The sequence below is a fragment of the Phycisphaerae bacterium genome (genome assembly GCA_028714855.1).
Lineage (GTDB): Bacteria > Planctomycetota > Phycisphaerae > Sedimentisphaerales > Anaerobacaceae > CAIYOL01.
This window is the reverse complement of the sequence record JAQTLP010000003.1, coordinates 1-56,736: the sequence shown is the minus strand read 5'-3', so window position 1 is coordinate 56,736 and position 56,736 is coordinate 1. Positions and strand designations below refer to the sequence as shown.

The window sequence follows — 56,736 nt, the reverse complement described above, 5'->3', positions numbered from 1 at the left end:
GATTTGGCCGGTTAAGTTTTTAATTATCAAAGCCCCGTTGTGTGTAGTGACGTCGGCGCCTGTTTCGGCGGGGACGGTTACATCGAAACTGACACCGATTCTTTGGTAGGGGGTCAATTCGGGCTTTTCGATTTTAGCAGTGAGCTTGCCGCCGGAAGGGACGAGTTTTATTTCCACAGCCTCGGCGAGCAGTTTAGCGTTTTCTTCGGTATCCGCCCAGCCGGTAACAGTTGCCGTGAGGCTGCACTGGGTAACATCGGTGCCGGTGATGTCGATATAGCCATTATGGGTTTGAGTTTCGAAGGTGGTGTCTGGCGACATAGGGGCAGAAAGGGTAACTATCCTTTCGTATTTTGCCTTCGGCTCACAACCATCTGTGCCGCAGCCCATAGCAGCGACAGCAAAACACGACAGGAGAACCAAGAACACCTTTTTGAAATTATCGTTTTTCATTTTTTTCTCCTTTTTAATAACGCTTTCAATAAAGCTGATAAGCCAACAAGTGTTATTCTTTATTATAAATGTTACTGTTTTATTACGATATCATCCTTTTTTTGTCTTTTTTTTAAGCAGTTTTTTCGGTTTGTTATTTACTAATTGCCATTTACTAATTACCATTTATCGATTATCATTCACCAGTTACCAGATATAGTTGAAAGGAGGCCATTATGGCAAAAAAGATGATTCTGGCTGTATTGTTAATAGTCTCATTGAACGTATTGGTGGGTTGCTACGGACCGGACAGCGGCAGGAGCCAGTTTCTGCCGACCACAATGAAGACAGTTTCGGTGGTTGATGCGGGCGAGGCCGATATTATCGAGCATATGGCAACCAGCCGCCTGGCTTACCGGCAATATCTTGAGTCGCTGGTAGCGCACTATAAGAAGGCGGGCGATAATATGAAATTGAAGTGGGCTGAAGATGAGCTCGATAGACTGAATAAAATGCCGCAGTATAGCTATATCATTGAGGCGAGTGTGGCCGGGCCCAATTTGAAAGCGAAAGATTCGATTAATGAGGCGAACTATTTGTATGACGAGGCCTACCGTCTTGAAAAGGCGGCCAAGAGGCTGCTTGTTAAACCTTTTATAGACGAAAATTTATTGCGGGTGGCTCTGGATAAATACAATCAGGTGATAAAGCAGTACTCCACATGTGACAAGATTGATGAGGCGGCATACAGGGCCGGCGGAATTTATGAATATTTCAAGGACTACACCATAGCTCTTTTGTATTACCAAAGGGCGTATCAGTGGGACAATGCTACGGCCAACCCCGTGAGGTATAAGGCGGCGTATATTTTGGACCAGCACCTCCACAGGAGGGCGGAAGCTCTGCCTCTTTATCAGCAGGCCCTCGGAAATGAAAAGCTCAGTAAGGATGAGCAGGAATTTGTGCAAAAACGGATAGACGAGCTGACCAAGAGCGACGAAACTCTCGAAGAGAATAAATGACGTTTGTAGAAAGCTGTATCAGCTTTCCGCCCAAGGGGGGCGGACAAGTTTGCGGTGGAATCTCGGGCCTGGTTGAATATCAGGCCCGTTTTTTTTATGAATAAAAATGCTGCTGGAATTTGAAAAAAAAGTGGCAGGCTTTATAGAAGCGAACGGTCTTTTTGACCCGGCGGATAAAATTTTGTTAGCTGTATCCGGCGGAGCTGATTCGACCGCTCTTTTATATGCCATGTGCGCGACAAAGGCTGAGAAAATCTTAAGGGGTGATATTCTTTGCGCTCATATAAATCATCAGTTAAGAGGCTCAGAAAGCGACGGTGATGAGGCTTTTGTTATTGCGCAGGCAGATAAACTGAACCTGGCTGTAATAACGAAGCGGCTGGATGTGCGAGGGTTTGCCCATAAAAACAAACTATCAATTGAAACGGCCGCGCGCAGATTGCGGATTGAGAGGTTGCTTGATATTGCGAAAACCAATAATTGCAGGTGGGTGGCGACTGCTCATCAAAAAGACGACAATGCTGAAACGATTATACAACGACTGGTTCGCGGGACAGGCTTTCGCGGCCTTGGTGGTATCTGGCCGGTGAGGACATTTGCCGAGGCAATCGGTTTTGTAAGGCCGCTGCTTTGTGTCAGGCGGGATGAGATTGTAGAGTATCTAAGCAAACGGAGCTTAAAATGGCGGGAGGACAGGACGAATGATGATTGTAAATACAGGCGCAACTTCATTCGTCATCGGCTGCTTCCGGTGTTGCAGCAGCAGTGCAAAGGTTCTATCGTAGAGCAATTGACAGAACTATCCCAATCAGCACAAAGGTTTTATAGTTTGGTTTGCAGCAGTGCAGAGAAAATCTGGCCGCAGTCGGCAGATTGTGCTGCGGATAAGGTTACGCTGGATTTGAAAAGTTTTTTGGCTCAGCATCCGGCAGTAAGAGTTGAAATGGCCCGGAGAAGCTTGGTTTATTTGGGAAGCGGCGAGGGGGATTTGACACAGCAGCACTATGAAAGAGTATTACAATTATCACAGCAAAAAACAAGCGGTAAACAAGTCGAATTGCCGGACGGATTCCTGGTTTGGCGCGAATACGGGAAGTTGATTTTTGCTCGTCGCCAGGAAAACGATTCCGCCGAGAAGCGTATCGACAAAGCAGTTGAGTTACAAATTCCTGGGTTGACACAATTCGACAGCTTCTCGGTAGAAGTGACTGTTTTGGAAACCGATAAAAAACGGTTCGAGAAATTTAAACGTGAGAAGTCGAATTTGATTGAGTGGTTTGATTTGGATAATGTAAAGCTGCCGTTAGTTGTTCGCTGCCGTGAGCAGGGGGATAGATTTGTTCCTTTGGGTTTGCGAGAAGAGAAAAAAGTAGGCAAATTCCTGACAGCCGCGAAGACGCCGCAGGAGATACGCGAAAAAGCGATTATTATTGCTGATGCCGAGAGGATAATCTGGGTTTGGCCGGTTAGAATATGTGAGCAGGCCAAAGTCACAAGCGGTACCCGGAAAATCCTTCAATTACAAGTTGCTGACGCTAAAATAGCGGATTAGGTCAATTGTCGGCAATAAATTCTTGACAAGGCGGGGTGTTATCAATAAAGTAGCCGTTTCGTTTGTATTAGAACATTATAAACAGGCTAAAAACCGCATTTAAAGTGTGGCGTAAAGCCATGCCTGAGGGCATATTAAGAAAAGGAGATTTACGAATGGCAACAAAGGTTGCAATAAACGGTTTCGGCCGAATCGGCAGAGCCGTAACAAGAATTCTGATGAGCCGCAAGACGAACCTCGAACTGGTCGCCATCAATGACCTGTCAGACGCAAAGAGTTTAGCGCATCTGTTCAAGTATGATACGGTCGAAGGCAAATGGCAGGGCACAGTGGAAGCAAAGGGCACAGACCTTGTAATAAACGGTAAAACCATCAAGGTACTGGCCGTGAAGAACCCGGCGGAACTGCCCTGGAAGAGTATGGGCGTTGATATCGTCGTCGAATCAACGGGCATATTCACAAAGGCAGAATCCGAAAAGGGCGGGTACGGCGACCATATCAAAGCCGGCGCCAAAAAGGTTGTCCTGACCGTCCCGGCCAAGGATGATATCGAGGCGACAATCGTGATGGGCGTTAACGACAACAAGCTCACCAAGGATATCAAGTGCGTTTCAAACGCAAGCTGCACGACAAACTGCCTTGCTCCGATTGCGAAGGTCCTCAACGATACGTTCGGCATCGAGAACGGTGTTATGACGACCATTCACGCATATACCAACGACCAGAAAGTGGCTGACCAGATTCACAAAGACCTGCGCCGGGCCAGAGCCGCGGCAGCCAATATAATTCCCACCAGCACAGGCGCGGCCAAGGCAATCGGCAAGGTTGTTCCTGAGCTTGACGGCAAGCTGGACGGCTTTGCGATTCGCGTTCCAATTCCGGTCGGAAGCATTGTTGACCTGGTGGTTAATGTAAAGAAGGATGTTACCGTGACTGCTGTGAACGCCGCGATGAAAAAGGCGGCGGATGGCCCGATGAAGGGCATCCTCGTCTATTGCGATGAGCCAATCGTAAGCTCCGATATCGTCAATAACCCGGCTTCGAGCATCTTCGATTCGCTTTTGACAATGGTAAAGGGCAAAACGATAAAAGCCATAAGCTGGTATGACAATGAGTGGGGCTACTCGAACCGCACCGTCGATATTATGGAAAAAATGGCAAAGATGTAAAATTAACGAAAAGGATCTGTCTGTGAAGACAGGTCCTTTTTAATATCATGGCGCATCAATAGCGGGATTTTTTAAAGACAGGACTATATTATGGGCAAAGAACAGCTTGAACAGACACTGGTTCTCATCAAGCCGGACGCCCTTAAGAATTCCATCACAGGATTTATCTTCTCACAGTTTTCGGAATTTCATACAGGAGCGCGTTTTGCCGCCACAAAGGTCGTCAATGTCAACAGGTTCCTTGCGGAAGAGCACTACGCCGAACACAAGGGGAAAGTGTTTTATGAGCCGCTGCTTGAATATATTACCGGGGCGAGTCATTATCCTGAGCAGGAAAAATGGAAACGCAGGGTAATTGCAATTGTCTTTCAAGGCCGCGGTGTCCTGGAAAAAATAAGGTCGATAGCAGGGCCGACTGACCCGCACGAGGCAAGAGAAAAAAGACCCGGCTGTATCAGGGCGCTCGGAACAATGGTGCCAATAAGGGATGCAGACGGCAACGTTATCGGCAGTCGAATGGACAATTTGATTCATACGTCAGCCACGTTCGCTGACGCCGAACGGGAAATCAAGCTCTGGTTTTTACCGCATGACATTCCCCCGCTGATGCGTGCATATCCTACGGAGGTATGCTCTACTTATTATTATTACAAGGACGGCCGGCTTTATGATGTTTATGAGCCGGGCAGTTCGTTTTTACTCGCTCCCGGAGATGTGGTTTGGAAAAGCGACCTGGAGATTCTCCATGCCTATGCCAGGGGCGAACCCGGAAGAGACAGGTTAAACACCGTTGTGGCAAAATATCTTATCAACAAAAGTTAGACCAACAAAGTCACATTTGAAGAAGAAAACACAGGAGCTTATTATGGCTAAGAAAACAGTCACCGATATAAACGTAAAAGGGAAAAAAGTATTGATGCGGGTCGATTTCAACGTTCCGTTGGATGAAAATTGCAATATTACAAGCGATACGCGAATAGTCGCGGCGCTTCCGACAATAAAAACAATCTTTGATAAAGGCGGCTCTGTTATTCTGATGAGCCATCTCGGCAGGCCCGACGGGGAAAAAGTCGCTAAATACTCGCTTGCTCCTGTAGCAAAAAAATTAGGTGAGCTGCTGAAAAAGGATGTTATCTTCGCGAATGACTGCATCGGGCCTGAGGTGAAGAAAAAAGCGGCTGATCTCAAGCCCGGCGATTGTATGCTGCTTGAAAATGTCAGGTTCCATAAGGAAGAGGAAATAAAGGATAAAAACGCAAAGGACAATCCTGCCCTGAGAAAAGCCAAAGACGACTTCGCAAAACAAATGGCGGAACTCGGCGATGTCTACGTCGATGATGCGTTCGGCACAGCCCATCGCGATAACGCTTCGATGTACACCGTTCCCGTTATGATGGAAGGCAAGGACCGGGTCATCGGCTTTCTCCTTGAAAAAGAGCTTAAATTCCTGGGCGATTCTGTGAACAACCCCAAAAGGCCGTTTGTCGCCATCCTCGGCGGTGCGAAGGTCTCCGATAAACTGAAAGTCATCGAAAATCTTATGAAAAAGGTCGACCGCATCCTCATCGGCGGCGCTATGGCATTTACCTTCTTTAAGGCAGCGGGGCTGACAATAGGAAAGAGTCTCTGCGAAAATGACTTTGTCGATAAAGCCAAAGAGCTGATAGCCAGCTCCAAAAAAGGCAAATGTGAATTGGTCATCCCGACCGATTCAATCATCGTTCAGAAAATCGAGGCCAATGCTTCTAATAAAACCGCAGTCGGCAGTATTCCTGACGGGTGGATAGGAGTCGATATCGGCCCTGAGGCGGTTAAACTATTCGTCAAGAATCTCGAAGGCTCAAAAACCGTTGTCTGGAACGGACCTATGGGTGTTTTTGAAATGCCGCCCTTCGATGAAGGCACAAAAGCCGTTGCCCAGGCGGTAGCGAAAGCTACCGATGATGGAGCGACAAGTGTTATCGGCGGTGGTGACAGCGCAAGTGCGATAAAGAAGCTCGGCCTTTCAAAACGCGTCAGCCATGTTTCAACGGGCGGCGGAGCTTCGCTGGAATTTCTCGAAGGCAAAAAATTCGTCTGCCTCGAAGTCCTCGATGAAAAATAATGTCTGGAAATAATCAATGAAAATGCGCCTACCAAAAGCAGGGACAATCGAGATTGCGCCGTCAATATTGAGCGCCGATTTTGCGAAATTGGCCGATGAGCTTGCCGTTATCGAAAAAGCAGGTGCGAAAATGGTGCATCTGGATATTATGGATGGTCATTTCGTTCCTAACATTACCATCGGCCCGCCGGTGGTCGAAAAGCTGCGAAAGCACAGCGAACTCTTCTTCGATTGCCACCTGATGGTTACCGACCCGCGGAAATTCGCCCCTATATTCGTTAAGGCCGGCGCCAACCATTTGACATTTCACATCGAGACTGGGCAGAACCCTGTCGAGCTGATAAAGGCCCTTCACGATATGGGTGCCACAGCAGGTCTGTGCCTTAACCCCGAAACGCCCTTAAAAGCGATAGAAAAAGTCGCTCATCTTTGTGATATGATTCTGGTGCTGACCGTCCATCCGGGTTTCGGGGCGCAGAAGTTTATACCGGAAGCTGCGAAGAAAATTATTAAAATCAGAGAAATCGTAGGCCCCGATATACGCGTGGAAGTCGATGGCGGAATGAACCCTCAAACCGCGCCGCTTGCAGTTTCCTACGGTGCCGATACTATTGTGGCCGGCAACGCAATATTCTCAAAAACCGACCGTATTGCCGCAATAAACGCCATTCGTGATGCCTGTAAGTAATTTTTGTGTTTGAACACAGGCGAATTTTTGGTAAAATACAACACTTGGCAAAAATAGTATGACTATGACCAAAAAAACTAAAAAACACTGGAACGGCTTTTCGTTGAAGCCGCGTAAGGAGATGCCCGAAGGGCTTTGGATACGCTGTCCTGGCTGCGAGCATATGCTCTATAAAAGCGCGGTCGAGCAGAATCTTAACATTTGCCCGGAGTGCAATCATCATTTTCGCATCGGAGCCGAAACTCGAATTAAGTATCTCGTTGACGAAGGTTCTTTTCAGGAAGTTTTAAGCGACATGACGACCGATGACCCGCTTGCCTTCAGGTTCAGAGGAACCACTTATAAACAGCGTCTCAAAACCGATGAAGAAAAAAGCGGCGTCAAAGAGGCTATACGAATCGGCAAGGCCTTTATCAAGGGAAGAGGCGTTATTCTCGGTGTGATGGAGCCGAATTTTATGATGGGCTCTATGGGCTTTGTCGTCGGCGAAAAATTTTGCGCAGCTGTCGACAAAGCAATGGAAGAGAATTTGCCTTTGGTTGTGGTTAGCTGTTCCGGCGGAGCTAGGATGCACGAAGGTGTGGTTTCGCTCGGCCAGATGGCCAAAACTTCTGCGGCGTTAGCTAAATATGATGAAGCAGGGGGGCTTTTCATCTCAGTTCTGACGGACCCGACCACCGGCGGGGTAACGGCCAGCTTCGCTATGTTGGGCGATTGTATAATAGCTGAACCCGGGGCGCTTATCGGCTTTGCCGGGCCTCGTACCATTGCCGAGACTATAAAGGTGGAGCTGCCGGAGGGGTTTCAGACGGCCGAATTTATGCTTGAGCACGGCTTTGTCGATATGATTGTCCACCGAAAAGACCTCCGCAGCGAAATCGCCCGCCTTATCGACTACTGCAAAAAATAAGCATTTTCGCATCTTGGCATCTGGATTGTTTGCCAATAATCCCAAAAACTTCCCTTTCACTTCCGACAGAATATCCGTATAATCTGCGAATAATAATCAATTATTAATTTTACCCGCCGCAGGCGGGAATCGATAATCAACTGCTATGGGTTATTTCAGGGAAAACATCGAAAAGGCAAAAGGGTATGAGCCGGGCTTTCAGCCGAAGGACAGCGACGTAGTAAAGCTCAATACCAATGAGAATCCCTATCCGCCTTCGCCGATGGCGTTAAAGATCTTGTCTGAAATAAGCCCGGAACAGCTTCGCCGATATCCCGACCCGATTGGAAGCGCCTTTAGGCAGGCCGCTGCGGAAGTTAACGGTGTCCAGCCGGATTATATTATGTGCTGCAACGGCGGAGACGAGCTGCTAAAGATGGCCATCGAGGCGTTTTGTGATGAGAATAGACCTGTCGCCTATCCGGTTCCGACTTATTCGCTTTATCCGGTATTGGCCGGGTTGCAGAACTGCAAAGCAATAGAAATTCCGTTTGACAAAGAATTTAACCTGCCGGCCAAGCTGATCGGGACCGGTGCCGCCTTGACGATTGTCTGCAATCCGAACGCGCCCAGCGGCAGTTTTATAAATGTCGATGAGCTGGCTTCGCTGGCTGATGAGACCAGCGGTGTATTATTGATTGACGAGGCCTATGTGGATTTTGCGGAGAAAAATTGCACGGCTCTTGTCAAAGATTTTGATAATGTGATTATACTTCGCTCGATGAGCAAGGGGTATTCGCTCGCGGGATTGCGGTTCGGATATGCAATTGCCAGACCGGATTTGATAACGGGCCTTATTAAGCTCAAGGATTCCTACAATGTCGATGCGGTCGCTATCGCAGTAGCCTCTGCCGCAATCCGCGACCAGGATTATTTCCGAAAGATGGTTGCAAAGATAGTAGCCGAACGCACAAGATTAACCGGGCAGTTAAGAAATCTCGGCTTAAATGTCCCCGACAGCAGTTCCAACTTTGTCTTGGCGGAATGCAAAAACGGCAGGGCGGCTGAAATCTATGAAAAATTGGCTCAGCGAAATATTTTTGTTCGGTATTTCGATTACCCTGAGCTTAAAGATAAATTGAGAATCACTATTGGCACACCAGAACAAAATGATAAACTACTTTCGGCTTTGAAAGATATTTTGCAGGAATAGGGATATTCTTATGGCAAAGAGAACAGCTAAAATTCACAGAAAGACCAAAGAAACCGATGTGACCCTGGAGCTTAATCTGGACGGCGTCGGTAAATACCAGATAGATACAGGCGTTGGCTTTTTGGACCATATGCTTAGTCACCTCGCCAAGCACGGCAAAATCGACCTGGTGCTCCGCGCCAAAGGTGATTTGGATGTCGATGCACACCACACAATCGAAGATATAGCGATATGCCTGGGCGAGAGTCTCACCAAAGCCCTCGGCGACAAAAAAGGTATTGCCAGATACGGCCATAGTTCCGTCCCGATGGAAGAGGCGATGGCCAATGTTTCCGTAGATTTGTCAGGCAGGAGCAGCTGCGTGTATAACGTGGAATATCGAACAGATAAAATCGGTGACTTCGATGTCGAGTGTTTGGAAGAAATGCTGCGGAGCTTTTCAAATAACGGCAAATTCAACCTGCATATAAACGTGCCCTACGGCACAAACAGCCATCACATTGCTGAGGCAATTTTCAAGGGGTTGGGTCAGGCCCTTGCCGAAGCGGTAAAAATTATCGGTACAGACGTGCCAAGCACAAAGGGGACATTGTGATTGAGCGGCCTAAGCCCGAGTATCGAAGTGGAATCGGAACCGATATCCACGAATTAGCTGTAGGCAGAAAGCTTATGCTCTGCGGCGTTCACGTGCCTCACCCATCCGGATTGGCAGGTCACAGTGACGGCGATGTGGGTTTGCATGCCGTTATTGATGCCTTGTTAGGCGCAGCAGCAATGGGCGACATAGGGACATTGTTTCCCGATGATGAGCCGAGGTGGGAAGACGCCGATAGTAAAGACCTTTTGGCTATTGTCAAAGAGCGGCTCGAAGAAAAAGACTGGGAAATAGCCAATGTTGACCTGATAATACACGCTGACCAGCCCCGGCTGGAGCCATTCAAGGGACATATGAAAAGATGCATCGCCGAGATTTTGGGAATTGATTTTAACACCGTGAACGTCAAAGCAAAGACTGATAACGGATTCGGCGATGTCGGTGCAGGTGACGCAATCGCAGCGACAGCAATAGTCCTTTTGAAAAAGAAATTCAGAAGAACACTTTAAATAACAGGGGTTAGCAGATGGGACTGAAGCTCTATAACAGCTTGACCAGAAAAAAAGAAGAATTTAAGCCGCTGAAAAAAGATAAAGTCGGAATCTACGTCTGCGGCCCGACCGTCTATGGCCACGCCCATCTCGGACACGCAAAAAGCTACGTCAGCTTTGATATCCTCGTGCGATACCTGCGTTATCTCGACTACAATGTTACTTACGTCCAAAATATCACGGATGTCGGCCACCTGACCGACGATGCCGATCAGGGCGAAGATAAAATCGCAAAGGCGGCAAAAAAAGAAAAGATTCATCCAATGGCGCTGGCCGAAAGTTATACCCGCAGCTACTTTGAAGATATGGACGCTTTGAACTGCGTTCGCCCCGATATTAGTCCACGGGCCAGCGGCCATATCGTCGAGCAGATTGAAATGGTAAAAACTCTTTTGGAAAAAGGCTGTGCCTACGAAGTTAACGGCTCGGTATATTTCGACATCTCCAAATTCGAAGACTACGGCAAACTCTCCGGCAGAAATATCGAAGAAATGCAGGCAGGCGCACGTGTCGAGGTCTCGCCTGACAAAAAACACCCCGCCGATTTCGCGCTTTGGAAAAAAGCGGAACCCAACCATATTATGCAATGGCCGAGCCCGTGGGGGATGGGTTTCCCCGGCTGGCATCTCGAATGTTCCGTGATGAGCACCAAGTATCTCGGCCAGCCCTTCGATATTCACGGCGGAGGAATAGAAAACCAGTTCCCTCACCACGAGTGCGAAATCGCCCAGTCTGAAGCTGCCAGCGGGCAGCAGTTCGCTAAATACTGGGTGCACAACAATATGGTCACCGTCGATAACCAGAAAATGGGCAAGAGCTTAAATAATTTTATTACCCTCAAACAGGCCTTCTCCGGCTCTCATGAAAAATTGAAGCGAAACTATGACCCATTGGCTATCAGGCAGCTGGTCTTGAACAGCCACTACCGAAGCCCGCTTGATTTTTCCGATACCGCTCTCTTTGCAGCCCAGAGCGGTTACGAAAAAATGACGAACGCCGTTATCGCAGTGAGAAAGCGAATCAAAATCGCGTCTAAAGGCCCAATCGACAAAAACGTCGAGAGCAAGTTGAAGGAATTAAAAGAAAAGTTCGAAACGGCGATGAATGATGACCTTAATACCGCCATAGCATTGTCGGTAATGTTTGACCTCGCTGCTTTGGCCAACGAGCAGATTGCCAAAAACGCCGCGAGCGAAACGCTTACCGCGATTGATAAGATGTTTGCGGTTCTTGGCGGCGATGTGCTGGGAATTATCAGAGAAAAATATACCGAACAGGGCGGAGCGAATACGGAAACATTGGATAAGCTCGTAAAAATGCTTATCGAACAGCGAAACGCGGCGAGGAAAAAGAAGGATTTTGCGGCAGCAGATGCTTTGAGAAAGCAGCTCGAAGAGGCCGGCGTAATTCTTGAGGATACGCCCGGCGAAACCGTCTGGAGATTCAAATGAAAATTCTCGGCATAGACCCTGGTTTGCAGGTGTGCGGCTATGCGGTGGTGGATGGTGACAGCCTGCTCGAGGCGGGCGCCATACGGACTAATCCAAAATCACCCATTGAGACAAAATTAAACCAGATAGCTGAAGACATTGAATCTTTGCTGAAGAAATTCAGGCCGGAAATGGTTGCCGTCGAACAGCTTTATTCTCACTACGCTCATCCAAGAACGGCGATATTGATGGGACACGCAAGGGGTGTTATACTGCAAAGCTGTGCAGCGGCCGGCGTCGAAGTCAGAAGTTTCAGTGCGACGCGCATAAAAAAATCGCTCACCGGCAATGGCCGGGCGTCGAAAGAGCAGGTGCAGCGGACGATTCAAACATTCTTACGCCTGCCGCGTCTCCCGGAGCCGCCCGACGTCGCTGATGCAATTGCCGCGGCTATGTGTTGTGCGAACTCGAAGCAGTTAGTAGAGGTTTCAAATGAGTAAAGCAAAAAAAGCGGTGAAATGTTTTGAGGACGGCTACAACTGTTCACAGGCCATATTTTCAACATACGGTCAAGACCTCGGCGTTTCATTTGAACAGGCCCTCAAAATTGCTTCCGGCTTCGGCGGCGGAATGCGCATCGACGGCACCTGCGGCGCAGTTACAGGCGCCTTTATGGTCCTCGGCCTAAAATTCGCAAAGGGGAAAGACAGACCCTACGATAAAATTATTAAGTTCGACGAAGCTTTTCGCCAGAAGAATAAATCGACGAATTGCCAGGCCCTGATTGGCTGTGATATACGCACCAAAGAAGGAATGGATAAAGCCACCAAAGAAGGGCTTTTCAGAAGTATTTGTTCGCAATTAGTCAAAGATTCTGCCGAAATCCTGGAAGAAATGCTCGCAGATGATAGCTCGAATTGAAGGAAAACTCGTTAAGCTCGATACCGACAGCGCGCTGGTGCAGGTTGGCGCAGTCGCCTACGAAGTAATGCTGCCCAGCTACTGCGTAAGCGCACTGGCCGGCAGTATCGGCTCGGACGTTACGTTTTGCACGATGGAATACTACGAAGGCTCTTTGGGCGGCGGAAATCTAATACCGAGAATCATCGGCTTCCTCAGCGATACCGAGCGGGACTTCTTTGAGAAGTTCACCAGCGTAAAGGGCATCGGTATCCGCAAAGGGCTGCGCTGCCTGAGTATGCCAATCGCCAATATAGCTTCTGCCATCGAGGCTGGCGACGAGAAGTTGTTGATAGCTATGGACGGCATCGGCAAAAGAACCGCCCAGCAGATTATCGCTGAGCTAAAAGGCAAATTGGGCAGCTTCGCAATAGGTGTCGAGCAGGCGGCGGCAAGGTCGGCATTTAAACCGTTCCAGGCCGAGGCCCTGGAAATCCTTATCGCCTGGGGCGAAAGAAGAAATGAGGCCATCGAGCTTGTCGAATTGGCCTGTAAAAAGCACCCGGATATAAAATCCGCGGAGGAGTTAGTGCCGCTGGTTTATCGGCTCAAACAAGGGATTGAGGTATAAATCGAACGTTTTGAGCATTTGAAAATTTGGATTTTTATTTGTATTTTTGCTATTTGATTTTTGATATTTGATTTTAAGTTATGGCAATAAACAGAGTCATAAGTGCTCAATCGCTGAACGACGCAGAGGAGAATTTTAACGTTTCTCTGCGTCCCAAGCTCCTGAACGAGTGTATCGGTCAGGGCAATGTCAAAGATAAGCTCGCCATTGCTATCGCCGCCGCCAAGCAAAGGGGCGAACCTCTGGAGCACATTCTTTTTTACGGCCCGCCCGGGTTGGGCAAAACTACGCTGGCCAACGTCGTCGCGAACGAAATGGGCGCAAGAATCCGCTGCTCGTCTGGGCCTGCTTTGACAAAGCAGGGCGACGTGATGGGCCTTTTGAGTAATATTAATACAGGCGACGTCCTCTTTATAGATGAGATTCACCGGCTAAGCACGCCGGTCGAGGAATTTATCTATCCAGCGATGGAGGAATTCAGGGTTGATTTCACCGTCGATAGCGGCCTGCACGCTAAGACCATCAATTTTCCGCTCAAGCGTTTCACGCTCATCGGCGCAACGACCCGTGCCGGCCTGCTCAGCGCGCCTCTTCGCGGCAGATTCGGAATGCTGTATCATCTCGAATTTTACAGTGCCGAAGAATTGACTTCTATTCTCGAACGCTCCGCCAAATTGCTGGATTTGCACTGCGATGATGACACTTTGAAATTGATTGCCGCCCGTTCCCGCGGCGCGCCGAGAACAGCAAATCGGCTCTTGAAACGCGTCCGCGATTACGCGCAGGTAAAAGGGCAAGGCGCACTCACCGCCAAAATCGTCGAAAGCGCATTGAAGATGGAGCAAATTGACCCGCTCGGCCTGGATGAACTGGACAGGGCCTTTATGCGTGCGCTGTCGGTTACATACGACGGCGGCCCGGCTGGAATCGATGCCATCGCCGCCACACTCGGCGAAGAGAGGGACACCCTTGAAGACGTCGTTGAGCCTTATCTTTTGCAGATTGGCTTTCTCCGTCGCACCAAACGCGGCCGTGAAATTACCGCAAAGGCCTGCAAACATCTCGGCCTGAAATATCACGAGAAGAAGGATTCCCCCGACCTCTTCGAAAAACAACAACCTTCCGCTGATTAGTCCCGTTGCTTGCGACGGGGCATATTCTATTTCACCTGCCATCACCGTGGCAATATTTGCCTACTTGTTCAAAAAAGGGGTAATTGAGTGTAGAAAATTTCTCTTGATATTACTTGACATTAAAAGTAAATAATATAAAATTGCAACTATATTGCAGTTTTACGAAAGGCTTTATATGGCCGACAAGAATGTAAGAACTAAGGCAAAAGAAGTATTAAAAACCGCCGGCTTTAACATTACAAAGGCACAACTCTTTATAATACAGGAACTGCTTAAAGCCAAAAGGCCACTCTCCAGAAAAGAGCTTGTGCAGGAACTTGGCAGAAACTGCCCGGACAAGGTAACTGTTTACAGAATAATGGAAAAACTTTGTGCTAAAGATTTGGTTCATAAGGCCTTTATCAGGGGCAGAACTTGGAAATACGAGTTGGCTCGTAATTGTTCCGAAAAACAGTGCCATCCTCATTTCACCTGCGTTAGCTGCGGCCAAACGTTTTGCCTTACAGGCCTTTCTTTGCCGTTAATAAAGGGGCTGAAGAAGGGATTTGTATTTATCAGACAGCAGGTCAGGGTTGATGGATTGTGCTCATCCTGTTCATAAAGCTTGAGATTTTAAAATGAAAAATAGCTTCAGAAGAATATTGCTTGCTCTTGTAATGGCCTGTTTCATCCTGACCGCCACAAACGTGGTGCTTGTCCTGCATTTGGCTGAACACCACAAAGATGAGCATCACGACTCTGAGCATTGTCCAATCTGTCAGCAGGCGATTGTAAATACAGTTAAAGCCATTTTGCCGGATGCTCCGGTTATTAAAGAACCACCGCGAGCTGCGGCTACGGTTGTTTGTGTAATTCAATCCCTTGTAAAAGATTTCAAATTCCTCACTCCTCATACGCGTGCGCCTCCGGCCGTATCATAAGTTTCAAATCGAATAAAAATGTTTTCTAAAGAATAGCTGAATCGCGCGCAGAATGTTTGTCTCTGCGACGCGGTTCGGTCAAAAAATAATATGAAAATAAACTGGAGGTTTTTATGTTACGAAGAAGTTTCTGTATAGCTGTCGCTGCCTTGACCATATTATCGTCTCAGGCTTACTGCGACCACGCCCATACGCACATTGGCCGTAATGCCGATGGTATATGGGGTAACGGTGATGATAACCAGCTCTGGATTTTCGCAACACCGGAGCAGCCCCAGTGGGACACGATTCAAATGGTCCCCACAGGAGAATTTCTTGCAGGCAAAGAAATTTATGCAGCTGAGCTCGATTGCTGGCACTCGGCTCACCCGGAAACCGGCCTGTTCCAGCTCGATTTCAACAATGAGTTCACCCAACCTGACTGGAGGATAGAGTTAAAGCGAATAGGTTTTTCCGACCCGGTCAATTTCTGGATGGAAGACGAGGCAACAACGCTCGAGATATTGACGTATGACGGCGCGACATTCGCATTCGAGGAGCCTGACTGGGATGCCGAGCTGCCAAACGGCGCCGGCGGACTCGGTGCATGGCATTTCCACAACCACACGGAATTCCTCGCCCTGGCCGACGGTCCCGGACAAATATTCTCCGCGACTTTCACCGTATTTGATACCGGCTTAACCGGCTTTGCCGAATCGGCACAATACACCCTGGATTTTGTAACTGTTCCGGAACCCGCGTCGATTGCTCTGCTCGGAATGGGATTACTTCCGTTTATCAGGTCAAAAAAAGATGCTCGTTGATTACAAAAAATTCTTTCGAGTCTTGAATCAGAAATGAATCAGGCAAAACCGACATCCGGTAATTTAACTGATGGAAATAGCAGGGACAGGACAAACTGTCCCTGCTATATATTCCACTCATGTCTTCGATATAGGGCTTTTACGCTGGTTGAACTGCTGGTTGTGATATTTATTATTGCACTTTTAATGGGCATACTTTTGCCTGTGCTCAGCAAGGCGAGACGAATGGCGAGAAGCACGGTCTGCTCTGCCAATATGCGCCAGATGGGCATCGCCTTGAATAGCTACCTGATAGAAAGCAACTATCGCCTGCCGGACAGCTCCTGCCACGTTTCTAACCAGGATGAATACTGGATTTCGATTCTGTCCGAATACCTCGGCGAACAACTGCTCTTCCGTTGTCCGAGTGATGGGGCTCAGAACTTCGTTGACTGGAACAAACCCCTCGACGAACAGCTGGCAGATTTACGCTGGTCGAGCTTTGCTCTCAACGCCCTGCTCGACTCCAGGTGCCCCAGATATTACGGAAGATACAATGTAGTCACAACTATTCATAAACCTCAGTACTGTATTTACGTCTCCGAAAGTCCCTCTTCCTGGACTTCCGCGGACCACGTTCATCCGGAAAATTGGTTCTACAATATCGACCTGGCAAAAGGACAGGTTGCCTGGGACCGGCACTCGAAAAAATCGAACTATCTCTTTGCCGATGGACACGCTGAAACCTTGACAATAGAGCAAACCTATAGCTGGCCGGGAGATTGCTTCTGGTTCCCCGAATCCGCACCCAAATGGCCGCCTGATGAGTAAATTCTTTAACAGATAGATAGGAGTGTATTATTATGCGAACCAAAAAAAAATTAACCGTTGCGTTACTAATCTATGCATCGCTGTACAGCTTTTGTTGCGCCGATTGCCCGTTGGACCATTTTCTCATCGGCTGCAATGCCGATGGTATAGTTGGCACTGAAGATGATAATAAATTATTCGTTGATTGCACTCAGAAGTATCGCCACAGTGACCCCAACCATAGCGGAGACCAGACGTGGCTGAACTGGCATTACCCGCTATATTATAACCCGAGATATGACCGGTATCAGATTGGCGAGCCGGGCTTCGATACGATAAAAGCCGATGACCCCAACCGGCAGCTTCAGGGAACAGCTAACGTGGATTACCAAATCATTATCGAATGTATTTCCATCACGCCGGGCTTTATAGCCAAAAATTCCACTTTAGGAATTGAGTTAAACGAAGCCGGTGACTGGATTAACCATAGTGCCCTTTCAGATCCCCACATCCATCTGGAGTATCGGGCGCCGGCTCCTTCAGGAGCGACAAATCTGCAGTGGATTATGTATGTCATTTACGACAACTTCGGAAACTATGAATCGTCCGAGCCATTCGGTCTCGTATTTGTCAAAGACCCCCTTGCCGGCGAGTTACTGCTTGATGGTGCCGTTGACGCAAATGACCTCGCTGAATTATGTTACTATTGGCTGGAAAATAATGGTGACAGGTCGAATGACTATTACGAAAGGGCCGATGCAAACAAAGACGGTATAGTCAACTTTCTGGATTTTGTGATGTTGGCCTCCAACTGGCTAAAATAAATCGCTGCTCCGCAATTCCTGAAAAATACATCGCCGCAATCTCAAAAGTGTTCAGCCCCAACGGCCTATCTTTTGTGGTTGGGGGGCTCTTTTTAACGCGGCGTATTTAGCCAGGGGTTCACTTGTCCTCACTCTGTGTTTTCGAAGATTTGCATATAAGAATACTGTCCTGCCTCAACTAAAGCTTTAGCAGCTAAAGTTATTTTTTGCCTCAGCTCTTCTGGAGAAAATCTTATGTTTAATGGAGGACCAAATGGTGTGTCCTCTTTTTTTATCTCTACAATCGCCAGCTTGGCATTTGGTTTTAATAGGCGTTTTACCTCTTTTTGGAAGCCTTCTATCTGCCCTTCGGAAAATCCGTGGAATACATTTGATAAATAGATTAAATCCGCTGAATAGTCTCTTATTGGCACCGCTTTGGTTATATCGGCTGCTATTGGTTCTATATTGGTTTTCTCTGTCTCTTTTTTGAGTGTTTCTATTGACTCGTCGTCGATGTCCAGGGCGTAGACTTTCCCGGTCTCTTTCACAAGTTTTGAAAATTCTTTTGCCATATAGCCGTTTCCACAGCCGGCATCGATAATCGTCTGTCCGTGAAATATTTTTAACTCTTTCAGTATTGCTTCTTTGCTTAACACCCCTTCCGACGATTTCCCCTTATGGTGATGCACCACGTTTGCGGGTCTTTCCACTTTTGACGTACCCGAAAGTTCTGATTTTTTATCTGCTCTATCCATTCTTATACTATCTCACTAATTCTAACCGAACACAACCCATAAATTTTAAATTTGAAGGCCTCCTCGGTGCTTGAGCAAAGGAAAACTAAGCACAGCTGCTATTTTTACCTTTTAACTTCTTACTTGCCTTTTCATCCACGAGTCACGTGCTAAATCAATCAAACGCGCAGGTATCTAAACACCAGAAACGACAAAATCGAAATTTTTTTTATCTCTTTTGCTATAACGACTTAGCCAAAACCGCACCCTCTAAACAGACACAATTTTCGCATCAATCGCGCTAGCCCATCCAATTATAGAGAGGCAGTCTCTCTTGAAAGGAATTACTAATGAGCGGTTACCAATGACCAAATAATACTGGTTGCAATTTACTTCTCTTTTTTTCTCTGTGGCTGAAATTTCGGCAACGGAGATTGTCTATTTACAGCGGAAATTTCAATCAAATTGAATTAAATTATGCGAAACGAACCCAATTTTTCAAAAAGTCAAATTTCTATAACCCCAAATTCGACAATGGATTATAACGAAAAATGCAAATTGGACACTTGGTCAAAACGAACCCAAACGAAGCCAATTTTAAAAGGCAGGTGGGATTTCGGTGTGGAGCAACGACTTTATCGAACTCAGCTTTTCAGTACATATTTGGCCATTTTTGGCGGGTGGTGGAGGATTTCGGTGAAGTTGTGAATTAAGATTTTTTCGATTTCATTGAGTGCTTTTTCTTCAGCCTTTGCGATTAATTTCACATTCGTCAGACAATCAAACGCGTTTTTGGACAGTTTGATTTTGTCGGGGAAATTTGCCTCGCAGTCGCCGCAAATCAGGCCGTTGGCCAAGCTGCTGAAATAGAATTCGTGACTCGTCGCTCGTGACCCGTGACTCGTTTTGCAATTTGCGCAGGCGTTCAGTATGGGCATCAGGCCGATTTCCCGAAGCAAGGTCAATTGAAACAGTATGAGCAGAGCTAATACCTGTCGATGCTCTTGATGCTTATTGGCGTTTTGTAGAAACTGAAGAAAGCTATCGAAGAGTTCGGGGTGCGGGTCATAGTCGTGCGTCAAACTGTTTACAAGTTCGGCGCCGAAAAGGCAGCAATTTAACGCAAAGAGATTATCTTTTGTGCAGGAAAAGGACGGGGTTTGCTGAAATTCGGTAAGGGTGGCAAGTTTTCCTCCGCTCGAATCGGAAAAGACGATTTGGCCACAAGAGAGGATTTCAAGCGGGCCGTCGAAGGCGGATTTTGGCCTTTTAGAGCCTTTGGCGATTGCGCTGATTTTGCCTGCTGCCCTGGTGAAAAGGGTCACTATCTGAGATGTTTCAGAGTAATCCGTTGTTCGTATGCAGATAGCAGTGTCTTTGGTCAGCATAGAGGGTTATTTTTTCGCTGAATTATATACGGGGCCGAAGCCGGTCAGCCGGAGGATTTGGTCTTCGGCATTGTGCATTTTTTCAGCCTGTTTTTTTGTGGAGTCATCAAATCCGAGGTTGTGGAGCAGGCCGTGGGTTATGTAAAGGGCAAGCTCGGCCTCGGCTGAATGGCCTTGCAGTTTTGCGTATCTGACAGCCATTTCGCCGTTGACGACAAGCTCGAAGGATTTAACAGCATTTTTTTTATTCTCGGACAGGTCGAAACTTATACAGTCGGTAGGGCGGTTTTTATTTAGAAACTGTTTGTTAACTTTTCGGATTTGGGCGTCGTCAACTATCGCGATGCTAACAGTTGCTTTTGAAAGTTTAAAACGATTGCAGATGAATTTGACCAATTTTTTCAGTTTGGGCAAAGAGATGTTGATTTTTTTGAAGTTTTTAGCGATTAGAACGACTATATTCCGGCGTTTTTTGGCAGAGGCCATAATTTTCAATCGGTTTCCTGCTCGGTTTGCTCGCTCTTATCCGGCTCGCTCTGGTCCTGCTCGAGGGGCAAATCAGGCTCGGGCTGCTGCGGTATTTGCTCATCTGGTTCGAGTTGTAATTCCTCGCGTGTTTCTTCAGGGTTTTCGGTTTTGTGATTATTCTGCGGCTTTGCGTTTTGCGATTCCGGCGATTTCGCGGAACGATTTGCCTGCTGTTTGGGGATGGGTGTCAGCTTTGGATATGCGACTCGGCCGTGATAATGCGCGGCGAGAGTTTTAGCCATACTTGCCTCTATCAGGCTAAGCTCGCGCAGGGACAGCTCGCATTCATCGAATTGGCCGTCCTGCAGGCGTTTCATAGCCATATTGTGTATGGTGGCTTCAATTCTTGTCGGGATTACTTCGGGCAGTGCCCTGACGGCGCCTTCGACGGCATCGGCCAACATTACGATGGCGGCTTCTTTTGTTCGCGGCTTTGGGCCGGCGTATCTAAATTCGCTTTCAGAAGGACCGGGAGACCCATCAGAGTCATTTTCATCGTGTTTCTTTCTGGCTTCGTTGTAGAAATATTCAATCAGTGTTGTGCCATGGTGCGTTTCGATAAATTGCCGCAGCACCGCAGGCAGGTTGTATTCCCTTGCCATTTCTATTCCGTCTTTTACGTGGCCCACGATAATTAACTGGCTCATTGCGGGTGAGAGCTCTTTGTGGCGGCTCATAGAAGCCGTCTCGTTTTCGGCGAAGTAGGCGGGCTTGTTGATTTTTCCGATATCGTGGTAGTAGGCTCCGACCCTGCACAAAAGGCCGTTGCGGCCTACCGCCTCTGCGGCAGCTTCAGCGATGGAACCTACTAACAAACTATGGCTGAACGTGCCTGGCGCTTCCATGGCGAGTCTTTTCAGCAGCAGCTGGTTCGCATCGCTGTAGTCCAGCAGCGTCATACTTGTCGCTATACGAAAGATTTTTTCTATGATCGGCAGCAAACCCTGTATGAGCACGCCGACCACGAGCGTAATGCCAGCGTGTCGGCCTGCGCTGCCTAGAATAATACCAACCTGAGGGTTTTCGGCAAAAGCGTCCAGCGAAGCCGATGTTACGAACACTATTGCCGCCGCCAAAACAGTGACCTCAAGCAGCCTCATCCTTGTGCGGATTTCTTTTAAGAATAAACAGCAGGTGAAAGCGCCGGCAGTCATTGTCAGAAAGAGATTGATATTTGACGTAGGTCTTGCGGCGAAATAGGCAAGGAAACAATAGAATATACTCATTCCTATTGCAAATCGCTGGTCATAAGCAATTGCCAAAATGATGGCAGCCGTGATGGCGGTTCCGGTGGCCCACGAGGGTTGATGTGATATAAACAGGCCGAGTTTGGTTGTGGCTGACAATATGATAAACAGACCTGCCAGAACCACGGCCCTGGTATGGTTTTTTATTAGCCGTTTTTGGTAGTGATGGATATAGAAAGCCGCGCCGAGAGAAAGCAGCATTGCTATGACGGCCCTGGGTATCATATCGAGGTAGCTGGTCTGCAGGATTAGTTCGAGCGAGATAATAATGGTGAAAAAGACGGCAAAAAGAAGCACTAACAATGCTGAAATCAGATGGTCGGTGCTGGCGAGCTGATTTATTTGCGAAAGCCGCTCGATAGTTTTCTTTTCGCGTACCTGACTTCGCCGCGGACTTGTTTTTTTCAAAAACCACATTAGTTTATTTTACTTTCCTTATATAAGATTGTGAAAAAAGTTGGGCTATTTTTCGCTTTGTCTCATGGCTTTTGCTTTTTTTTCGTAGGCCTGCACGATATTTTGAACCAGGCGGTGCCGCACAATATCTTTCTGTGTCAGCTCTGCAAACCCTATACCTTTGATTCGCCGCAGCGTTTCGAAGGCTTCAATCATCCCGCTTTCCTGGCCGATGTTCAGGTCGATTTGGGTTATGTCGCCTGTTATTATCATTTTGGAGCCGTGGCCTAATCTGGTCAGGACCATCAGCATCTGCAGGGGTGAAGTGTTTTGTGCTTCATCGCAGATTATGACGGCTTCGTTCAGAGTTCTGCCCCGCATAAAGGCAAGCGGAATGATTTCGATGATGTCCATCTCCATAAATTTCTTCATCTGGTCGAAATCCATCATATCTTCAAGCGCGTCGAAGAGCGGGCGAAGATACGGATTTACCTTTGCCTGCAGGTCGCCTGGCAGGAAGCCGAGTTTTTCACCGGCTTCCACAGCGGGGCGGGCGAGGATTATTTTCCTGATTTGCTTTTTTCTAAGCATCGAGACGGCAATTGCGACGGCCAGATATGTTTTACCTGTTCCGGCGGGTCCTATGCAAAATGTAAGGTCGTTGGCCAGCATTGTTTCGACGTATTTTAGCTGTCCTTTCGTAGAAGGCTCAATAATTTTTTTGCGGGAATACACCGTAATGGCCTCGCTGGTCTCGGCAGTTATGGTCAAATCGTCCTTAGCGGCGAGCAGGGTGTTTATATCGGCGTTGGTGAGTGAGCCGCGTTTGATTAAATGTTTTTCCATTTTGTCTATAATTTCGGCGGCCCTGTTCACGTTTTCGGATTTACCTGTGATTATTAAATTTGACTGGCGGGCGGTAATCTGGACGCCGAGGGACTGGCGCAAAAGACGAAGATGACTGTCGGCAGGACCGAACAGCTCAAGCTGCTTGCCGGTTTGCTCTAATTGTATGGTAACTTCCAAAATTTTCCTCTATCGTGAGCTGAACATAAAAAACAAATACGCAAACGGCGCCGCCGGCAGCAGTGAGTCGAGGATGTCCAGTAATCCGCCGAAGCCTGGCACCATACTTGCAGAATCTTTTTGTTTGGCGTCCCGCTTTATCATAGACTCGGCCAAATCGCCCATTTGGCCGATAAAAGCAAAACAGAAGCCGAAAATTACGGCTAACCACCAGGCCATTATATCACAAATCACGGCAAAGAGAATAGCGACTATAATTGCGGCTGCTACGGCGCCGGCCATGCCTTCCCAGCTTTTGCCCGGGCTAATTACAGGCGAGAATTTGTGCCTGCCAAAAATGCTTCCGATTGAGTAAGCTCCTATGTCAGCGGACTTTACAACAAAGATATACATCAGCAATGCCCAGGGGCCGAAGTCAATCCGCACGCCGAGCGCGAAAGAGCCTAAAAGCCCGAGATAAATAATGGAAAAATAGCTTACTCCGCAATTGGCCAGTACTTCCGAAGTGCCGTAGCGGAAATATTGATATAAGAACAATCCTAACAGCGAAAATGCCGACACGAAAGACAGGTAAATCCCCGGTGAAATTTCGAAGAGCCGCGGCCAGTACCAGGTGGTTACGAATAAAATCGATGCGATGATTGCGAGGGGTGTGAAAATCTTTAAATTTTTTGTCGCGGCGAGTTTTGACAGCTCCATCTGAGTGGGGATTAGCAACAAGGCAAGGAGGATGCAAACAAGTGTTCCCTGCACCTGTTTGTCATCGGCAGCTGAGGCTGTCATGGTGCCGTCCATCCAGCTGTCGAAAATGACTAGGGCGGCAAAAAACGCCGTCATTAGAGTACCGAAAACCAATCTATATTTTAGCATAGCTGTAACGGCTGGTTAAACCGCCTAATACTATTAAATGCTTTGGGGCTGCAGTTTGATATCGCCGAAACGCCGGTTCCGTTTTGCGTAAGCGAGTATTGCCTTTTCCAAATCTGACTTTTTGAAATCCGGCCAGAGAGTTTTTGTTACATAGAATTCGCTGTACGAGATTTGCCAGAGCAGGAAATTGCTGATTCTCATTTCGTTTGCGGTGCGTATTAAAAGATCCGGCTCTGCCAGGCCGGCGGTGTATAGGTGCCGGGTTATACACTGTTCATCAATGTTTTCGAGGCCGAGCTGCCCGTCTTTGTATTCCTGGGCGATTTTTTTTGCTGCATCTATTATCTCGATTCTGCCGCCGTAGTTTAGCGCCAGGGCAAGTATCATACCGGTGTTGGCGCCGGTCAATTCTATAGTTTCCGCAAGTTCTTTTTTTACCTCAAAGGGCAGTTGAGCTACTCTGCCGAGATGAACCAGTTTGACGTTGTTTTTCATAAGCGTGGGACGAATCCCTGCGAGGTATTGAGAGTAGAGGTGCATGAGGGAATTGACTTCTGTTTTGGGTCTTTTCCAGTTTTCTATGCTGAAAGAATACAGGGTCAAAGATTCAATGCCGAAGTCGACGCAGTACTGGGCCACTTTTTCGACAGTTTTGGCGCCCTGGCGATGCCCTTCGGCCCGAGGCAGATTTTTTTTCTCCGCCCATCGGCCATTGCCGTCCATGATTATGGCGATATTACGGGGCATCTGTTCAGTTGTCAGTCCAAGGCGTTTAGCGGTTTTTTCAAGTTTTTCTTCGGAGTCTTTCATAAATGCGCGGCGTTTAGCCTGCCCGCTATCTGCTGAAATTATCTGAATATTGTTTGTTTTCGTTCCGGTCCAATTCCAATCATTGTGATGGGCACTTTTACTATTTCCTCGATAAGGCGAATAAAGTTTTTGGCGTTAGCGGGAAGATTATCGAAATCGGTTACCTCGCCAAGGGCTATGTCCCAGCCGGGGACAGTTTCATAAATAGGAGTTGCCTGTGAGAGTCTGTCTATATTTGCAGGGAAGAAGGTGGTTTCTTTGCCGTTAATTTTATAAGCCCTGCAGATATTTATTTCTTTTAAGCCGGTGAGGGTGTCGAGATGCATCAATGCTATGGAATCGATAGCGCCTATGGTTGCGGCGTAGGATACTACCACGGCATCGAACCAGCCGCATCTGCGGGGCCGGCCTGTGGTGGTGCCATATTCGTGTCCTTTGTCGCGGATATATTGACCGACTTCGTTATCCAATTCCGTAGGAAAAGGCCCGGCGCCGACCCTTGTTGTGTAGGCCTTGACTACGCCGATGAATTTATCAACCATCTTGGCCGGCACGCCGCTGCAGACTGACATGCCGAGCGCACTTGAATTTGAGCTGGTTACATACGGAAAAGTGCCGTGATCGAGGTCTAACATCGACCCCTGAGCGCCTTCAAAAAGGATGGATTTGCCATCGGCAATTGATTTGTGCAGAAATTCGGTCGTATCAGTTATAAAAGGGGTGAGTTTATCAGCGTGAGCTTTGCATTTTTCGAAAATTTCATCGGCGCTTATCGGCTCAGCGTTGTAAAGGGCCGTAAAGACTTTGTTTTTGTATTCGATGATGGTTTGCAGATGGGCTTTGAGTTTTTTGAGGTCTCTTAAGTCGCCCATTCGCACGGCGTAGCTTCTGCCGACTTTATCTGCATAACAAGGGCCAATACCCCTGATTGTTGTGCCGATTTTGTCTTTGCCGAGGGACTCTTCGCGCAGCTTGTCTTCTTTTTTATGATAATCCAAAACGACGTGGGCATTTTCACTTATAAAGAGGCGGCCCTTTAACGTAATACCTTTTTGGGCCAGCGTCTCGATTTCCTGCAAAAGCGTGTCCGGGTCAACCACGACGGCATTTGTGATTACGCAGACAATATTCGGCCGAATCGACCCGCTGGGCAGCAGGTGCAGGGCGAATTTGTTGCCATCTATGACAACGGTGTGGCCGGCATTGGCGCCTCCGTTATATCTGACAACGATGTCGCTTTGTTCGGCAAGTATATCAATAACCTTGCCTTTGCCCTCGTCGCCCCATTGCAATCCGACAATACAAGAGTTCATTCGCATCCACTTTTCAAAATTTGTTTCCTGTGGCCCCCAAAAATAAACCGCAACAGTTCAATAATATAGTCTATTGCGGTTAACCGATTACATTTTAGATTTTTTCTCGGCAATTTCAACTAATTTTTGCTACGAGTTTATCCAGGACGGCTGCCAGGTTATCATAGGCTTTATCACTTATTTTGTGATTAACTTCGCTACCGTCTTTATTTTTATATGTGATAAGAAAGAAGCCTTTCGAGTCAAAGCTGGTTTTATCTATTTTTTGTATGGAATCATAGGAAATTTTCTCTTTGTTACTGATGATAAGCTCGGTTTCATCAGCCAAGAGCTTTTTGTTTTTGAGCGTTCCTAACCGCCCCATCAGGGCAGCGGCGAGAGCAGCAAGAAAGATAGGGGCTCCATGGTTGAATTTCATTGTATCGTCGGGCCGGCCGTCTTTGGTGTGCTTTTCATAGAAACTGCGGCGATGCGACCATTCGTATTTACTGAAATAGCCGTCATAGGCGAAAATAACCGCGAAGACAATGCAGGCGGCGGTGTAGATTTTGAGGTTGTTCTTTCTGTATTTGCTTACGGGCGCTTCGATAGCCATTCTAATATCCTTTCTTCGGTCTAAGTTGACCGTTTTTGAGCGATTACGTTAATCAGCGGCTGAACAAAGTTCGAGACTATTTTTTCAGCCATTAGTTCTTCAGCCAGCCGACATTGATTTTCAAAGGATTTTAGCGCATCAAATTTTTCCGTGCTCGACGGGTATTGACGGATTGTAAAGGACAAATTTATAGCCTCATCTTCAACCTGCCTTTTTTCCCCTGGTTCATAAATACTTGTTTTTGATTCTATGTTGATTCTACATTGTGTAAGGCAGTCATCGGACAGGGCTACCACCACCGTGGGGGAAAACACAATAGGCTTGGCTGCCGGTAAGTCCAGAAGGCAGTTGAAGGCGGTTGAGCCTAACAGCGCTTCGGCAATAACCTCATCGTGGCTGCCCGCATAATCAAAATCCATAGCGAAAGTAACGTCCAGCGAATCGATATCGAGATGATTTACGCTGAGCATATACGGCGCCAGTTCGATTACTAATTTGTCCTGGTTGTAAGCATCTTCAAAACTTGAAGGATTGGCCACCCCAGAGCTGATACGGTCTGTTTCGAGAGTAATCCAGCGGTATTGGCCGGCGGCGCAATCTTCTTCCAGGCAGTATTGGTTTTTGTTTCGGAAGAAACGGCCCATAGATGGGAATTGCTTTTGTATCCGTTCGAAAAAGGCCAAGATGGTATCGCGCTGCCTCGGCAGGGGCAGCTTGGTGTTGAGATGCATATCGAGATAAAAATCGTCGCAGAGAGAACTGTAACTGTTCGACATAATTGGAAAAATCCTTAACAAGATGACATATTCAAAAAACTCAGATCGTCTAACAATTGTTGCATAAATTTAAGCTTATCTCAAGAGAAAAAACACGAGACAGGCCGGAATTATTTTAAATCCGGCTCGGGCAGGCTGAGCTCAGTAATCAATGCTCCAATGGTTGAAAAAACCGCAAAAGCAAACATCCGCCACATACAAATTATTATATGGTTATCAGCGGCAATTCCGCTGGTACGGCTCAATATTGCGGAAAATATCGTGTATAGTATGCCAACCGCTATGCCGCAGAAAACGGCAGCGATAATTCGCTTCCACAAAGCCGCCCCCCGGCAGCCGAGGGTTGTACCTATCCCGCAAAGCAAAGGCACTGTTACAGCAAGCCACCAGATATCTTTCAAGTTTGGCAATTCTCCCGTGCTTCTAAGATAAGTAAAGTCGGCAATTCCAAATATCAATGCTGCTGCGAGTGCATACAAACCAACATGCCAATATCTCGGCTTCATCGACGCCTGAACCTGTGCCCGCCTGCGCATTCTGCGCCGTATTGTCAAAGGCCAATTGTAAAACAGGCAAAATACCCAGTGCTCCAGCAGTGCACCTGCCTCGCCGAAGACTGGTACAATATGAACGGCATCCGTTGCCCAATGGGCCGCCATAAACCGCGCGAGAGCAGGATAGCGATATGTCATCTGAATAGGAAATGCTAAATAGCCAACGTATTTGAGGAAGCTTAGAAATACAGCGATGTTATAGTCTTTAAAGCTGCGGTCGTAAATCGCGATTCCTACCGCGTAAAGGCCTCTGGCAAGAGAGCCGGGCGAAATCGGGATTACCTGGAATAGCACAAGTATTCCGCCTGCTCCGAGCTCATCACCGGTTTTTCGCCAATATATCCACGCTAAAATCCCCGAGACAATCTGGGTGAGGGGTAATGTCATAAGGTGTACGACTAAACTAACAAGGTATCGCTGGATGTATGGCTCATGCAGCTGGGAAAGTATAGTGTTCGCATCCTGGTCGGTCAGAATATGCTTTTTTTTGCCCTCCTTGACCATATCCAGCAGCCATTTTTCACGAAGTTCGGCGCTAAAATAAAGCTTTATAGGCCGGACGAAGAGAAAGTGAAGCTTATCCTTAAAGAACGCCCAGTCAGTTAAAAATCTGTGCAAGCCCGGGAAAATCAAAATCAAAAAAGGCAGGTGACAAAAATATCGCCAGGGCTGCTCTGCCAGCTTGAGCGCCTGCTTTGAGCTAATCCGTCCCGCCCTGTGCCATACAATAGCTTTCTCGGTAATTTTTGTTCGGAACGCCCTTAGCAGGTATCCCCAGCTTGTTAATATTGCTTTATAGTGTTTGCGCCAATTCGGCTGTGCCCAGAGCCGCCGAATGAGCCGGCCAAAAAACGGTATTATCCCAATCACAAAAAACAGCAGCGTCAGTATTTTGCTGTTGCGCAGCTTTTGCTCGTGTTCTTCATCGACTAAATTCCGCACTTTCCAGCCGGTTACTGCACTATCAAAAATCGTCGACCATAATTTTCGGCTGTAGAACAGCCGAATGTGATTATGTGTAATATCCGGGAGCGAATCCCGATATACCTGTTCATCTGCCCTCAAGGTATCGAGCATATCACGCATATCTGCGAACTCATCGCTGTGTGTTTTGACGAAAGTCTCGAGTTTGTCTATATCGCCGCGGTCAAATTGCACGAGGGAGCCGCGCATGGCACCTTTGGCTATCAGCTTAAAATCTCCCGGGCTCATCGGTAAAAATGGAAGCAGGGCAAGTCCTGCTCTGAAATCGACAGCCACCAGTCCGGCAGATGGATTATCTTCAGTATCTTTGCGTTTTAGACAATTCGGCTGGCTTTTACAGGTTGACCACTCGTATTGCCTGGCAAACTCATACGCTCCCATTTCGTGCAGCAGGGCGACGAATTCCTTCATAAACAGTTTCTTTGCACGATATTCGGGCGAACCGAGTTGCTGCTGGTCGGTTGCCTTACCCCTGCGCCATTGCTTCAACAGGTCCAACCGGTCATCGACCTCCAGCCGCCAGGTGCGCCCATCGACCCATTCTCTCAATTCACCGCAGCTGCCGAGCGTGTTGTCGACAAGTGTTGCGTAAATGTCCGCCACGGTTGTTTCATTGCCGAATTTGATTTGTGCGCCGCGCCGTATAAATTTCTGCCAAATGGAGCCGGCTCTGGTTGCCGCCGGGTTTACCTGAAGCTGGAACGGTCCTTGGAAACCGATCCAGTAAAGCACATTACGAAACAGGCATGAAAATCCCGAAGGCGGAACAAGAATCTTCATAGCGTAAACGCCGGCAACCTTAAGGCCTTCTATCGGTCCGCCTTCAATATTTAATATTTTTATCTTATAAACCTGTCCTGCGAATCCTCCGCCTACAAAGTCATCCACGACCAGACGCACTTTCGCCGAGTTTGCTTTTGTAATTTCTGTAACGTCATAGACCAATTCGGTGCCGCTTTCGTAACGAGCAACCCGAATCGGACGATGCAAGCCCGCGAGACGGCATTGTCTATCCAGGTCTATACAAGTTTTTACGGAATATTCTGCCGACATCAGTGCTCTCCTGGCAAGTTCCAATTACTCCATAAAACAAGACAAACAAGCGAGACAATTCCTGCAAATACCCCTGCTAATAAATCGTCTGCGAGGATTCCCCATCCTTTGGGAAGTTTCTCAAGTTTTCGGATTGGCCAGGGTTTAAGAATGTCAAAAAACCTGAAGAGAAAAAAGCCGAGCAATCCGGCGACCCAAATGTTTTTGATTGGGGCCGCTGCGATGAATAAAAACGTAACAGCCTGGCCGGAAAATTCATCGGCGACTATTTCCGAAGGGTCGGTTTTATTTGTTGCTGCGATTATGGCGGGAGCAAATTTGATACAGATAATGGAACCAATCAGGGCCAAAACCGCCATTATGATTGATATTTCGAGGGACGAAAACTCAAAGTAAGACATAAGGACAAAGAGCATCACCGACGGAAGTGAGCCCCATGTTCCCGGAGCAACGGGCAGCCGGCCAAGACCAAAACATGATGTAAGCAATCTTTTCATAATCATAGAAAGTTAGCCGAAGGTTTAAGTTAAGTCAAAGATTATCGACAGTTTCAGCCGGATTTTCCAGACATTTAAGGCAGAATCTATCGGTCATACCCGCAATGTAATCGCATACCGTCCGCTGCAAACTTTCCCTCGGTATCAATTTTTGGAAGTAGCCCGGCATCAGCTCTCCCCTGCGGCAAAACTCCTCAAAAAGCTGCTGGAGCCAGTCTTCAATTTGCTTTGCTGTTTGTGTTACGGTCTTATGTTGATAAAAGTTCTGCAGTAAAAATTTTTCCAGCACGGCAAGCCTGGCGTTACTTTCATCTGAAAGCGTGATTAAATTTTCGCTGCGGTGAGCAACCTCGTCAACGGTTTTCGGATTTACGCCAGCGATAGTTTTTTTACTCACATCGATGCAGTCGCCGACAAGAATATCGATAATTGCTTTTGCGGTCCTTGTTTTTTGGACTACCGGGTCTTCCATCTCTTCGGCGTTTATTCGGTTTTGTGCTTCTGTGAATATTTCAACGTTTTTTAACTGCTCGCGGTGAATCAGGCCTGCCCGCATGCCGTCTTCGAGGTCGTGAGAGTTTACCGCGATTCGGTCGGCGATGTCTGCGACCTGTCCTTCAAGAGAACAGTTAGGCTCGGCAAAGGTATCGTCCTTGGGGTTGTCATAAGGGCTTCGATGTTTGGCCAGTCCCAGTCTGGTTTCGTACATCAGGTTCAGGCCGGGGAAATCCGGATACAGATGTTCGAGCAAATCGACAATGCGCAGCGCCTGCAGATTATGCTCGAATCCTCCGAAATCAGCCATTAAACGGTTGAGGGTTTTTTCGCCGGCGTGTCCGAAGGGCGAGTGTCCCAAATCGTGTGCCAGGCATATTGCCTCGGTCAAATTAATATTTAACCGAAGCTCCTTTGCTATGGTCCTTCCTATTTGCGCCACTTCGATGCTGTGTGTAAGGCGTGTGCGATAATAGTCGTCAAGGCCCGGGGTGAACACCTGAGTTTTGCCTTCCAGCCGGCGAAATGCCGAGCAGTGGATTATACGGTCGCGGTCACGTTCAAAGTCTGTGCGGTAGGGATGCGGCTTTTCCGGGAACTTCCGGCCGCGGCTGCGGGTTTCAGAGACGGCGTAGCAGACTAATTCTTCAGGCATATTTTTTATAAAGCTGGAAGGTTATGCTCTTTACTTATCTGCTTTAATTGCTCCAGAAGTTCGGTCAGGCTTTGGCTGATAACATTGGTGTTTGTGCAGACGCTCATAAAATTAGTGTCCCCATCCCATCGCGGGACGATGTGGATATGAAAATGCTCGGGCAATCCCGCTCCGGCACACCTGCCAAAATTCATTCCGACATTGAAGCCGTGTGGTTTTATCGCCAGTGAAAGGGCCTTTTTCGATTCCCTGATTAATCTGGTCAATTCCAGCAGCTCTTCGTCGCTTGCCTGCTCGATGTCGGGGATATGCCGGGCTGGGGCTATCAGTAAATGGCCGTTATTATAGGGAAAGCGATTCAGCACTACGATACTTTTGTCTGAGCGCCATAACACCAGGTTTTTATCATCATCCTGCGGCTTGCCCAAATCATGACAGATAAAACAGTCACTGCTTTTGCTAAGGCCCTGGATGTATTCGACCCGCCATGGCGCCCAGAGATTTTCGTGTTCCAATCTGCGATTACCTCCAATGGTGGTGATTGGTTAAATGGTAATCGGCAAGCGGTGAATTTATTTGCCCATAACCATTTACCAATCGCCAATCATTTAAGAAGCTCCATTATTAAATTTTGCTTGATAGTTATCAGTGGCTTTGGGCCGATATCTATTGGTAAAGAAGCCTCTACTTTTGCCTGATACTGTTGATTGTATCGTTCTGTTTGGCCTGTATCTATATTGAACAGCTCCTCGCCTTGACCCTGCAAATCCAGGAGCCTGTAACCCCTTAGGAAACCGAATCTGCCGCTCATTTGGAATCTGCCGGAGTAAGGTTTTGGCCAGTTCTCCGGGGCCGAATCGGCAGGCGAATAGGAACTCCGTATCACGGCGAGTTGCCCTTTTTCAGTTTGGCGAATTTCATCGAGAGTATAGATAACGTCCCTTGCTTTTCGTGTTACCATCGGGGTTGGAACAGACAATTTAGAGTTCCAGCTCTGACCTGCGTAGACTCCCTTTGACGGTTTTTTTATACTGGAAATCGAATCCCACAGGAACCATTGTGTGGCGATGAAATCTGCTATCATATCGGGCTCTTTAACCCTGCCGTCTGTATCTTTCGGCCGGAAGGCTCTCTCGCCGGTCTCTTTAATTAACTTCTCTAATTGTGAATAGTCCTCAATTCTGCCCGTAGGCTCGACGGTGAACGTGAAACTTGCCCCTCGAAGAGTTTCGACGGCGTCTCTGCCTGTGCCTTGCCGTCCTGGTGAAGTTCGCTTGACGCTTACCGAATTGCATGTTGCATTTATGGTTGTAGGGCCGTGAGGGTCTATTTTAACTGGCGTATAAGCAACGACCATATCCATTGACTCGGAGGATTTATCGACCTTGTGCTTGCCTGGTTTAGATTTAGAGCCGCTTTTTATCTGTCCCCAGTCAACCTCAATATCTCTGCTGGAGGAGAACTTGTACTGCAGAGTCTGGCCCTCTTGGAAATTTACAGTTATCAGGTTTCGTTTTCCGGTTAACGGTTTTTTACCCTCGGCTCCCGGCTCGCATCCCGCAAGGGCAATCAGGAAGATAATAGTGAAAAGATTTAATACGGTTTTCAATTTTGCTCCTTACTAATTGAGTTCATAGCAGGCAGCAGCGGCTTCGAACTATGAACCGTTTCTAATCAATTTTTTCGAGGCTGTAGAAACGAGTTGCGCTCATTGTCAAGATAACAGGCTCTTGGTCTGTTTCTGTTGCTTGTCCGGAAGGAAAGTCAGTAGTCCATTCCTGCTGTAGTTTTTCATAGTATTTCTTGACTTTGCCGGCAGTTAAATCCAATTCCAGCTCACCGGCATACGTTTTGGTATTGTCGGACCTTTCTAAAAACTTGGCTTCATGTCCTTTTGACGTTTCTGAGGCGGGAATAGCATTCATCTTTATGACGGCAACCTGCCGCTTATCCTGGCTTTTGATTTGATTTAGTGTATAAATTTTTTCATATGATTCCGCCCCCATCATACCGAAGGAAAAAGCCTTCGTGATGCTCCAATTGTCACCTGTCTGTAATTGGTTTTTGTCGGTATTCGGCAGAACCAGGTTTCCATGCCGTTCCTTAATTGCTTCCTTGCTAAGCATTCTCGAAGCTATCCTCGGGGGTACGGAACCTTTCCTGGACGCAGCGTTTGCCTCTTTTATGTCAATAACTTCTATAACTTCACCAGAAGGAGCGATTTTTATGGTATAGCTCTGCCCGATTAACAGTGCCAGCGGGTGTTGTGGGTCTGTTGGATTGGCGGTGTCAAACTCGAAAACGGAACTGTCTTTAACTATAGAAGAATATTTTATCTCTTTGATTGTAATTTTTGCGATAGCATTGCCTTTATCGTCGATGCTTTGTATTTCCTGTGCGAAGATCATTTCCTGTTTATCGTAGTTGCGGCCGCCCTTGAAGATGGATTCATCTGGTACGCTTCCTTCCCATTTAATGCTACGTTCTACCTCGTTTATTACCTTATAAGTTGTTAAATCTCCGGGGCTGAACTTCAGCGCAATAGTGGCGACCTTTCCGGATTTGACCTTGGGTTTAGCGGCTTCTTTACCGGCAGGGGCACATCCTGCTGCCAGAAGAAGTGAACAAACTGTTATACTTGCCAGCCATCTGGAGATTTTGACTTGTCTCATTGTTGGTCTCCTTAGAAATTTTGTTTTTATGCCGAATCGGGGTCCTGTAAACTTGGGACCTGTTCAAGTTGCAATTATACGTTTTGCCATGCCAAAGGCAACTGATTTTTCTTTATATGTCTGCGGTTAGCGGTTAAAATTGCATTTTCGGGCTTTCGGGTAATTTATGGATTTTTTAGGAGAAGCTGGATTATGAGAAGTGACACGGTTAAAAAAGGTTTCCAGCGGGCGCCTCACAGGGGCTTGCTTCATGCCTGCGGATTGACTGATGCCGATATAAATAAGCCCTTCATCGGTATTGCCAACAGCTTTTGTGAGATAGTGCCGGGCCACGTTCACCTTAATAAGGTGGCTCAGATTGTCAAGGATGCGGTTCGCCAGGCAGGTGGAACACCTTTCGAATTTAACACCATAGCGGTCTGCGATGGTATCGCTATGGCACATACGGGTATGAGATATTCGCTGGCCTCCCGCGAGATTATCGCCGATTCAGTCGAGACTATGGTGCAGGCCCATTGCCTTGATGGCCTGGTTTGTATTCCCAACTGCGACAAAATTGTTCCGGGTATGCTTATGGCTGCGGTCAGGCTGAATATCCCGACGATTTTTGTCTCCGGCGGGCCTATGGCAGCCGGCAAAACAAAAGATGGAAAACCCATCGACCTTATCAGCATATTTGAAGGTGTTGCCGGATTCAATGCTGGAAAAATTACCGAGGAACAGTTAACAGAGCTTGAATGCGCAGCTTGTCCTTCGCAGGGGAGCTGTTCTGGAATGTTCACCGCCAATTCGATGAATTGTCTCTGCGAAGCTGTCGGAATGGCCCTGCCGGGCAACGGAACTGTCCTGGCGGTTAATCCGAAACGTCAGGAGCTTTATAAACAGGCGGGTAAACAAATTCTGACGCTCATCGAAAAAGATATTAAGCCGCTCGATATAATCACAGACAAATCTCTGGACAACGCCTACGCTCTGGATATGGCGATGGGCGGCTCGACAAATACCGTCCTGCATGGCTTAGCTGTTGCTAACGAGGCCGGCATCAAATATGACCTTGAACGTATTAATGCCGTTTCCAAAAAGTGCCCGAATATCTGCAAGGTGTCTCCTTCGAGCAGTTGGCACGTCGAAGACGTTGACAAAGCCGGCGGCGTAAGCGCGATACTTAAGGAAATAAGCAAAATCGAAGGGCTGCTTAATCTGAATTGTCCCACCGTTACAGGAAAAACGCTCGGTGAAAATATCGCGGGCGCCGAAATCAAAAACACGGATTGTATTCACACACTGGATAATCCCTATTCGAAGACAGGCGGCTTGGCCATCCTTAAAGGCAATATCGCCCCGAATGGCGGCGTGGTAAAAACAGCGGGAGTCGCCGAAAAGATGCTGACGCACACCGGCCCAGCGGTCGTTTTCGAGAGCCAGGAAGATGCCTGCGAAGGCATTTTGGCCGGCAAGGCAAAAGCAGGGGATGTCATTGTAATTCGCAATGAAGGCCCGAGGGGCGGACCGGGTATGGTCGAAATGTTAAGCCCCACAAGCTACGTCATAGGCGCTGGGTTAGGCGAGTCGGTCGCCTTGATTACGGACGGCAGGTTCAGCGGCGGAACAAAAGGCGCATGCATCGGACATATCAGCCCGGAGGCAGCGGTGGGCGGCCCGATTGGCTTGTTAAAGAATGGCGACATTATCGAAATCGACATTCCGAACAATACTATAAATGTCAAATTGACCGATAAGCAGCTTGCCGAACGAAAAAAGAGCTGGAAGCCGCCTAAGCCGCGTATAACAAAGGGCTATCTCGCAAAATACGCCTCGATGGCAACCTCCGCTGATACCGGCGCTATTTTGAAGTGGTAAGCTGTTTAAAAGTTATGAATCAGGTTAAACAATTGTTGATAAAGCGCATAATTAAAAGCGATGGTTTCAAGATATATTTTTGGCCAATTGTTATTTGTTATTTTTTCACTTTTGTATGTGCGTTTTTATTCACACCATTTAAGGCTGACAGTCCAAGGGAGACTATCTTTGTATTCATTGGTGACATTGCTTGGTTGATTTGCCTTTGGGTGCTTGTTGTTCGCTATCAAAAAGTTAAAGGCAAATCTATTGGCAAAAGAGCTATAGCGTTATTAGTCATTTTATCAGCTATTATTTTATCTGTTATTTTAGTTGGTCTGACTCTTTGTGCTTTTCGGTTTTTTAGGTTTAAGTAGTTAAGATAACTCATGCCTGATATGGAAAAGAAAGCCTCTTGGTACGTTGCTGGTTTGCATTTTGAGTGTCAGCAGTGCGGGGCGTGCTGTTCCGGGCCGAACCAGGGTTATATCTGGGTGACGCGGCCGGAGATTAAACTCATCGCTGATTTCTTAAAAGTCGAGCCTAAGCAGTTACGGCAGAAGTATCTGCGGCGTGTGGGTCTGCGGACGACAATTATCGAACAGTCAGCTACCAAAGATTGCATATTTTTGCGAAGAATAGACGGCCAGAGAAGATGTATGATTTACCCTGTTCGACCGAGCCAGTGCAGAACGTGGCCTTTTTGGCCGGAAAATCTTGTTAACGCGGATGAGTGGAACAGGGCGGTTCAGCGATGCAGAGGTATAAACCGGGGCAGGTTGTACAGTTTTGAGGAAATAAAAGAGGTAAAAAATAGTAAAAAATGGTGGCAAAATGCAAAAAAGATAGTCTCCTGATACAGAAAGTGGCTGAAATTTACAAAGAAATTGATGCGCAAATAAACAATCACAGGGAGTCGGCAGGAGTATGTATTGCCTGCGGAAAGTGCTGCGATTTTGAAAGTTTCGATCATAAACTTTTTGTTACCCCGCCCGAATTGATTTTCCTTGCGGCGAACTTGCACGGTGAAAATCTAAAGCCGATGAAAACCGGGAGATGTCCCTACCAAATTGACAATAAATGCACAATATATAAATTTCGTTTCGCCGGCTGCAGAATTTTCTCCTGTAAGGGCGATACTGATTTTCAAAGCGGATTGAGCGAGAGGACCTTGAAGAAATTCAAAGCAATCTGCGAACAATTTCAAATTCCCTACCGCTATGCCGATCTGGCAACTGCGCTGAATAGTTTCGAGACTGCTTAATATTTGTCAGCCGGCTGGGGGATATTATCCTGCGGGTCGCGCAGATTGATGTATTTTACCCCGCCTGACAGAGAGCCGTATTCTTTGAAATATGTGTAAAGCTTAGCCAGTTTCTCCTCGTCCGTTGTCTCCAGATATCGCTGCCACGTGCCGAACTCGGCGCCCCAGATGATTTCGGTGTTGTCCTTTGCGTAAAGGACAATATGCGGAAGCCGACTGTTTTTGCGGCCGTTAAAATTGCTTACGTCGATACGGTCAATTTCATAAAGCAGCGGTTTTCCGGGCGTGACGGATTTATCCATCTGGTCGAGTTTGGTTAATATAGTTACAGCAGCATCGAGGTCGTCGCTTTGCCAGATTTCGCCCAGCGATGGTACCCTTGACGACAGCCCTTCTATCTTCACGAGGGGCAGGCCAGGCATTGGCACGAAATCGAGCACGACCAGTTCATCATCCACATAAAAATTTTGTGAGCCTGATTTGACTACAGCCATTGGCTTTCGCCACCTGGCTTTGACGAGCACTTGCTTGTGCGTAGTTTGTATTTTTATGTCGTCCAGCCAGGCGATTGACGCCAGATTTTCCGCTACTATCTCAGCGGCCTCTTCGTCCAGCCTGAAAATTTTGCCGCCGGCGGCATCGCGAATTTTTACCTTTAGTTCACTGCTTGCCCACTGCGGCACATTCACCAGTTCCAGAGTGCCGGTCCCGGCAGGCCTGGCTGATTTTATGTATTTATCTGCAAAATAAACAGAAACTCCCGCCGCGGCGAAGACGCAGAGCACACCGAATATTTTCAGAACACCCGTTAAGTTCGGCCTGTATGTTCGGTACTTTTTTCTTTTGGATGTACCGAGCTTAAACGATATTCTTTTGTCTTTTGTTTTTTTATCGCCGGCCATTGCTTTCAGTCATTGGTATTTATTTGGATTTCCTCGAACGGCACGCAGCTTTTTTGTTTTCCAAAGCCGCATCGATTATTTTCGTACACAAATCGCTCATTGACAACCCTATCCTGGCCGCGGCCTTTGGCAGAAGCGAATGGCTTGTCAGTCCCGGAATAGAGTTGGCTTCGAGGGCATAAAAATTTTCGTCATCGCTTAAAATAAAATCGAGTCTCGCAAAGTGCCTCAGCCCGAGCGCGTTGAAACAATCAATCGCTGCAGCTTCGATTTTTTTTGTCAGCGAAGGGTCGCCAATTGTGTCGAAAAGAAACTGTGTTCTGTCATCGACGTATTTTGCGTGATAATCGTAAAAGTCAGTTTTACTTTTAATTTCGATAATGGGCAGCGCCCGGTCCAGCAGCACGCCGACGGTTATCTCGCGTCCGGCGATGTATTCTTCAATCATACAGTCGCCGAAACTGGCTGAGCACTTTTGCGCTTCTGCCAGGGCCGACTTCGGGTTATCAACTATGGTGACGCCGACGCTGCTTCCCTGTGATACAGGTTTGACCACGAATTTATCTGCAACCTGTTTGATATGCTTTTCAAGTTTGGAGGGGTCGGCATCGGGTTTGAACTCAACCACCGCAGGAGTGGGTACGCCGGCTTTGGCAAAAGCTTTTTTGCTTGCCATTTTGTCAAGGGCCAGTCTGCACGCCTGGGGCCCGCTGCCGGTATAGCAAAGTCCTTTGTCTTCGAGTATTTGCTGCAATTGGCCGTCTTCGCCGAACCTGCCGTGCAGCGCAAGAAAGAACACATCGATACTGCCGTCTTCAAGTATTTCCAGATTGTCAGGTCTTACATCGTAAGTTACCACATTCAGGCGGGCCTGTTTTAATGCCTGGGCTACACAGCCGCCGCTTTGGATGCTGATGTCGCGCTCTTCGCCGATACCGCCCATAAGGACGGCTGCTTTTACCTTTAAAGGTGATTGGGGGCCTGCCGAAGGTTCAGCGGTCATTGTTAATCCCAGATTTCTATTTCAAGTTCCAGCTCGATGCCGAACTGTTCATTAACTCTTTCTTTTATGGCGTCTATAAGTCTCACGACGTCGCGGCTTTTACATCCGTCCTCCGCGAGGATGAAATTCGCGTGTTTTTCGCTGACGACGGCCCCGCCGATTCGCAGCCCTTTTAAGCCGGACCTGTCAATCAAAGCTCCGGCGGAAACGCCTCTTGGGTTTTTGAATACACAGCCGCAATTTCGCGTATTTAACGGCTGACTGTTCTTTTTGTAAATCCAGATTTCCTTTACCGTCCGCATAATTTGCTCAGGGTCGGCGCTAGCCAGCTTCAGAGTAGCATTTAGAATGAATTGGGCGGTGATATTTGTGCTGCGGTAGTCGAACATCAGCTCGGGCTTGCTCTTTTCAAAGGTATCGCCTTGGCTGTCCATAAGCGTGACGGTTTCTATGGCCGCGCCGATATCTCCGAAGTTGCCGCCTGCATTCATTTTTACCGCTCCGCCGATTGAGCCTGGTATACCCGTCAGGGCTTCAAGGCCTGACAGCCCTTTTTTAACGCACGTTAAAACCAGTTCGCTCAGTTTTGCGCCTGCCCCGGCGACGATCTGTTCGCCATTGAATTGGGTCTGTGCGAACTTTTCTGTTTCGAGCTTTATCACCGCTGCCCGCAGGCCGTCATCACCGATGAGCAGGTTGGAACCGAAACCCAGCATATACATCGGGATGTCATTTTCATTGCACCGCTTGGCTATCGTTTTGAGTTGTTCGACCGTTTCCGGTCTTATAAGATAGTCCGCCGGTCCGCCTAAACCATACCATGTGTCTTTGGCCAGCGGATAATCTGTTTCAATTATTTTTTCTAAGCCACTGAAGATATTCATCTGCCACCTTCCAAATATCACCTGCACCCATAGTAACTACCAAATCGCCGGGACCCGTCTTTTTTTTCAGATAATCGCAAATATTCCCGAAACCGTCGATAAATATCGCCTCTGTTCCATTGGCCCGCACCCGCTCGACGAGTATCTGTGCATTTACCTCTTTTTTTTCTTCCTGTGAGTCCCTGACGAAATAAATCTCCGGCACAATAATTATATCGGCAAGCTTAAAGCTTTCCGCAAAATCATCAAGTAAAAATCTTGTTCTGCTGTACTGGTGCGGCTGGAAAATGCACCAGACGCGTTTGGGCTGGTATTTTTGACGAATAGCCGCAAGTGATGCCCTGATTTCAGTCGGATGGTGGGCGTAATCGTCAAGAACCGTGATTTGACCGACCTGGCCTTTTAGCATCAATCGGCGCTCGACACCGGTGAACCCAGGCAGTAATTGGAGTATTTGCTGAGGGGGCAATCCAGCGTTAACCGCCATAGCTGTTACTGCCAGGGCATTTAGGACGTTGTGTTTGCCCGGCAGGGAAATTTTAGCCGCTCCCAGCAATTCACCATTGTGATAAATGCCAAAGGAATAGAGTCCGTTGCTCAACCGGAGATTTTTGGCGTAGAAATTACAGCTTTCATCGAGCCCGAATGTTTCACAGCGTCTGTCACCTGGTAATTGTTGAATGACTTTCGCCGCATTCTCGTCCTGTCCATTTGCGATCAGCACGCCGCCGGGCTTTATCCTGCTCGCGAACTCCTCAAACGCCTCGACTATTTCTGCTTCATTCTTGTAGTAGTCGAGATGGTCGGCCTCGATATTCAGTATGCAGCCGATTTTGGGTTTTAAATTAAGAAAACTCCTGTCATATTCGCAGGCCTCAGCGACGAAATGTTTACCGTCCGCTGCGCCGGATGAACTGTCTAACTGGCTGATTTTGGCCCCGATGATAAAATTCGGGTCGGCCCCGGCTTGCTTGAGCAGATAAACTATCCAGCCGCTTGTTGTGCTCTTGCCGTGAGTGCCGCTTACGGCTATGCCGTCATAGAAGTCCATTAATTCGCCGAGCATCTGGGCGTATTTATAAACTCGAATGTTCTCCCGGCGGGCCAATTTCAGTTCGGGGTTATCTTCCTTTATTGCAGCGGATATAACAACAGCGTCAGTCGCCGGGTTTAAGTTATGCTCCTTGTGGCCGATTTTTATATCAGCGCCTGTTTGGCAAAGCTTTTCTGTCACATCGCTTGCCGTTTGGTCCGAGCCGGTCACAATTGCCTTGTGTTTTATCAAAAGCTGCGCCAATCCGCTCATTCCTGTCCCGCCCGCACCGATGAAATGAAATCTTTTTCCTGCTACGCTCACTTTTTTTCCGCTTCCAACGACCTCATATCTATGAACCGCTTTGATACTTTTCTGGCGAGTTTCTAAACCCTGCTGTTTCATAGCTTCCTTTCTGCGCCGATTCTCCTATAGTAAATAGGCAAATAATGTATCACACCAGTCGGCCGAAAAAAAGAAAAAAGACATAATCGGCTTTCTTATTTTTACATGGTTAAATGTTTATAAAAATTAGTATTTTGCGTACCTTACAGTTGTCGGTTAATATAATTAGCGATATGATATGGAAAACGTGTCAAAATTTCCGTCATCTGTTCGTAACGCGTTTGCCGGAGAAACCATTATGAAGCAGAATAGTGTTAAGCTGTTTCCTTTTCCAATCTTTGTTTTAGCGGCCATTTTTGTTTTCTTGCTGGTCCGGGGGCCGGTTTTTGGTGAACCGGCTAAAGACACGCAGCAGGCAGGGACCGTCGAGAAAGGAATCGTTATCCTTGTAGAGTTTCCGGATGTGCCGCATAACATAGACCGTGAACTCGTTCAAAAAAGATTCTCCCAGCAGTTGAACAACTATGTTAAGGAAATGTCCTACGGCAAGGTTTCTTTGGATATCGATGTTACAAAAAGATGGTTCAAGATGCCGGATTCTATCCACCGGTATAAAATCTCACCAAGAAATCTGGAGGTGGACAAATCACTGGTTAAGAAACTAATCGAAGATGCTCTCAACGCGGCAGATAAGGAAGTTGATTTTTCCAAATACTCCTTCGCGGTCATTTTTATGAGTGCGAAGGTGGCGGATTATGGGATGATCGGCCTCTGTGGATACCCGGGTATGCTCGGCTGGAACTCGAAAGACGTTCTAAAGACCAGGAGCGGCCAGCGGGTCAGAGGGGGAGTCGCAATCTTCTGCTATCAGGCACATCTTGGAACTCTCTTTCACGATATCGCTCATATTATTGGAGGGGTGAGGGCAGGCAAAAGAATGGTGCCTTGCCTCTATGACCATGACCTGCAGGCCAAACCCGGTCCGCTACGAGAGGTGGCTGTCGATGCAATGGTCAACATGGGGTTCTGGGACCCGATGTCTTGCCACTTCTATAAAAGGGAAGTGCCGCCGCCAGGGGTATCCTCCTGGACCAGGATGAGGTTGAACTGGATTGACCAGTCAAAGATAAAGGTCGTCAGGCCGGGCAAAGCGACCGAATTGGTCTTAGGTCCTCTTGAGGATGGTTCATCTGAGGTTTTGGCCGTCAAGATACCGCTTTCTGCGACTACCTATTACCTGATTGAGAACCGCCAGCCCATTGGGTGTGACAAGAATCTCCCCGGAAGCGGCGTCTTGATTATGTATGCTGATGACAGCGTCGCTGAATGCCGTCATGGGAAGGCGCCGGTCAAACTGATGAATGCTGATACGTCTGTTCCACATCTTGAAGGTGCGGCATTCGATATTGGTAAAAGGGATTTTTTTCGGGACGGGAAAAATAAAATAACAATCCAGCTTAAGCAGAGGACGGGTAACTCTTACAGAATCCTCGTTAGCCATTTATGAAGCGGGCATATTCACCTGATTTCAGGATGAACCCATCGACAAAGGCCCTGTAAAGCTGCCCCGGAACATTCCACTCAGCGTTTAGTGCTTCGTGTCTTTATATAATTTTTACCATTGCGCTTCGATGTACGGCCCGATTGGGCCTTTCGGTATCGGTTTCGGACGGGATTTGAGAATCGCTTCGGCAATCGCAATATCGCTTTGGCGTGTGATTTTGATATTTGATGAATCTGTCTCCACGATGGACACCTTTTGTCCGATTGCTTCGGCCAATTGCGAATCATCGCTGATTTTGTTTTTGTCCAGGTTTTTGAGATTAGCGTAAGCCTTTTTCAGCAGCGAAACCTCGAAAACCTGCGGCGTTTGCGCCTCATAGAGGCCGGTCCTGTCAACGGTTCGGATTATTATGCTGTCTGTGACTTCTTTAATGGTAGCTACGACGGGACAGGCCAGCATAGCGGCACCTGTTTTGGCGGCTTCTGCAATGACTTTGTCAATCCATTCTTCTTTAACACAGCACCTGACGGCATCGTGAACAGCGATAAGCTCAATATCGTCTTTGATAAGCTCCAGACCCTTTTGGACGGTGTCGAAACGCCCAGCGCCGCCGAAATAGGTTTTTACGTTGAAAAACTTCAGGTTAGGTCCCCATTTGATGTTTACAAGCTCCTCGTCTTCGGAAGCGATGGCTAATAGTACTTGTTTTACGTCGTCTCGGCCGGAAAAAATTTCAACGCTTCGCAGAAAGGCCGCCCGGCCATCCACGTCGACAAATGGTTTCTTCCTTTTTCCGCCGAACCGGTTGCTCGCCCCTGCGGCACAGATTATCACGCCAACCTTCTTACTCATAGCAAGTAACCCCTATATACTATCTAAAACTCAATACCTCGTCTTGCGGATAACCCATTGTCGAACGGATGCTTGATATTTTTCATTTCTGTTACCAAATCCGCCATTGCTGTCAGCTCGCCGGTTGCCCCTCGGCCGGTCAGGACAATTTCGACGGCAGGGTCTTTTTTATCGATAATATTTTTTATATCTTCCAGTCTGGCAAGACCTTTTGAAAGGCAAAACACAATCTCATCGAGTATGACACAATCATAAAATCGCTTCTCTGCGGTTTGGGCGATTCTATCGAGGGCCTTGCTGATAGCAGTTTTGGCCTGGGCGACCTGTTCTTTGTCGTCGAAGGATTTGGCCATATCCCATTCGATATCGAGCGCCTCGACCCTGATTCTGACGGCACCAAGCTTTAGGGCGAAACGTTCGCCGATATCCAGCGAGGGAGGTTTTAAAAACTGGTAAATCAGAACCTTATTGCCCTGACCTGCTGCGCGCAGTGCCAAACCGAACGCTGCGGTCGTTTTGCCCTTGCCGTCGCCGGTATATATCTGGACAAGCCCTTTTTCCAACATAGCAGTATATTAAGAGGTAGGAATTGAAAAGTAAAAATTAAAAATGGAATCTTGGGATTGTAAATTGAATCCTGAGATGTGCTGAATGGCCCGTCCCGTTGTTTCAGGATTATACCATGGCAGCTACGAGTTGTTCCTGTGCTTCAAATTCGTTGTCGATTTGTTCGCCGGGCTTAAACGGCAGCGGTTTGAAAAATTGCACTACAATACGCCGGCAAAACATGCTTATGTCATCAACCCGGCAGATACGGCCTGAACGGGTGAAATTTGCCATATCAAAGGCTTCTCCCGGCTGTAAACGGGGAACGCTAAAGCGGGCGGTTAAATGTTGGCCGATATTAGGATATTGCTCGTCTTTTCGGCAGGTGAACGCAGCAGCGGTGCTGGAAATGTCAACCATCTGGCCTTGTGACAGGGTTTCGCTGAAGTTCTCGGCGAACCAGACGGGCCAATGATAGCGGAGTCTCTGTTCTCTTCTTCGTTCGCTGTTAACGTCCATTATAAATCCTCCTCGAAAATAGCCTCTTTTTACTGCTTGCAAATCGGCGGATTTAACAGATGACTTTATGTATGGTTGCGGGGTACTCTTTGCCTGGGAGGGAGTAGTGAAGCGGATGGCTGAATTTTAGTTTGGAAATAGGCGGAGACCGGATTGAATTTTTTTACGCTGTTTCAGTTTTTTTACGGCTATGTTCCTATAACTAACCGCGGTTTTCTCGGACAAGTTTGCAGAATTCATTTCCCCTCTGCTCGTAGTTTCCGAACATATCGTAGCTCGCACAGGCCGGACTCAATAAAACAACATCACCATTTGCCGCTAATTGTTTGGCAAGCTCAACCGCCTTGGGTAGTGAATCGACAATTTCAATTTTTATTTTGGTTTTTGGACAGGCCGTAATTACATCTGCAATTTTCGGGGCGGTTTGGCCGAGTAAAATGGCTGCCTTTGCCTTTTTGGCTATTTTTTGGCCGAATTCGTCGAATGGTATGTGCTTGTCATATCCGCCTGCAATGATAATCACCGGCTGGTCGAAGGCCTCTATTGCGGTAATCGCACTTTCCGGCGTAGTGGCTTTCGAGTCGTTGTACCACTTAACGCCGTTTATCTCCGCGGCAAATTCGAGCCGGTGCGGCAAACCCTTAAACTTCGGCAATTCCTTTATTATTTTGCGGTCCTCAACGCCAAAATGCCTGGCTATACACAAGGCGGCGGCAAGATTGGAAAGGTTGGCCCGGCCGGGCAGCGGGAAACTATCCCGAATCTCTTTGCTCACATCATCAGCTGAAAATTTCACGCAAATTCTGCCGGCATCTCGCCTGTATTTTTCAAACCATTTGGCTGCAATTTCATCTTCAGCGTTAAAGATAGAGACGGCAGGGGGGCTGTCAAGTTTTTGGAATTTGAAGATATTTTCCTTGGCGGCGCAGTAGTTTGCAAATGTGCCGTAGCGGTCAAGATGGTTTGGCGTGAGATTTGTTAATAATGCGACATTCGGGGCTTTTGGAATTTGTGCCAGCTGCTCGATTTGGAAACTCGACAGCTCCAGCACAACTAAATCGCCGGGTTTGATTTGATCCGTTATGGTTAATAACGGCTCATTGCCTATATTGCCGCTAAGCCAGACATTGTAGTTGCTCGCACTTTTGAGAAGATACGCAATTAGGGCTGCTGTTGTGCTTTTGCCGTTGGCGCCTGTTATGCCGATTATCGGTGCGGGACACAATTCGAAAAAGATGTTTATTTGGGATGTAATAAATTTATTGTGCCCCCGGGCAAACTCCAAAAACTTATTGTCGGGCGGGACCGCAGGGTTGGCTATGATAACGTCGGCTTGTTTGAAATCGGCGGGGTCGTGCGAGCCGAGGTGATATTCTATATCAGGAAATTCTTCGAGCTGCTTTATTGAGCTGCTCAATTCCTCCTCCGAAGCCAGGTCGGTTACAGTTACCTTTGCGCCGGCCTCTGCGGCGAACTTGGCGGCATCGACTCCGCCGCCGAAGCGGCCTAAACCCATCACCAGGACGTCTTTACCTGCGAAAAATTGCCTATCCATTGTTTGTGGTTCGTGTTTTGTTATTCAGATGCAATTTGCCGAATGCCGGGGCCGTTTCAAAGTTTGGTTTGCATCGCGTTTGAAAGCTCGACTTTCGCATCGATGGCGGCCTGCTCGATGCATCTTTTCCAGTCATCGCCGAACTGCTCTTTGTATTGCGGCTTTTCGTGTGCGTAGATTATCGAACGCGATGCGGCGATTAACGCTCCCGTGCCATCGGATTTGCAGAACCTGATGCAGTCAGCGGCAGAGGCGCCTTGTGAGCCGAAGCCCGGCACAAGAAACCATACCTTATCATATTTTTGGCGCAAGGCGGTTGTGACCTCAGGTGATGTTCCGCCCACTATCATTCCTACATTGCTGTAGCCGCTGTCGCCGATTCGTTCGGGTTTGATTGCGATTTCGTTGACGACTTCAGCGATTTTTTCATACATCCTTTGGCCTTTGGCATCGGCGAAATCCTGAATTACCGCGGCCCCTGGGTTGCTTCCCCTAACCCAGACGAAAACGCCTTTGCCCTGTTTATCAGCCATGTCCGCAAAGGGTTCTATTCCCTCGGCCCCTGCGAAACCGTTTATGGTAATGGCGTCGGGAGTAAGTATGTCCTCCAGGCCTGCTAATTCTGGATTCTGCAAATGGGCTTCGGCGTAAAGTTCTGCGGTATGGCCGATATCGCCGCGTTTAACGTCCCCGATTATTTCCAGGCCTAAATCATCCGCTTCGGAAATCAGCGAATAATAACTTTCTATGCCTTCCGAAAGGTATTTTTCGAAAAAAGCGATGTTTATTTTCACTGCCGGCGTTATCGGGGCGATAATTCGCAGCGTTTGTGTGCAAAAATCGAGAATTGCATCTATTGCGGCAGCTGCATCGAACTCATCGTTCATACTGCGATGGTTTTTTATCGCCGCAGGGAGCCGGCTGTAAATGGGGTCGAGTCCTACGACCAGAGGTGTTCTTTTACTTTTCACGGCCTTGCAGAGACGGTCAGCAAAGTGGTTTGACATCAGTTTCCTTTCTTTCATCTTAAATAGTTTCAATAAATAGCCTGACTACTATAACCGCGCGCTTGGTTTTTAGCAATTGATTTTACGAAAGTAAGAAAGTATTATCGCGGCCGTTAGTTCAGGACAAAATAAAAATTGATTATTAAGTAAAGGTAAACGAAGATTTGGAAGCTCTCAAAAAGGCCAGATTCAAAAAATGGGTGTATTTGCTTTCGGCTGTTTTAGCCGTAATAGCAGCCATAATAGTTGTTATTTTTGCTATGCTTTTGCACAGACCCGCTTATTATAAGCCGCTTGATTACGCTCACAGCAAAGAGATCAGTTTGTATCTGACGAACGAGTTGCTGCCGGAGCTTTATAACGGTGCGCAGCTCCAGGAGCCGTTTGATTTGGTCGTTACACAAAGCGGGATAAACGATATTGTCGCTCGTTTTGACTGGCCGCAGGATTTAGGCAGCGTCAAGATTTCAGCGCCGATGATGTTTTTTTCAACCGGCAGCGTGGTATTGATGGCAACAGTGGTTATGGATGGGGCCGAACTTGTCGGCACCGTTGTGGCTGAGCCTGCCCTTGACGCCGAAGGACTTTTGAATCTGCACGTGGCGAGCGTGCAGGTTGGGGCCGTGGATATTACGCCCCTTGCCAGGGTGCTGGCCAGAAGTATATGTCAGCAGCGATTTGCCGAGGCTGGCATCGGTGCGGAGGATGTGCAGACGCAGATTGCTGCGTCATTATTGGATGATAAGCCGTTTAAGCCTGTTTTTGATGTCGAAGATAAAAAAGTGCGGGTGGATAAAATAACTCTTGAGCCGAAGAAACTGACGATTCACTTCGCCCCGGCCTTTGATTGAGATTTTTACGCCGATTAAAAAAAAAGAATTGAAATAGGCCTGATTTGAAAAAATGCTGGTTTTGGCGGGGAAAAGCGGTTATATTACGGAGACTTATAAATGTCGGCGGCGTAGCTCAGCTGGTTAGAGCATGGGATTCATAAGCCCAGGGTCGTCGGTTCGATTCCGACCGCCGCTATTACCTCAACGTCGAAGGAAATCGACGTTGAGGTAAGTGAATAGGTGTTTGTGAATAGTGAATAGCACAAAGATAAAGAATTTCAGAGACCTTAAGATTTGGCAACGAGGAGTCCAGTTAGTTGAAGATATTTACCAAAATACCAAGACTTTTCCAAAAGAAGAAGTTTACGGACTGACCGGACAACTAAGACGAGCTGCAGTTTCAATACCGTCGAATATTGCTGAAGGATTTGGCAGGTTTCACAATAAAGAATATGCACAATTTTTATTTACCGCTTTAGGTAGCTGTTCGGAAGTGATAACGCAACTTACGATTGCCCAACGGCTTGGTTTTATAAAGAATAACAATGCCGAAAGCTTAATTGGCGAGGCAGAACAAATTAGCAAGATGATTATGGGATTGGTCAAAAAACTTCGAGAAAATACTATTCACTAATCCCTATTCACCAACGACTGAAAAGGCCCCCATCGTCTAGCGGCCCAGGACACCGGGTTCTCAACCCGGTAACAGGGGTTCGATTCCCCTTGGGGGTATTTTTTTTAGTCTATGATAGAGATTACCAAACAGGACGAGCAGTTTATGCGTATAGCCATCGACCAAGCCAAAATCGCCGAGGAGAACGGTGATGTGTCAATTTGATGGTCGTGCGCGATTTAATAGCCGAAAAGTTCGTGATGTATCTGCTCTTGCGGCACATCTTGTGCGGATAAAGCGCTTTCAAGCTTCGTTATCATTACCGGCGGGCCGCAAATAAGAAATTCATATTCATTCAGCGGGCGATGCAGATATTTCCTTAGCAAATCAATTGTAATATATCCGGTTTCTCCCTGATATTCCGGCTGGTCGCTGAGAACGTGTATTACATTTACAGTTTCTACGTTTTCAAGTTCTTGCTTATACAGGATTTCATGCTTTTTTTTATTTCCATAAAATAGGTGCAGTTCGCGGTCTGGTTCGTATGCCAGTTCCTCAAAGAGACGCAAGAAGGGCGTAATTCCTATTCCGCCGGCAATCATTACAATCGGCCGTTGTGTTTTCATCGCCGCCTGTGAAAATACACCGTAAGGCCCGTCAATGTAAACGGTTTCGCCCGGCTTAATCGACTGCAGATTTTGCGTCGTGTCTCCCAGAGCTTTGACCGTGATGCTCAGTTCGCCGGTCTGGGGCTGGTAATGTGAAACAGTGAATGGACGAATTCGCCCTTTCAATCCTCTTCTGAAGAATATGAACTGCCCAAGCCGCGGCTTCAGTTTTCTGCCTGTAGGCTCACAGCTTATCTTGGTGACATTGTTCCCCACGTTTTCGACTTTTGTAACTATATGTTTCGCACTTATAAGTTCTGTGAGGTAAATCAGCCGATAAAGTAAAAATACCGCCGCTATTATTGATAATCCTATCCAGAAGTAATACGCTCCGGTTGTGCCAATCGTACTGCCTAACGCGAAGGCGTGCCCCAGCGCCAGCGCAAAAGCAGCGTAACTTAAAATATGCACGCTGTACCACTTCGCTCGGCCAAGACGTTCGCGCAGGAAAACACTTGTTAATACTACTGCAAGAAATAATGCGAACGCGAGCATACCCCCCAGCACCCACCATTTAAAAGACTCAGTCCCATCCAGCAAAAACGGATTAATATTTTTCTTTTCGAGATAGTATAGTGTAATAAATATCGGATGGAGTGATATGAGCAGCAGGATATATTTTCCGATTTGTTTATGTGTCTCCAGAACCCATAAATAATCTCGCATTATTTTGCCCATGGCCGCACGAAATCCGAGCAGAAACTGCCATAATATTAAGACCGTGCCGCAGAGCGACCCGGCTTTGGCCAGCAGCTTATAAATAACCAGCGTTGATGTTGGTTCGTTTAAATCTAAAAACGTCAGCGGCAAAAGCGATGTTACCGCGATTAATCCGATTAAAATCGCCTTGCGCATTATAAGTTTTGCTTTTAAATATTCCCAGCTGGAGATGTCCATGTTTTCTCTTTCTTTTAACCATCTTGACATTACCCTAATTGTGTTTAAACATCAAGCTCGCTGCCTTGTTAATCGCAGGCAATTACTTGACGGTTGTTCTATATGGGAGTATATAAGATAGGTCATAGTATTTAAATACTTGAGTCCAATGACTGACAAAGATAAAGACGAGTTTTATATGCAGGCGGCTATCAAACAGGCCGAAATTGCTGAGGAAAACGGCGATGTGCCGATTGGGGCGGTAATCGTTCATAAAAATCAAATCATCGCAAAGGCATATAATCAGCGGGAACAACTGCAGGACCCGACTGCGCACGCGGAGATAATCGCGCTTACCCAGGCGGCTGCGGCACTGGAGAACTGGCACCTCAACGACTGCACTATGTATGTTACATTGGAACCTTGTCCTATGTGTGCAGGCGCGCTTGTTTTGAGCAGGATGGATAAATTAGTTTACGGCTGTGATGATCCGAAGACCGGCGCGGTGAAAAGTCTCTACAATATTGTAACGGATGAACGGCTAAATCACCGGCTGGAAGTTACAAGCGGCGTTATGGCCGACGAGTGCAGTAAAATCTTACAGAAATTTTTTGCCCGCAAGCGTTGAGAAAAGCAATTGCAATTTCTATCTTCTCGTTAGTATTACTTCCAGAACCAATTCAGATTTATCTTCACCAAGAGACTGGCTCATTCTCAGAATGATTTTGTCTTGCCCCACCCTGGTAAAAGTCTGTGTCATTGGCTCATTCTGCCAATCCATAAACAAAGTATCATCATCGACGAAATTACATATCGCCCACGTAAAGTTCCCCGAGTCTTCAAACCACCAGTATTTATAGACCTTCTCCTTATCATCCCACGCGAAGATACCATGTGCCCCTTCATAATCGAAAAACACGTATTTGTTCTTTAGTGCTCTTTTGAACGTCCCGCTGCCGGTCCCGGTCATTGCTTCGCTGAGTGTGCTTTTAGGTATTTTGTATTCAAGGTTCCAATCGCCTAAAAAGAACTCGAACTTTTCCATCGGGTTTTGTTCCTCTATTCTAGGTTTGGCCATCTCATCAACCTTTCTTACGCTATCACACTGCGCCAATAATAATGAAGTTAGCAGCAAAAGCAAATTTTTGAATATTTTCATTACCGCCTCCTTAGTAATATAAGATTGAATTTACCGACAGAGTTTGCTCGCAATCTCGGCAACGTGTTTGCCCTGGAATTTGGCAATAGCTAACTCGTTCTCGCTCGGCTGACGGGACCCATCGGCACCGGCAAGAGTTGTCGCGCCATACGGCGTGCCTCCTGTAATTTCCTTCATATTGAGCAAGCCCTGTTGAGAGTAAGGCACCCCGACAACAATCATTCCGTGATGTAACAGCGTGGAGTGAAAACTTGTAATGGTTGTTTCCTGTCCTCCGTGCTGAGTCCCGGTGCTGGCGAAAACACTGCCGACTTTTCCGATGAGGGCACCTTTGCCCCACAATGAACCAGTCTGGTCGAGGAAATTGCGCATTTGAGCACACATATTGCCGAACCGCGTCGGCGTGCCGAATATAATCGCATCGGCCTCGGCCAGCTTGTCGGGTTGTGCGATGGGGATGTGCGCAAATGCCTGTCGTGCCGCTTTGGCGCCGCTTTTTACCAGCGCTTCTTCAGGAACAAGTTCTTGGACTTGGTATAGGGTTACTTCTGTGTTTGGGACCTGGCGGGCTCCTTCAGCCACAGCTTCGGCCAGCCGATACACGTGCCCGTACATACTGTAGAAAACAATCTGTATTTTTGTCATAAATTTATCCTTTCTCGTTTTTATCAGGTGGTTGCACCTGGCTGTGAACATCGCTTGGCCCGCTGCCAGAATACAAGTATTAGAACGCCCAGTACAAGACTGCTCAAGCAATCACCGAGGAACCATTTAGCTGGCATTCCCACCGCCGGTCCTATTATCCCGCAGACCACACCTAAAAGTACGGCGGTAATACCTGAGAACGGCACCATTACTCCGTACTTCATTGGGTTCAGCGCGAGAATAATTAAAAATACCCCGATTCCGACACACATTGCTGACATAACGCGAATTGCATACGTGGCCATCGGCGGCCCGGAAAGCGACTCAATTCCAAAGACCTTGGTAAACGATTCCAGTGTTGAGATAGGCAGGAACATCCCAAATACGCACAGCAGGCACAAAATCCCGGTTACCCATAGACTAATCTTCAGTCCACGCATTTTTGACTCCTTTCAATGAGCCATAAATTTTTTTATTTATTTTTCACGGTCTCGGCTAATTCGGCTATGCGAAGCTCCAGCCGTTTCACTTCACGTTTGAGGCTGTTCTTATGTATTATCTGCCAGGCGAAAATCTTTATCATTGCAATACCTTGAAAGCAGCAGAGAAAGATAACCGCATACATTATCTGTTCCCTGAGCAGGTCTGTATTGAAGAATTGAATGCCGCTGTAGATGGCGCCGCCAATAAAGATAATCGCCCATATCCACACAAGAACAACGATAGAAAACATCTTTCTGTTGTAAAAGTCGCCGATCATCGAACGAAGTGTGTTTTCCCTTGAGTCATCGTATATATCATCGATCATTTTTTTGATTTGTTCGTCGTGCATTTTACACCTCCAAAATTTATTTGTGATATTGTTGCCAAAGTTCTTTAAACTCTTTTCAAATTTTGCTGACAGCTGCCATTTATTCTTTATAGTCTTAAAATCGGCTTGAGTGGTTCATTTCAAGAGAAGTTTTAATATATCTGCCTGCTACTAATATACATATGGCAGTCGAAGTTTAAAGTTGAAAAACGCCTTTAAAACCGGTATTTTTAATCTTTTGTCGGAGAGGTGTCCGAGTGGCCGAAGGAGTACGCTTGGAAAGCGTATGTAGGGTTTCCCTACCGCGGGTTCGAATCCCGCCCTCTCCGTTATGTTGTTTGCCTTGGGGTAGGTGGGATTGGAATCAAAATCCGAATCAGACAGATGGATTGCAGAAATCAGGAAATGAAGTTGTATCCGGCCTAAGTCTTCATCAGCACCACACTAATAGCGATAAATTTCGACTAAATCGGACGTTATTAAATACGGCTCCTGGAAGCCGGTTTAAGACTTGTTTATCGGCTTTTGAGTTATACTGTTTCTCTCCACCAATAAGGGTTGGAAAACCTAAACACCCTTAAAAATCAGCATATTCTACGTCCCAGAATATACCGGAAAAGTTCAAGGGTATTGTCAAAAAAACGCCTTTTAAATGAAATTGCCCCCTTGATATGCCGACAATTCTTTATGATCAACCATCTGACGAAAACGGGGCTACGGACGAAGGAGAAAATTAAACGTGGTTTATACGGGTATCTGAATAAAAAATAAAAAGGTGTGAAATGCGAATAGGCCAAAAATCGATTTTGTTTTTTATAGGGATTGCTTCGTTGGTGGGTATCATCGGCGTAATCGCCATAAAATACAACGCCAATATCGCAGTCGATGTTGACCAGATATTATTAAGCAATTCTAACGAGGCAAAAGCAGCGACAGAGATTGCCTACCACATCCAGAGAATTCAGACAAATATTAACAAACTCTTGCTTGGGAGAATTGATGAGACTCCGGAGCATAAAAAGATTGTAAAAAACGCAGTTGGAGAGAGTGTTTCTAAACTGCAGCAATTCACGTTGCTCTGGGAAGATGCAATAAAACTGAAAATCGAACTTTTCAGAGAAGAAAAACAATCGGAAGAAGTAAAAACATTCGAAGATTTGAAAACAAAAGTGGATGGTTTCATACCTTTGGTGAGTAAAACGGCTGCGCTTCAGGAAGAACAGGGTTCCGAAGTGGCGAGGTCATTTTTTGAGAGTAAAGTGGAACCGCTGTTGCTGGAAACCCAGAAAACTGCAGAGAAGTTAATAAAAAGCACAAGGCAAAGGCCGATTACCAAGGCCGAGGAGATTAGAAAAGCGGTCGGCAGCAGCACGGAAAGCATTATTATATCAACCATCGTCGGCCTTTTGGCAGTAATCGTTGTCTGCCATTTTATCTGGAGCACTATTTCAAATCCCATCATAAAACTCAAGGATGCCGCGGATAAAATAGGCCAGGGCGAATTGGAAACCCAAATACAGGTCAGTTCAAAAGATGAAATAGGAGACCTCGCGCGGGCTTTCAATGATATGACCTGTAAATTAAAAGAAGCCCGAACAATCCTCGAGGAAAAGGTCAGGCAGCGCACAGAGGGATTATCGGCCATCAACGAAGAACTTCAAAATGAAATTGGCGAGCATTTATTGGTTCAGGAAAAATTGCAGCAGCACATTAGGCATCTAAGTTGTTTTTATGCATTGTCAAAACTTATTGAGCAGCCGGGAATCTCATTGGAGGAAATATTTAAGCAGACAGTTACTCTGATTCGTTATGCATATCAGCATTCTGAAAAAACTTGTGTAAGAATAACTTTTGAAGGAATAAATTATAAAACTGATAATTTCAGAAAAAGTGAATACAGCCAGTATGCCAAGCTTAAAGTAGAAGGATACGAGGTCGGAGCTGTCGAGGTTTACCGCCTCGAGGAAAAACAGGAAGACGGTCAAAGTCCGTTTCTTAAAGAAGAAGATGATTTGTTAAACGCAGTGACGGAGCAGCTGGGAAGAGTCGCATCACGCAAACAGACCAGTGAGAAGCTGGAATTACTTCGAAATCTTATAGACCGGTCGAATGACTGTATCTTTATCATGGAACCAAAATGGGGTCGTTTACTGGATACAAATGATAGAGCTTGTGACAGTCTGGGGTATATGCGGGAAGAATTACTCAAGATGGCCTTCAAAGACATCGAGCAGTCCATACCGGATGATGCCTTCTGGCAGGTGCAAATGAAGGAACTCAAACTCAGGGGAGATTTAGTCATACAAGGCCGGCACAAACGCAGTGATGGAACAACTTTCTTCGCGGAAACCAGCCTCAAACTCGTAAGTCAAAATCACCGGGATGGCTCGTGCCGGAAAGAAGACTTCATAATAGCAATCGCACGCAATGTCTCCGAACGTATGCAGGCAGAGCAAAGACAGGCCCAGCTTATACAGGAGCTGGAACGCACTAATCACGAAGTAGCAAAGGTTAATAAGGAATTAAAGGATTTTGCGTACATAGTATCACATGATTTGAAAGCGCCGCTGCGGGGAATCAAGACCGTTGCGGAATGGATATCAGCCGATTATGCAGATAAGCTCGATGAAACCGGCAAAGAGCAAATGAAACTGCTTACAGGTCGCGTGGACCGAATGCACAACCTCATTGACGGCATCTTGCAGTACTCCAAGGTCGGACATGCTGAAGAAGAAAAGGTTGCGGTGAATCTGAATGAGCTTGTCGCAGAAACTATTGATGTAATTGCCCCGCCGGAAAATATCACCATTACAATCGAAGACGAGCTGCCTACGGTTGAGTGTGAGCATACCCGCATTATGCAGGTGTTCCAGAACCTCCTGAGTAACGCCGTGAAATATATGGATAAACCGAAAGGCCAAATCAAAGTTGGATGTGTCGAAGAGAACGGTTTCTGGAAGTTTAGTGTCGCCGATAACGGACGCGGAATTGAGAAAAAGCATTATGAAAAGGTTTTCCAGCTGTTCCAGACGTTGTCGCCGCGGGATAAGTTTGAAAATACCGGTATTGGTCTTACTGTAACAAAGAAAATTGTGGAGTTGTACGATGGAAAAATATGGGTTGAATCAAAACCAGGGCAGGGAAGCACATTCTTCTTCACTTTGCCTAAGCAAGAAATGGGGGTCAAAAATGCGAAGCTTGAAGCCAATGTTGTTGGTTGAAGATGACAGTGTGGACGTAATGATGGTTAAGCGGGCGCTTAAGGACCTGAACGTTAAAAATCCGTTGGTCCACACGCCCAATGGAGAGGGAGCAATTGAGTATTTAACAGGTGAAGGTAATGAGAAACCGTGTATTATTCTTCTTGATTTGAATATGCCGAAAATGAACGGCGTCGAATTCCTGAAAGTCGTAAAAGCGGATGATGTATTAAAAAAGATTCCTGTTGTGGTTTTGACTACATCCATGGATACAAAGGATAAATTTGAGACTTTTGAGTTGTGCGCAGCAGGTTACATAGTCAAGCCCGCAGATTATAAAAAGTTTGTTGAGGCAATGAGAACGATTGACGTTTACTGGACCCTAAGCGAACTGCCGAACGGAGAATAAAACTATGGAAAATACAAGATTCAAAATTCTGATGGTTGAAGACGACAAG

61 protein-coding genes and 3 tRNA genes (1 of these 64 only partly in view) are annotated in these 56,736 nt (G+C 47.1%); 33 read left to right on the top strand and 31 right to left on the bottom strand.

The genetic code is table 11. The features are described from left to right. Positions 1-453: the 5' portion of a DUF4097 family beta strand repeat-containing protein gene (locus PHG53_03190; protein MDD5380630.1), read on the bottom strand. It extends 444 nt beyond the left edge of the window; the window shows 453 of its 897 coding nt (coding positions 1-453); its start codon is at positions 451-453; the stop codon falls past the left edge of the window. 215 nt (positions 454-668) lie between these two features. Between PHG53_03190 and PHG53_03185 the strand changes: the two genes are divergently transcribed. The 20 genes from PHG53_03185 (at position 669) to PHG53_03090 (ending at position 17,645) form a co-directional block, all read left to right on the top strand. Beyond that, positions 669-1,454 (top strand): hypothetical protein, encoded by a 786-nt coding sequence (locus PHG53_03185; GenBank protein ID MDD5380629.1) that lies wholly within the window; start codon positions 669-671, stop codon positions 1,452-1,454. Between the two features lie 106 nt (positions 1,455-1,560). Then, on the top strand, positions 1,561-3,006 hold the full coding sequence (gene tilS / locus PHG53_03180; protein ID MDD5380628.1) for a tRNA lysidine(34) synthetase TilS: 1,446 nt from the start codon (positions 1,561-1,563) through the stop codon (positions 3,004-3,006). Between the two features lie 155 nt (positions 3,007-3,161). Continuing rightward, positions 3,162-4,175, top strand: a complete 1,014-nt coding sequence (gene gap / locus PHG53_03175) for a type I glyceraldehyde-3-phosphate dehydrogenase (protein ID MDD5380627.1) — start codon at positions 3,162-3,164, stop codon at positions 4,173-4,175. A gap of 90 nt (positions 4,176-4,265) precedes the next feature. Beyond that, the gene (locus PHG53_03170; protein MDD5380626.1) at positions 4,266-4,997 is read left to right on the top strand and encodes a nucleoside-diphosphate kinase; all 732 of its coding nucleotides are present in this window, start codon (positions 4,266-4,268) and stop codon (positions 4,995-4,997) included. Positions 4,998-5,040: 43 nt separating this feature from the next. Next, positions 5,041-6,279, top strand: a complete 1,239-nt coding sequence (locus PHG53_03165; protein MDD5380625.1) for a phosphoglycerate kinase — start codon at positions 5,041-5,043, stop codon at positions 6,277-6,279. Positions 6,280-6,295: 16 nt separating this feature from the next. Further along, positions 6,296-6,967 carry a ribulose-phosphate 3-epimerase gene (gene rpe, locus PHG53_03160; protein MDD5380624.1) on the top strand — a complete coding sequence of 224 codons (672 nt, stop codon included), beginning with the start codon at positions 6,296-6,298 and terminating at the stop codon, positions 6,965-6,967. Between the two features lie 58 nt (positions 6,968-7,025). Further along, positions 7,026-7,877, top strand: a complete 852-nt coding sequence (gene accD, locus PHG53_03155) for an acetyl-CoA carboxylase, carboxyltransferase subunit beta (protein ID MDD5380623.1) — start codon at positions 7,026-7,028, stop codon at positions 7,875-7,877. Between the two features lie 145 nt (positions 7,878-8,022). Beyond that, on the top strand, positions 8,023-9,069 hold the full coding sequence (gene hisC, locus PHG53_03150; protein MDD5380622.1) for a histidinol-phosphate transaminase: 1,047 nt from the start codon (positions 8,023-8,025) through the stop codon (positions 9,067-9,069). A gap of 10 nt (positions 9,070-9,079) precedes the next feature. Continuing rightward, complete coding sequence (gene hisB / locus PHG53_03145) at positions 9,080-9,664, top strand: imidazoleglycerol-phosphate dehydratase HisB (protein ID MDD5380621.1); 585 nt, start codon at positions 9,080-9,082, stop codon at positions 9,662-9,664. Further along, positions 9,661-10,173: a 2-C-methyl-D-erythritol 2,4-cyclodiphosphate synthase gene (gene ispF, locus PHG53_03140; protein MDD5380620.1), complete on the top strand. Its 513-nt coding sequence runs from the start codon at positions 9,661-9,663 to the stop codon at positions 10,171-10,173. The genes hisB and ispF overlap by 4 nt, the downstream gene beginning before the upstream one ends. A gap of 17 nt (positions 10,174-10,190) precedes the next feature. Further along, positions 10,191-11,666 (top strand): cysteine--tRNA ligase, encoded by a 1,476-nt coding sequence (gene cysS / locus PHG53_03135; GenBank protein ID MDD5380619.1) that lies wholly within the window; start codon positions 10,191-10,193, stop codon positions 11,664-11,666. Then, the gene (gene ruvC, locus PHG53_03130) at positions 11,663-12,145 is read left to right on the top strand and encodes a crossover junction endodeoxyribonuclease RuvC (protein ID MDD5380618.1); all 483 of its coding nucleotides are present in this window, start codon (positions 11,663-11,665) and stop codon (positions 12,143-12,145) included. The genes cysS and ruvC overlap by 4 nt, the downstream gene beginning before the upstream one ends. Further along, on the top strand, positions 12,138-12,566 hold the full coding sequence (locus tag PHG53_03125; GenBank protein ID MDD5380617.1) for a C-GCAxxG-C-C family protein: 429 nt from the start codon (positions 12,138-12,140) through the stop codon (positions 12,564-12,566). The genes ruvC and PHG53_03125 overlap by 8 nt, the downstream gene beginning before the upstream one ends. Further along, positions 12,550-13,176: a helix-hairpin-helix domain-containing protein gene (locus PHG53_03120; protein ID MDD5380616.1), complete on the top strand. Its 627-nt coding sequence runs from the start codon at positions 12,550-12,552 to the stop codon at positions 13,174-13,176. Before PHG53_03125 ends, PHG53_03120 begins: the two co-directional genes overlap by 17 nt. An 80-nt stretch (positions 13,177-13,256) precedes the next feature. Next, complete coding sequence (gene ruvB / locus PHG53_03115) at positions 13,257-14,309, top strand: Holliday junction branch migration DNA helicase RuvB (protein ID MDD5380615.1); 1,053 nt, start codon at positions 13,257-13,259, stop codon at positions 14,307-14,309. Positions 14,310-14,484: 175 nt separating this feature from the next. Continuing rightward, the gene (locus tag PHG53_03110) at positions 14,485-14,910 is read left to right on the top strand and encodes a transcriptional repressor (GenBank protein ID MDD5380614.1); all 426 of its coding nucleotides are present in this window, start codon (positions 14,485-14,487) and stop codon (positions 14,908-14,910) included. Positions 14,911-14,926: 16 nt separating this feature from the next. After that, positions 14,927-15,229 carry a hypothetical protein gene (locus PHG53_03105; GenBank protein MDD5380613.1) on the top strand — a complete coding sequence of 101 codons (303 nt, stop codon included), beginning with the start codon at positions 14,927-14,929 and terminating at the stop codon, positions 15,227-15,229. Between the two features lie 113 nt (positions 15,230-15,342). Beyond that, positions 15,343-16,032 (top strand): PEP-CTERM sorting domain-containing protein, encoded by a 690-nt coding sequence (locus PHG53_03100; protein ID MDD5380612.1) that lies wholly within the window; start codon positions 15,343-15,345, stop codon positions 16,030-16,032. A 33-nt stretch (positions 16,033-16,065) separates the two neighbouring features. Then, a complete protein-coding gene (locus tag PHG53_03095; GenBank protein MDD5380611.1) occupies positions 16,066-16,842 on the top strand; it encodes a prepilin-type N-terminal cleavage/methylation domain-containing protein in 777 nt (258 codons plus the stop codon). 32 nt (positions 16,843-16,874) lie between these two features. Then, entirely contained in the window at positions 16,875-17,645 is a 771-nt protein-coding gene (locus PHG53_03090; protein ID MDD5380610.1) for a dockerin type I domain-containing protein, read from the top strand. Positions 17,646-17,773: 128 nt separating this feature from the next. Here PHG53_03090 and PHG53_03085 read toward each other — a convergent pair whose 3' ends face one another. From PHG53_03085 to PHG53_03010, 16 genes are all read right to left on the bottom strand, one after another. Continuing rightward, positions 17,774-18,316, bottom strand: coding sequence for a class I SAM-dependent methyltransferase (locus PHG53_03085; GenBank protein ID MDD5380609.1), 543 nt, complete (start codon positions 18,314-18,316; stop codon positions 17,774-17,776). Positions 18,317-19,005: 689 nt separating this feature from the next. Further along, a complete protein-coding gene (recO, locus tag PHG53_03080) occupies positions 19,006-19,749 on the bottom strand; it encodes a DNA repair protein RecO (GenBank protein ID MDD5380608.1) in 744 nt (247 codons plus the stop codon). A 6-nt stretch (positions 19,750-19,755) separates the two neighbouring features. Then, positions 19,756-20,235 carry an rRNA maturation RNase YbeY gene (gene ybeY / locus PHG53_03075; protein MDD5380607.1) on the bottom strand — a complete coding sequence of 160 codons (480 nt, stop codon included), beginning with the start codon at positions 20,233-20,235 and terminating at the stop codon, positions 19,756-19,758. A 5-nt stretch (positions 20,236-20,240) separates the two neighbouring features. Beyond that, the gene (locus PHG53_03070) at positions 20,241-21,941 is read right to left on the bottom strand and encodes an HDIG domain-containing protein (GenBank protein MDD5380606.1); all 1,701 of its coding nucleotides are present in this window, start codon (positions 21,939-21,941) and stop codon (positions 20,241-20,243) included. Positions 21,942-21,986: 45 nt separating this feature from the next. Continuing rightward, entirely contained in the window at positions 21,987-22,946 is a 960-nt protein-coding gene (locus tag PHG53_03065) for a PhoH family protein (protein MDD5380605.1), read from the bottom strand. Positions 22,947-22,955: 9 nt separating this feature from the next. Further along, positions 22,956-23,816, bottom strand: a complete 861-nt coding sequence (locus PHG53_03060) for a phosphatidate cytidylyltransferase (GenBank protein MDD5380604.1) — start codon at positions 23,814-23,816, stop codon at positions 22,956-22,958. 33 nt (positions 23,817-23,849) lie between these two features. Then, positions 23,850-24,626, bottom strand: coding sequence for an isoprenyl transferase (locus tag PHG53_03055; protein MDD5380603.1), 777 nt, complete (start codon positions 24,624-24,626; stop codon positions 23,850-23,852). Positions 24,627-24,664: 38 nt separating this feature from the next. Further along, positions 24,665-25,939 carry an adenylosuccinate synthase gene (locus PHG53_03050; GenBank protein MDD5380602.1) on the bottom strand — a complete coding sequence of 425 codons (1,275 nt, stop codon included), beginning with the start codon at positions 25,937-25,939 and terminating at the stop codon, positions 24,665-24,667. A 115-nt stretch (positions 25,940-26,054) separates the two neighbouring features. Beyond that, positions 26,055-26,534, bottom strand: coding sequence for a hypothetical protein (locus PHG53_03045; GenBank protein MDD5380601.1), 480 nt, complete (start codon positions 26,532-26,534; stop codon positions 26,055-26,057). Positions 26,535-26,554: 20 nt separating this feature from the next. Then, a complete protein-coding gene (locus PHG53_03040; protein ID MDD5380600.1) occupies positions 26,555-27,310 on the bottom strand; it encodes a hypothetical protein in 756 nt (251 codons plus the stop codon). Positions 27,311-27,420: 110 nt separating this feature from the next. Further along, complete coding sequence (locus PHG53_03035) at positions 27,421-29,901, bottom strand: hypothetical protein (protein MDD5380599.1); 2,481 nt, start codon at positions 29,899-29,901, stop codon at positions 27,421-27,423. Continuing rightward, positions 29,901-30,404, bottom strand: coding sequence for a phosphatidylglycerophosphatase A (locus tag PHG53_03030; GenBank protein MDD5380598.1), 504 nt, complete (start codon positions 30,402-30,404; stop codon positions 29,901-29,903). The genes PHG53_03035 and PHG53_03030 overlap by 1 nt, the downstream gene beginning before the upstream one ends. 28 nt (positions 30,405-30,432) lie before the next feature. After that, positions 30,433-31,548, bottom strand: a complete 1,116-nt coding sequence (locus PHG53_03025) for a deoxyguanosinetriphosphate triphosphohydrolase (protein MDD5380597.1) — start codon at positions 31,546-31,548, stop codon at positions 30,433-30,435. A gap of 5 nt (positions 31,549-31,553) precedes the next feature. After that, positions 31,554-32,063, bottom strand: coding sequence for an HIT domain-containing protein (locus tag PHG53_03020; GenBank protein ID MDD5380596.1), 510 nt, complete (start codon positions 32,061-32,063; stop codon positions 31,554-31,556). Positions 32,064-32,152: 89 nt separating this feature from the next. Next, positions 32,153-33,157 (bottom strand): hypothetical protein, encoded by a 1,005-nt coding sequence (locus PHG53_03015; protein ID MDD5380595.1) that lies wholly within the window; start codon positions 33,155-33,157, stop codon positions 32,153-32,155. A 61-nt stretch (positions 33,158-33,218) separates the two neighbouring features. Next, positions 33,219-34,220 (bottom strand): DUF6263 family protein, encoded by a 1,002-nt coding sequence (locus PHG53_03010; GenBank protein MDD5380594.1) that lies wholly within the window; start codon positions 34,218-34,220, stop codon positions 33,219-33,221. A 192-nt stretch (positions 34,221-34,412) separates the two neighbouring features. On the opposite strand from PHG53_03010, the gene ilvD reads away from it, so the two are divergent. The 4 genes from ilvD to PHG53_02990 are packed head-to-tail and all read left to right on the top strand — an operon-like array spanning position 34,413 to position 37,323. Then, a complete protein-coding gene (ilvD, locus tag PHG53_03005) occupies positions 34,413-36,080 on the top strand; it encodes a dihydroxy-acid dehydratase (protein ID MDD5380593.1) in 1,668 nt (555 codons plus the stop codon). A 14-nt stretch (positions 36,081-36,094) separates the two neighbouring features. Continuing rightward, positions 36,095-36,436: a hypothetical protein gene (locus tag PHG53_03000; protein MDD5380592.1), complete on the top strand. Its 342-nt coding sequence runs from the start codon at positions 36,095-36,097 to the stop codon at positions 36,434-36,436. Positions 36,437-36,457: 21 nt separating this feature from the next. Continuing rightward, a complete protein-coding gene (locus PHG53_02995) occupies positions 36,458-36,916 on the top strand; it encodes a YkgJ family cysteine cluster protein (protein ID MDD5380591.1) in 459 nt (152 codons plus the stop codon). Continuing rightward, positions 36,883-37,323: a YkgJ family cysteine cluster protein gene (locus PHG53_02990; protein ID MDD5380590.1), complete on the top strand. Its 441-nt coding sequence runs from the start codon at positions 36,883-36,885 to the stop codon at positions 37,321-37,323. The genes PHG53_02995 and PHG53_02990 overlap by 34 nt, the downstream gene beginning before the upstream one ends. Here the strand turns inward: PHG53_02990 and PHG53_02985 are convergent. Genes PHG53_02985 through murC form a run of 4 tightly spaced genes read right to left on the bottom strand, consistent with a single transcriptional unit; the run spans position 37,320 to position 41,550 of the window. Further along, positions 37,320-38,225, bottom strand: coding sequence for a hypothetical protein (locus PHG53_02985; protein ID MDD5380589.1), 906 nt, complete (start codon positions 38,223-38,225; stop codon positions 37,320-37,322). The two genes, PHG53_02990 and PHG53_02985, sit on opposite strands and share 4 nt — an antisense overlap. Positions 38,226-38,244: 19 nt before the next feature. Then, the gene (locus PHG53_02980) at positions 38,245-39,228 is read right to left on the bottom strand and encodes a D-alanine--D-alanine ligase (GenBank protein MDD5380588.1); all 984 of its coding nucleotides are present in this window, start codon (positions 39,226-39,228) and stop codon (positions 38,245-38,247) included. Positions 39,229-39,230: 2 nt separating this feature from the next. Then, the gene (gene murB / locus PHG53_02975; protein MDD5380587.1) at positions 39,231-40,112 is read right to left on the bottom strand and encodes a UDP-N-acetylmuramate dehydrogenase; all 882 of its coding nucleotides are present in this window, start codon (positions 40,110-40,112) and stop codon (positions 39,231-39,233) included. Beyond that, positions 40,078-41,550: a UDP-N-acetylmuramate--L-alanine ligase gene (gene murC, locus PHG53_02970; GenBank protein MDD5380586.1), complete on the bottom strand. Its 1,473-nt coding sequence runs from the start codon at positions 41,548-41,550 to the stop codon at positions 40,078-40,080. Before murC ends, murB begins: the two co-directional genes overlap by 35 nt. Before the next feature lie 238 nt (positions 41,551-41,788). Here murC and PHG53_02965 point away from each other — a divergent pair, with 238 nt between their 5' ends. After that, positions 41,789-42,997: a hypothetical protein gene (locus PHG53_02965; protein MDD5380585.1), complete on the top strand. Its 1,209-nt coding sequence runs from the start codon at positions 41,789-41,791 to the stop codon at positions 42,995-42,997. A gap of 108 nt (positions 42,998-43,105) precedes the next feature. On the opposite strand, the gene ispD is transcribed toward PHG53_02965, so the two are convergent. The 5 genes from ispD to pyrF form a co-directional block, all read right to left on the bottom strand. Beyond that, complete coding sequence (ispD, locus tag PHG53_02960) at positions 43,106-43,846, bottom strand: 2-C-methyl-D-erythritol 4-phosphate cytidylyltransferase (protein ID MDD5380584.1); 741 nt, start codon at positions 43,844-43,846, stop codon at positions 43,106-43,108. Between the two features lie 23 nt (positions 43,847-43,869). Then, positions 43,870-44,412 carry a cob(I)yrinic acid a,c-diamide adenosyltransferase gene (locus PHG53_02955; protein ID MDD5380583.1) on the bottom strand — a complete coding sequence of 181 codons (543 nt, stop codon included), beginning with the start codon at positions 44,410-44,412 and terminating at the stop codon, positions 43,870-43,872. Positions 44,413-44,521: 109 nt separating this feature from the next. Continuing rightward, positions 44,522-44,911 (bottom strand): PilZ domain-containing protein, encoded by a 390-nt coding sequence (locus PHG53_02950; protein ID MDD5380582.1) that lies wholly within the window; start codon positions 44,909-44,911, stop codon positions 44,522-44,524. Positions 44,912-45,113: 202 nt separating this feature from the next. Beyond that, entirely contained in the window at positions 45,114-46,466 is a 1,353-nt protein-coding gene (murD, locus tag PHG53_02945) for a UDP-N-acetylmuramoyl-L-alanine--D-glutamate ligase (GenBank protein ID MDD5380581.1), read from the bottom strand. Positions 46,467-46,522: 56 nt separating this feature from the next. Beyond that, positions 46,523-47,473, bottom strand: a complete 951-nt coding sequence (gene pyrF, locus PHG53_02940; GenBank protein MDD5380580.1) for an orotidine-5'-phosphate decarboxylase — start codon at positions 47,471-47,473, stop codon at positions 46,523-46,525. Positions 47,474-47,637: 164 nt separating this feature from the next. On the opposite strand from pyrF, the gene PHG53_02935 reads away from it, so the two are divergent. The 4 genes from PHG53_02935 (at position 47,638) to PHG53_02920 (ending at position 49,038) form a co-directional block, all read left to right on the top strand. Further along, positions 47,638-48,324: a hypothetical protein gene (locus PHG53_02935; protein ID MDD5380579.1), complete on the top strand. Its 687-nt coding sequence runs from the start codon at positions 47,638-47,640 to the stop codon at positions 48,322-48,324. A 104-nt stretch (positions 48,325-48,428) separates the two neighbouring features. Then, positions 48,429-48,502 (top strand) — tRNA-Met (locus PHG53_02930). Between the two features lie 57 nt (positions 48,503-48,559). Further along, positions 48,560-48,940, top strand: a complete 381-nt coding sequence (locus tag PHG53_02925) for a four helix bundle protein (protein ID MDD5380578.1) — start codon at positions 48,560-48,562, stop codon at positions 48,938-48,940. Positions 48,941-48,965: 25 nt separating this feature from the next. Further along, positions 48,966-49,038: transfer RNA gene (locus PHG53_02920), tRNA-Glu, on the top strand. A gap of 120 nt (positions 49,039-49,158) precedes the next feature. On the opposite strand, the gene PHG53_02915 is transcribed toward PHG53_02920, so the two are convergent. After that, the gene (locus PHG53_02915) at positions 49,159-50,514 is read right to left on the bottom strand and encodes a ferredoxin reductase family protein (GenBank protein ID MDD5380577.1); all 1,356 of its coding nucleotides are present in this window, start codon (positions 50,512-50,514) and stop codon (positions 49,159-49,161) included. 118 nt (positions 50,515-50,632) lie between these two features. Here PHG53_02915 and tadA point away from each other — a divergent pair, with 118 nt between their 5' ends. Further along, positions 50,633-51,091, top strand: coding sequence for a tRNA adenosine(34) deaminase TadA (gene tadA / locus PHG53_02910; protein MDD5380576.1), 459 nt, complete (start codon positions 50,633-50,635; stop codon positions 51,089-51,091). Positions 51,092-51,109: 18 nt separating this feature from the next. Here the strand turns inward: tadA and PHG53_02905 are convergent, their stop codons facing one another. The 4 genes from PHG53_02905 to PHG53_02890 are packed head-to-tail and all read right to left on the bottom strand — an operon-like array spanning position 51,110 to position 53,099. Then, positions 51,110-51,622 carry a hypothetical protein gene (locus tag PHG53_02905; GenBank protein MDD5380575.1) on the bottom strand — a complete coding sequence of 171 codons (513 nt, stop codon included), beginning with the start codon at positions 51,620-51,622 and terminating at the stop codon, positions 51,110-51,112. Between the two features lie 30 nt (positions 51,623-51,652). After that, entirely contained in the window at positions 51,653-52,267 is a 615-nt protein-coding gene (gene wrbA, locus PHG53_02900; GenBank protein MDD5380574.1) for an NAD(P)H:quinone oxidoreductase, read from the bottom strand. A gap of 23 nt (positions 52,268-52,290) precedes the next feature. Further along, a complete protein-coding gene (locus tag PHG53_02895) occupies positions 52,291-52,707 on the bottom strand; it encodes a hypothetical protein (GenBank protein MDD5380573.1) in 417 nt (138 codons plus the stop codon). A gap of 32 nt (positions 52,708-52,739) precedes the next feature. Next, positions 52,740-53,099, bottom strand: a complete 360-nt coding sequence (locus PHG53_02890) for a hypothetical protein (GenBank protein MDD5380572.1) — start codon at positions 53,097-53,099, stop codon at positions 52,740-52,742. Between the two features lie 222 nt (positions 53,100-53,321). On the opposite strand from PHG53_02890, the gene PHG53_02885 reads away from it, so the two are divergent. The 3 genes from PHG53_02885 (at position 53,322) to PHG53_02875 (ending at position 56,687) form a co-directional block, all read left to right on the top strand. Continuing rightward, a tRNA-Ser gene (locus PHG53_02885) sits at positions 53,322-53,407 on the top strand. 453 nt (positions 53,408-53,860) lie between these two features. Further along, entirely contained in the window at positions 53,861-56,299 is a 2,439-nt protein-coding gene (locus tag PHG53_02880) for an ATP-binding protein (GenBank protein MDD5380571.1), read from the top strand. Then, a complete protein-coding gene (locus tag PHG53_02875) occupies positions 56,268-56,687 on the top strand; it encodes a response regulator (protein ID MDD5380570.1) in 420 nt (139 codons plus the stop codon). Before PHG53_02880 ends, PHG53_02875 begins: the two co-directional genes overlap by 32 nt. Positions 56,688-56,736 lie beyond the last annotated feature (49 nt).

Coding starts and splice junctions, on each gene's coding strand:
- PHG53_03185 (MDD5380629.1), top strand. CDS start 669: ATGGCAAAAAAGATGATTCTGGCTGTATTGTTAATAGTCTCATTGAAC.
- tilS (MDD5380628.1), top strand. CDS start 1,561: ATGCTGCTGGAATTTGAAAAAAAAGTGGCAGGCTTTATAGAAGCGAAC.
- gap (MDD5380627.1), top strand. CDS start 3,162: ATGGCAACAAAGGTTGCAATAAACGGTTTCGGCCGAATCGGCAGAGCC.
- PHG53_03170 (MDD5380626.1), top strand. CDS start 4,266: ATGGGCAAAGAACAGCTTGAACAGACACTGGTTCTCATCAAGCCGGAC.
- PHG53_03165 (MDD5380625.1), top strand. CDS start 5,041: ATGGCTAAGAAAACAGTCACCGATATAAACGTAAAAGGGAAAAAAGTA.
- rpe (MDD5380624.1), top strand. CDS start 6,296: ATGAAAATGCGCCTACCAAAAGCAGGGACAATCGAGATTGCGCCGTCA.
- accD (MDD5380623.1), top strand. CDS start 7,026: ATGACTATGACCAAAAAAACTAAAAAACACTGGAACGGCTTTTCGTTG.
- hisC (MDD5380622.1), top strand. CDS start 8,023: ATGGGTTATTTCAGGGAAAACATCGAAAAGGCAAAAGGGTATGAGCCG.
- hisB (MDD5380621.1), top strand. CDS start 9,080: ATGGCAAAGAGAACAGCTAAAATTCACAGAAAGACCAAAGAAACCGAT.
- cysS (MDD5380619.1), top strand. CDS start 10,191: ATGGGACTGAAGCTCTATAACAGCTTGACCAGAAAAAAAGAAGAATTT.
- ruvC (MDD5380618.1), top strand. CDS start 11,663: ATGAAAATTCTCGGCATAGACCCTGGTTTGCAGGTGTGCGGCTATGCG.
- PHG53_03125 (MDD5380617.1), top strand. CDS start 12,138: ATGAGTAAAGCAAAAAAAGCGGTGAAATGTTTTGAGGACGGCTACAAC.
- PHG53_03120 (MDD5380616.1), top strand. CDS start 12,550: ATGATAGCTCGAATTGAAGGAAAACTCGTTAAGCTCGATACCGACAGC.
- ruvB (MDD5380615.1), top strand. CDS start 13,257: ATGGCAATAAACAGAGTCATAAGTGCTCAATCGCTGAACGACGCAGAG.
- PHG53_03110 (MDD5380614.1), top strand. CDS start 14,485: ATGGCCGACAAGAATGTAAGAACTAAGGCAAAAGAAGTATTAAAAACC.
- PHG53_03105 (MDD5380613.1), top strand. CDS start 14,927: ATGAAAAATAGCTTCAGAAGAATATTGCTTGCTCTTGTAATGGCCTGT.
- PHG53_03100 (MDD5380612.1), top strand. CDS start 15,343: ATGTTACGAAGAAGTTTCTGTATAGCTGTCGCTGCCTTGACCATATTA.
- PHG53_03095 (MDD5380611.1), top strand. CDS start 16,066: ATGAATCAGGCAAAACCGACATCCGGTAATTTAACTGATGGAAATAGC.
- PHG53_03090 (MDD5380610.1), top strand. CDS start 16,875: ATGCGAACCAAAAAAAAATTAACCGTTGCGTTACTAATCTATGCATCG.
- recO (MDD5380608.1), bottom strand. CDS start 19,749: ATGCTGACCAAAGACACTGCTATCTGCATACGAACAACGGATTACTCT.
- ybeY (MDD5380607.1), bottom strand. CDS start 20,235: ATGGCCTCTGCCAAAAAACGCCGGAATATAGTCGTTCTAATCGCTAAA.
- PHG53_03070 (MDD5380606.1), bottom strand. CDS start 21,941: ATGTGGTTTTTGAAAAAAACAAGTCCGCGGCGAAGTCAGGTACGCGAA.
- PHG53_03060 (MDD5380604.1), bottom strand. CDS start 23,816: ATGCTAAAATATAGATTGGTTTTCGGTACTCTAATGACGGCGTTTTTT.
- PHG53_03055 (MDD5380603.1), bottom strand. CDS start 24,626: ATGAAAGACTCCGAAGAAAAACTTGAAAAAACCGCTAAACGCCTTGGA.
- PHG53_03050 (MDD5380602.1), bottom strand. CDS start 25,939: ATGAACTCTTGTATTGTCGGATTGCAATGGGGCGACGAGGGCAAAGGC.
- PHG53_03045 (MDD5380601.1), bottom strand. CDS start 26,534: ATGGCTATCGAAGCGCCCGTAAGCAAATACAGAAAGAACAACCTCAAA.
- PHG53_03040 (MDD5380600.1), bottom strand. CDS start 27,310: ATGTCGAACAGTTACAGTTCTCTCTGCGACGATTTTTATCTCGATATG.
- PHG53_03035 (MDD5380599.1), bottom strand. CDS start 29,901: ATGTCGGCAGAATATTCCGTAAAAACTTGTATAGACCTGGATAGACAA.
- PHG53_03030 (MDD5380598.1), bottom strand. CDS start 30,404: ATGATTATGAAAAGATTGCTTACATCATGTTTTGGTCTTGGCCGGCTG.
- PHG53_03025 (MDD5380597.1), bottom strand. CDS start 31,548: ATGCCTGAAGAATTAGTCTGCTACGCCGTCTCTGAAACCCGCAGCCGC.
- PHG53_03010 (MDD5380594.1), bottom strand. CDS start 34,220: ATGAGACAAGTCAAAATCTCCAGATGGCTGGCAAGTATAACAGTTTGT.
- ilvD (MDD5380593.1), top strand. CDS start 34,413: ATGAGAAGTGACACGGTTAAAAAAGGTTTCCAGCGGGCGCCTCACAGG.
- PHG53_03000 (MDD5380592.1), top strand. CDS start 36,095: ATGAATCAGGTTAAACAATTGTTGATAAAGCGCATAATTAAAAGCGAT.
- PHG53_02995 (MDD5380591.1), top strand. CDS start 36,458: ATGGAAAAGAAAGCCTCTTGGTACGTTGCTGGTTTGCATTTTGAGTGT.
- PHG53_02990 (MDD5380590.1), top strand. CDS start 36,883: ATGGTGGCAAAATGCAAAAAAGATAGTCTCCTGATACAGAAAGTGGCT.
- PHG53_02985 (MDD5380589.1), bottom strand. CDS start 38,225: ATGGCCGGCGATAAAAAAACAAAAGACAAAAGAATATCGTTTAAGCTC.
- PHG53_02980 (MDD5380588.1), bottom strand. CDS start 39,228: ATGACCGCTGAACCTTCGGCAGGCCCCCAATCACCTTTAAAGGTAAAA.
- murB (MDD5380587.1), bottom strand. CDS start 40,112: ATGAATATCTTCAGTGGCTTAGAAAAAATAATTGAAACAGATTATCCG.
- murC (MDD5380586.1), bottom strand. CDS start 41,550: ATGAAACAGCAGGGTTTAGAAACTCGCCAGAAAAGTATCAAAGCGGTT.
- PHG53_02965 (MDD5380585.1), top strand. CDS start 41,789: ATGAAGCAGAATAGTGTTAAGCTGTTTCCTTTTCCAATCTTTGTTTTA.
- ispD (MDD5380584.1), bottom strand. CDS start 43,846: ATGAGTAAGAAGGTTGGCGTGATAATCTGTGCCGCAGGGGCGAGCAAC.
- PHG53_02955 (MDD5380583.1), bottom strand. CDS start 44,412: ATGTTGGAAAAAGGGCTTGTCCAGATATATACCGGCGACGGCAAGGGC.
- PHG53_02950 (MDD5380582.1), bottom strand. CDS start 44,911: ATGGACGTTAACAGCGAACGAAGAAGAGAACAGAGACTCCGCTATCAT.
- murD (MDD5380581.1), bottom strand. CDS start 46,466: ATGGATAGGCAATTTTTCGCAGGTAAAGACGTCCTGGTGATGGGTTTA.
- pyrF (MDD5380580.1), bottom strand. CDS start 47,473: ATGTCAAACCACTTTGCTGACCGTCTCTGCAAGGCCGTGAAAAGTAAA.
- PHG53_02915 (MDD5380577.1), bottom strand. CDS start 50,514: ATGTCAAGATGGTTAAAAGAAAGAGAAAACATGGACATCTCCAGCTGG.
- tadA (MDD5380576.1), top strand. CDS start 50,633: ATGACTGACAAAGATAAAGACGAGTTTTATATGCAGGCGGCTATCAAA.
- PHG53_02905 (MDD5380575.1), bottom strand. CDS start 51,622: ATGAAAATATTCAAAAATTTGCTTTTGCTGCTAACTTCATTATTATTG.
- wrbA (MDD5380574.1), bottom strand. CDS start 52,267: ATGACAAAAATACAGATTGTTTTCTACAGTATGTACGGGCACGTGTAT.
- PHG53_02895 (MDD5380573.1), bottom strand. CDS start 52,707: ATGCGTGGACTGAAGATTAGTCTATGGGTAACCGGGATTTTGTGCCTG.
- PHG53_02890 (MDD5380572.1), bottom strand. CDS start 53,099: ATGCACGACGAACAAATCAAAAAAATGATCGATGATATATACGATGAC.
- PHG53_02880 (MDD5380571.1), top strand. CDS start 53,861: ATGCGAATAGGCCAAAAATCGATTTTGTTTTTTATAGGGATTGCTTCG.
- PHG53_02875 (MDD5380570.1), top strand. CDS start 56,268: ATGCGAAGCTTGAAGCCAATGTTGTTGGTTGAAGATGACAGTGTGGAC.